The organism is Ruegeria sp. YTSA168 (assembly GCF_059610045.1).
This window is the reverse complement of record NZ_JBXWMW010000001.1, coordinates 566299-623969: the sequence shown is the minus strand read 5'-3', so window position 1 is coordinate 623969 and position 57671 is coordinate 566299. Positions and strand designations below refer to the sequence as shown.

Sequence of the window (57671 nt, the reverse complement as noted above, 5' to 3'; positions counted from 1 at the left end):
GAACCGGCCCTCGGACGTTTTCACACCCTTGGCTTTGACACCTTTTTGCGGGGCGGGTATGACCTTGTATTCGTAGCGCTGCATCAACTGTTCCTAAACCATATTCGCGCCAACTTAACATGCTGATCCCCGGGCGAAAGCACCGTTGCGGGATCGGCGAGATTTAGCTCCGCATGTTGCCGCCGACCTGTGCCGCTTTGGTCACCACTGACAGACAAAGCTGGGTTGCCAGTGCCATGTCCTGCACCGATATCCACTCCAACGGCCCGTGAATACACTGCATCCCGGTGAACAGGTTGGGGCAGGGCGTGCCGAATTCGGTCAGGCGCGAGCCGTCAGTGCCGCCCCGGATCGGAACAGAGAGGGGTTCGATCCCCAGCTCCCGGCAGGCCGCGCGGGCCAGATCAACGGGTGTCATGTCCTTTTCCAGCCAATAGCGCATGTTGCGATACTGATGGCTGATATCGCAGGTAATAGTCGCGCGGGGTTCGGTGGCCTGCACCGCGGCGCAGATCTGGCGCACGATCTCGCGCTGGGCCTCAAGACCCTCCATCTCGAAATCCCGCAGGATCAGCTTGATCTCCATCTCTGATGAGCCGCCATTCATATCGGTAATGTGGATGAAGCCTTCGCACCCATCCGTCACCTCTGGCGTCATGGTGGCCTGTGGTAGCATCTGTACAATCTTTGCCGCCAGATGGGTGGCATTCACCATCTTGCCCTTGGCCAAACCGGGGTGTATCGACACACCTGCGATTTTGATCACCGCGCGATCAGCCGAGAAGCTTTCATATTCGATCTCGCCCACCTCCTGCCCGTCAAGCGTATAGGCGAAATCGGCCTTCAGATCCTTGGGCAATCGCTTGGTCACACCGCGCCCGATTTCTTCGTCCGGTGTGAAAGCGATGCGGATCGGCCCGTGCGGAATGTCGGGGTTATTGATCAGATGCCGCGCCATGGTCATCAGGATCGATACGCCCGCCTTGTCATCTGCTCCTAAAAGCGTTGTGCCTGAGGCGGTGATCAAATCATGGCCGATCTTTTGGGCCAGGTAAGGGTGTTCTTTGGGGGACAAAACCAGATCGGTATCGTCGGGAAAACTGATTTCTCCACCGTTATACCCCTTGATGACGCGCGGTTTGACACCCGCGGCATTGAACTGCGGGGCGGTATCGACATGGGCCAGAAACCCGACGGTCGGCCCTTCGACGGTGCCCGGAACAGTCGCCACAACGACGCTGTCGTCGGTAAGTTCAACATCTTGCGCGCCGATTTCGGTCAGTTCCTGCCGCAGCAGGTGCAGCATATCGAACTGTATTTCGGTGCTTGGGGTCGAGGGTGAGGTCTCGTCACTTTGGCTGTCAATCGCCGTGTAGCGCATCAGCCGGGTTTCGAGTTCCTGGTCAAATTTGTTTGTCATAATGCCACCCTTTCCGGTGCCGAAGAAAGGGCGCAAATGAAAACGGAGTCAAGCGGGTGTCCTGACTCCGTTCAATCTTGTGATGCAGGGCTTACCCGCCCAGTTTTTTGCTGACCAATTCATTGACGGCTTTGGGGTTGGCTTTGCCCCCGGTGGCTTTCATCACCTGACCGACAAACCAGCCCGCCAATTTTGGGTTCACTTTGGCCTTTTCGACCTGCGCCGGGTTGGCGGCGATGATCTCGTCCAAAGCGGCCTCGATGGCGCCCGTGTCGGTGACCTGTTTCATGCCGCGCTCTTCCACGATCTGCGCCGGGTCACCGCCTTCGGTGTAGACGATCTCGAACAGATCCTTGGCGATCTTGCCCGAGATGGCATCCGAGGAAATCAGGTCGATGATCCCACCTAACTGCGCGGGGGAAACCGGCGAGTCGGTGATGTCGTGGTCTTCTTTTTTCAGGCGTCCAAACAGCTCGTTGATGACCCAGTTCGCGGCCAGTTTGCCGTTGCGGCCCCCAGTAACACCACCGACGACCTCTTCGAAATAGGCGGCGCTTTCGACCTCGGCGGTCAGGACGGAGGCGTCATAGTCAGTCAGGCCGAACGCTTCGATGAATCGCGCTTTTTTCTCGTCGGGCAGTTCAGGCAGCTTGGCGGCGATGTCATCGACCCATGCTTGCTCAATCTCTAGCGGCAGTAGGTCGGGGTCGGGGAAATAGCGGTAGTCATGCGCTTCTTCCTTGGACCTCATCGAGCGGGTCTCACCCTTGTCCGGATCGTACAGCCGGGTTTCCTGATCGACTTTGCCACCACCTTCGACGATGGCGATCTGGCGGCGGGCTTCGACCTCGATCGCCTGTTGGATGAAACGCATCGAGTTCATGTTCTTGATCTCGCAGCGCGTGCCCAGATACGAGAAGTCCTGCGTTTCCTGATACTTCTCATAAGCACCCGGCAAGCAGATCGAGACGTTCACGTCCGCCCGCAGGTTGCCGTTTTGCATGTTGCCATCACAGGTGCCCAGATAGCGCATGATCTGGCGCAGCTTAGCGATATAGGCGGCGGCCTCTTCGGGGCCACGGATGTCGGGGCGGGAAACGATCTCCATCAGGCAAACGCCGGTCCGGTTCAGGTCGACGAAGGACATATGCGGGTCCATGTCGTGGATCGATTTGCCCGCGTCCTGCTCCATGTGGATGCGTTCTATGCGGACCATGCGCGCGGTGCCGTCCCCCATCTCGACCAGTACTTCGCCTTCGCCCACGATGGGGTGGTACAGCTGAGAAATCTGATAACCCTGTGGCAGGTCAGGGTAGAAATAGTTCTTGCGGTCGAACGCCGATTTCAGATTGATGTCCGCCTTCAGGCCAAGACCGGTGCGCACCGCCTGTTCGACGCAGTATTCATTGATCACAGGCAGCATCCCCGGCATCGCCGCGTCCACAAAGGCCACGTTCGAGTTCGGCTCGGCCCCGAATTGGGTCGACGCGCCCGAAAATAGCTTGGCGTTGGACGAGACCTGCGCATGCACCTCCATTCCGATCACCAGTTCCCAGTCGTGCTTGGCCCCGGCAATGGTTTTGGGTGTGGGCATTTCGTATGTCAGGTCGAGCATGGCGCGCCTCATTTCCGCAGAAGTCTAAGCCTGCGTATTAGGCCTGGCGGGGCCTAGGGGCAAGGGGGAAAGGCGCGATTCAGTGTTGTGAAAACTGCAGGCCGGTGGGCGTGAAGGTCACATTCTTGCCACTGCCCAGCTCATCCCGTAACAGATCGCCGATGGCGCGCAACGCATCGCGCTGTCCACGCGCTGCAAATCGTTCGGGCGAATTGATGCGAACCGAATTGTTGAAGCCCGCAGTTGCATGGGCCCAGATCAGCGGATGCAACTCGGTCAGGTGGTCGCGGATCAGCCAATTGGCGGTCTCGCGCATCTGGTTGCGGATCTGATCGGCCTTGTCGTTCAAACCCAACCCGTTTTGTACAGTGATCGCACAATAAGCGGACAGCATATTGACCATCTGCTGACCGGGGTGCAGCCGCAGAATGTCGCGCAGACCTTCAAGGAAATAATCGATATCAACGCGCGCGCAAGCTTCGGCGTCCATCGCGATGGCATCGAACTGGACCCATGTGTAACCGCCCGCACCCCATGTATCATGTGTTCGGGCCGCGTTGCGCAGGGCCTGCAGTTCAAGCTCCTCATAGCTGCCGAACCAGCGGGGCAGCAGATGACTGCCCATCGCGCGCATGTGGCGCTGGTTTTTCGGATCAAGGTCAATCAGGCGCTCATACTTTTCAGCGACCCGAGCGGTTGCCTTGCGCTGACCGGCCAGCAGCGCACATCTGGCGGCTGCGATAAGCGGGCTATCGGGTGCGGCGGCCATGCAGTCCGGCAGGATTTGGCCGGCACGATCAAAATGCGCCGCGCAGCGCGAACTGTGTAGCGACGGCAATGTCGCATCCGCCGAATTGCCACGCCAGGCCCAGGCAATATCGATATGTGCCAGCGCCACGATTGTGGCGATCATCGGGTCGTCCGGGTGATCGCGCATCTCGGTTTCCAGTTCCGAAATCCCGCCCAGCAGATCGAAATCGGATACTGCCTTGCCATCTGACAGCGCATGTTCGGCCGCCAACACCACGTCAGATCGAGCGCCAAAACCCAATAGATCGGCAATTGGCATCCCATCGGGCGCCGTTGCGCGCGCCTGATCAGCAGCGCGCATTTCTGCGGACAATTCATCCCAGCGATCCTGGCGCGCCAAATGGCGTCCGCGCTCGATCATTTCGCGGCCCACAAGGTCCTTGGGGTCAAGCTTGGCAACAGGGATGTTCAATTGGCCCTGTTCGGGCAAAGCCGCTGCCAAGGCAGAATTAGCCAGACAGACATCAGGCGTGACTTGAGGTTTCTGAGGTGAAAATCGGGCAGAGAATGCCCGTGTAAAGCGGAACATAGTGGTACTCGAAAACTTAAAAACTGGTAACTGCAGGATAGGCTGGCCGGAAAATCCGGTGATTTCAAGTTAAATGCGCGTTACCTTCCATGAATCCTGTGTAATCGTGCTGGGCTGCGTGGATCGTTTCAGAAAACAGTAAAATGATGGCGTTCAACGCGGTAACCGGCCTGGGTGACAACCTCTTCAAACTCCCGGTGCGGCGGTAGCGACTCATCGGGCAGGCGGATGCGTTTTTCCGATTTCAGCACCAGCGAGACGCGGACCGAGAAATCCCAGCGCGTGTCGAATCGAAAGAAATCAATCTCTTTCAAAGCGATCTGGCCTTTCCGTTTTCCAGAGTACCAACGCAGCATATCCTGATCGAACTGAACACCTGCGCTGCTGTCGTGCAAAACATCCCAAACTGCGGGCAGGGTGGTCACGGCCAGCAGAGCCATCAGCCACCATGCGGCTTCAAACAGAACAATCAACGCAAGCAATGCTGCGTAGATGACGATCAGAAGAATGACCGTCCGAGGGTTCCGATTGCGCCGCGTGAACGTGTAGGTTGTCATGCGCCCAGGATGCGCGAAATCATTTCGGTCGTATCACGCGACAGGTTCGGTGTTTCGGAAATGCGGGTCAGTTGCGTGCGGATCAGGTCCTGTCGATCTGCATCATAACGCCTCCAGGTCTGGAAGGCCGAACACATGCGCGCTGTGGTCTGCGGGTTGACAGGGTCCAGTTTGATCAACCAATCCGCCAGCAGTGCATACCCTGTGCCATCAAGCTGATGAAAGCCTGCATGATTCATCGCCAAACCACCCATCACAGCGCGGAATCGATTGGGGTTTTTCCAATTGAAATCAGTGTGTTCAGTCAAGTTTTTCGTGACTTTTCGCGCCACTTCGGGCGCGGCCATTGCCACTTGCAAACCGAACCATTTGTCGATGACCAGCCGATCATGCTGCCATTGATCATAGAACCGGGCCAATTCTGCCTCGCCATTGCGGGCACGCAACAAGCAGGACAGGGCCGAGAGTTGCAAGGTCATGTTGTCCGACTTCGTGTAGGATTCAGCAGCCAGCGCGCCTCCATCCAGGCGGGTGGTCAGAGCCAGCGCCGCGCCGCCCAGTGCGCGCCTACCCGATTGTGCGGCATTCGGTGCGTAGGGCGCGTCCACCAGTGCTTCGCCGTGCAGGCGGGGCAGCAGGTCTTGCAGGTGCTGGGCTGTGGCTTGTCGCAGGGTCTCGGTCGCGATCCAGATCGCCATCGGGTCAGGCGTCTGGCCGCGTTCATGCAAAGCCGCCGCCAACTCTGATTGTGTGGGCAGGCCCAGCATTAGCGCGCGGTAGGCGGGGTCCAGATCCCCATCGCGTAACACGGCCAGCAAACCGTCGAGGTAGTTGGAGTCTGGTGTTGCGTCGTCCGAGATCATGCGCAGCAGCGTATCTTCGGCCAGCGAACGCCCGGCCTGCCAGCGATTGAACGGGTCTGTGTCATGGGCCAGCAAGAAGGCGCGATCTGCGTTGGTGTGAACGTGTTCAAGGATCACCGGGGCCGAGAAATCCCGCAGGATCGACGGCACCGGCTTGGCCGCGAGACCAGAGAAGGTAAAGCTCTGTTCGGCCTCGGTCAGCTCCAGCACCTCGGTGGCGCGCACCTCATCCCCGTTCGGACCTAGCAGGCCGACCGCGATGGGGATGACCTGAGGCAGCTTCTCATCCTGTCCGGGTGTTGGCTCGGTGTGCTGGCTCAACGTCAAGGTATAGGTCCCATCGCTCCAGTCCTCGGCGACCGAAACCCGAGGCGTGCCGGATTGGCTGTACCAGCGTTTGAACTGGCTGAGGTCACGGCCTGTCGTGTCTTCGAATACTCTCAACCAATCTTCGATCGTGCAGGCCTGCCCGTCATGGCGGTCAAAGTAGAGGTTTAGCGCCTTGGCATAGGCTGCATCCCCGACCAATCGTTTCAACATGCCAATAACCTCGGCGCCTTTTTCATAGACGGTTGAGGTATAGAAGTTGTTGATTTCCTGAAAACTCTCAGGTCTGACAGGGTGAGACAATGGCCCGTTATCTTCGGGGAATTGCCGTGCGCGCAGGTCGATGGCGTCATGGATGCGTTTCACCGGGGCCGAGCGCATGTCGGATGTAAATTGCGCATCGCGGAAGACCGTCAGCCCTTCTTTCAAACACAGTTGGAACCAGTCGCGGCAGGTGACGCGATTGCCGGTCCAGTTGTGGAAATATTCATGCGCGATGATGGCCTCAATTCGTTCGAAATTCAGATCGGTCGAGGTTTCGGGGCTGGCCAGAACAGCGGACGAGTTGAAGATGTTCAGCCCTTTGTTCTCCATCGCGCCCATGTTGAAATCATCTACGGCGACGATATTGAACACGTCCAGATCGTATTCACGGCCATAGACGTCTTCATCCCATGCCATCGATTTTTTCAGAGCCTCCATTCCGAACGCGCACTTGCCTTCATCTCCGGGGCGGACCCACAGGTTCAGCTCGACTTCGCGTCCCGACATCGTTTTGAACTGGCCGGGATGGGCAATCAGGTCCCCGGCGACCAGCGCGAACAGATAGGCAGGTTTGGGCCATGGATCGGTCCATTCGGCCCAGCCTTCACCTTTGCCAGATGGGTTGCCGTTCGATAGCAGGACAGGGAGGTCGCCGTTGATCCGTACGGTGAAAGTGGACATCACATCGGGGCGGTCGGGATAAAAGGTGATCTTGCGAAACCCCTCGGCCTCGCATTGGGTGCAGTACATGCCGTTCGACATGTAGAGCCCTTCAAGCGCGGTGTTGTTACCCGGGTCGATTTCAACCTCGGCTTCCCAGATAAACGGCGCATTGGGAACATCGGTAGTCAAACCTTGATCGGTCAACACGGGGTTTACGTCTGACCCATCAATGGACGCACGTATCAGCTTTAATTCTTCCCCATGCAAGAAGAAGCGGTGGTCTGAGGCATTGGGGTTAGGCCGAAACGCGATGCGCGAAGAAACACGCGTTGCATGCGGTGCAAGATCAAAGGTCAGATGAACGCTGTCCACCAGATACCCGAAGGGTGTGTAGTCTTTCAGATAGATTGTCTTGCCGGTTTCGTCGCGCATCCGAGGCCTCGCATCGGTTTTGGGTTTTCCGCGACGTTAAGAGCTTCGTTCCGGGGCTGCAACCGGCCTGCGGAATTGCCTTGCCGCTTTTGAAACAGCTTTAGGCAAAACGGGGCGATGGGAAACCCTAGACAAAAGTTGCCTATCGGAAACTTTCGGCCTAAGTCAGTTTGGCATACATCGGCACACAAACGCGGGAGATCAGACACATGAGCGGCAGACAGACCCTGAGCGGGTTGCAGGTAGATCCGATACTGGTTGAGTTTATCGAGACACAGGCGCTGCCGGGCACAGATGTGTCGTCCGAACAGTTTTGGGCCGGTCTGGCCCGCATGGTGCAAGATTTGGGCCCCAAAAACCGGACCCTTCTGGCCAAACGCGCGGATATTCAAAGTCGTATTGATGGATGGCATCTTGCAGAAAAATCGCAACCCATGGATGCCGCCGCCTATCAGGCGTTTTTGAAAGAGATCGGGTATCTGGTTGATGAGGGCGAGGCGTTTCAGATCGAAACGGCAAATGTGGACCCCGAGATTGCGCTGATCCCCGGCCCGCAACTGGTTGTGCCAATTACCAATGCTCGCTTTGCTTTGAACGCGGCCAACGCCCGCTGGGGCAGCCTGTATGACGCGCTTTATGGGACAGATGCGATGGGTGATCTGCCTGCGGGTGGGGGCTATGACGTGGAGCGCGGGGGGCGTGTAATTACTTGGGCCAAGGCGTTTCTGGATGAGGTTGCACCGCTTGCCGAAGGATCGTGGGCCGAAGCTGCGGAGCTGACCATCGATGCCGGCGCGTTGACCCCCGCGCTGGCCAATCCTGCACAGTTTGCCGGTTTCGGCGGGGACGCAAATAAGCCTGCGTTTGTATTGCTGAAAAACAATGGCTTGCACATCCAGATCATGATCGATCCGTCCAGCACCATCGGGGCAAGCGATCCTGCGGGCATTGCTGATATGCGCTTGGAATCAGCACTCTCGACCATCATGGATTGCGAAGATTCGGTTGCCTGCGTGGATGCTGAAGATAAGGTTGTCGCCTACGGCAACTGGCTGGGCCTGATGAAGGGCGACCTGACCGAAGAGGTCACGAAGGGCGGCAAAACCTTCACCCGTAAGCTTGCAGATGATGTGGAATACACTACGGCTGACGGCGGTCGGGCGTCGCTGAAGGGCCGGTCGCTGATGTTGATACGGAATGTGGGCCACCTGATGACCAACCCGGCGGTATTGGACGGTGAGGGCAATGAGATCGGAGAGGGGCTGATGGATGCGCTGTGCACCACGCTGATCGCCATGCATGACCTCAAGCGCGACGGCGGGAACTCGGTCGAAGGGTCTGTCTATGTGGTCAAACCCAAGATGCATGGCCCCGAAGAGGTGGCGTTCGCAGTTGAGATTTTCGACATGGTCGAAGACATTCTGGGGTTGCCGCGCAACACTGTGAAACTGGGCATCATGGACGAGGAACGCCGCACCTCGGCAAACCTGACCGAGTGCATCCGCGCCGCGAAATCGCGTGTGGCGTTTATCAATACCGGGTTCCTGGATCGTACCGGGGATGAGATTCATACCTCGATGGAGGCGGGTCCGATGTTGCCCAAGGGGGACATCAAAACCACACCGTGGATTGCCTCATATGAGGATCGCAATGTCGATATCGGTCTGGCATGCGGTCTGAAGGGCAAGGCGCAGATCGGCAAAGGTATGTGGGCGATGCCCGACCGGATGGGTGAGATGCTGGAGGCCAAGATCGGCCACCCGCAATCCGGCGCAACCTGCGCTTGGGTTCCATCTCCCACAGCGGCGACGCTGCATGCAACGCACTATCACAAGGTGGATGTGCTGGCCCGGCAGGATGAAATCGCAACAGGCGGCGCGCGCGGTACATTGGATGATCTACTGACCGTTCCGTTGCTGGGCGGCCGCAACCTGAGCGACGAAGAAATCACCCGCGAGGTCGAAAACAACGCGCAAGGCATCCTGGGCTATGTGGTCCGATGGGTCGATCAGGGCGTTGGCTGTTCGAAAGTGCCCGACATTCATGATGTCGGTCTGATGGAGGACCGCGCGACCTGCCGTATCTCATCCCAGGCGCTGGCCAACTGGCTGCATCATGATGTCGTAAGCGAGGCACAGGTGATGGCTGCGATGCAGAAAATGGCGGCTGTGGTGGATCGGCAGAATGCGAGCGACCCAAGCTATGCTCCAATGGCACCCGGATTTGACGGTGTTGCCTTCCAGGCTGCTTGCGATCTTGTCTTCAAGGGCCGGGTTCAGCCCTCGGGCTATACCGAGCCGGTTCTGCATGCGCGGCGATTGGAGTTCAAAGCCAGTCAGCACTGAGTGGCAATTGCGGGAACGAGGGGGCTGTCTGCCCCCTCGTGCTCCCCCGAGGATATTTTTGGCCAGATGAAAGGGATCAGGTATGGGTATTTCTTTGCGTAAGGCGCGCGCGATCATTCGTAAGGCTTTGGAAAAAGGGCGCGAAATGGAGCTGAAGCCGCTGTCGGTAGTCGTGCTGGATGCCGGTGGTCATGTCATCGCGTTTGAGCGTGAAGACGGTGCCGCCCCTGGCCGGTTCGCCATTGCGCAGGGCAAGGCTTATGGTGCCGTCATGCTGGGCATGGCGGGCACAGCACAGATGCAGCGGGCTGAAGCGCAGGCTTATTTCATGGCCGCAGTGAATGGTGTTTATGGCGGGCAGGTCGTGCCAGTGCCGGGTGGTATTCTGCTGCGAGACCGCAAAGATGCTGTGATCGGTGCGGTTGGTGTGACGGGCGACACATCCGATAATGATGCCGTTGCAGGCATGGCGGGTATCGAAGCAGCGGGGCTGACGGGCGAAATCTGACCCGACACGGCCCGGTTTTTTGGGCGTGTGCGCAATTGAACATTGCTTTGCGCTGTTATGCAGGCCGTGCGTGGTTGCACGGGCTGCTTTGTGTCGATAGCGTCAGTTCCAATCAATGCAAAAGCAAGGACATTGGAATGGTGCGACCCGTCGTTGGTATTATCGGCAACTCTTACCTGATGAATGATCAATATCCCACGCATGCGGGTGGGACGATGAATTCGGATGCCGTGGCCAATGTATCTGGCTGTCTGCCGCTGCTGATACCAGCAGATCCACGCTATGTCTCGGTCGATGAATTGCTTGAGGTCTGTGACGGGTTCCTGCTGACGGGTGGTCGCCCCAACGTACATCCCGAGGAATATGGCGAAGCGGCCACAGATGCGCATGGCGATTTCGACCGGGCGCGGGATGCAATCACGCTGCCTTTGGTGCGCGCCTGTGTCGAACGCGGCCAGCCCTTTCTAGGGATCTGCCGTGGGTTTCAAGAGGTGAACGTGGCAATGGGCGGCACGCTTTATCCCGAAATCCGGGACCTGCCAGGTCGGATGAACCACAGGATGCCGCCCGACGGAACGCTTGAGGAAAAATTCGCCCTGCGACACATCGTGACCCTGTCGGAAAACGGTGTGTTTCACGATGTTTTTGGTGCGACCGAAGTGATGACGAATACCTTGCACGGTCAGGGCATCAAGCGGATTGGCGAACGCGTTGTGATTGATGGCCATGCGACGGATGGCACACCCGAGGCGATCTATATCAAGGATGCGCCTGGTTTTACCCTTTCGGTTCAGTGGCACCCGGAATGGGATGCGATCAATGATCCGGTGTCTCGTCCGCTGTTTGAAGCGTTTGGGACCGCTGTGCGGAGCTGGGCTTCTGGAACCGCGCTGCAACAGATGCAGAGATTGGCGTGACATTGCTTGGCGGAGGCCCGGCAATAGTTGCCGGACCGCCTCTTTGTTATCAGATCAACAGATCGAACTGATTGATCAAGGGCAGGCTGCGCGCGCGCTCTCCTGTCAGGTCAAACAGGGCGTTGCCAAGCGCGGGCATGGATGGAGGTGTGCCGGGCTCACCCGCGCCGCCCATATGGCGGTTGGTTTCCAGCACGCGCACCTCAACCTGTGGCGCGGTGTGCATCCGGATCGCGTCATAGTCGGGGAAGTTGTACTGCTCCACCTCACCCTCGGCAAAGGTAATCTCGCCGTAGCAGGCCGCTGAGAGGCCATAGATCATGCCGCCGAACATCTGGGCTTTGACATTCTCGGGGTCCAGCGCCAGCCCCATGTCACAGGCGATCCACGCCTTGTTGATACGGATCGTGCCGTCTTCATCTGCCACTTCAATGACTTGCGCCACAGGGGTGCCGAAGCTGTAGGTGAAGGCCACACCGCGCCCGACACCGGGGGGTGTCTGGCCCGTCCAGCCCGACATGTCGCGGACCGCTTCAAGGCATCCTGCGGATGGGGCGTGCTCGCCTTGCATCAATTCCAGTCTGAATTTCAGCGGATCACGGCCTGCAGCATGGGCAAGTTCATCCATGAATGTCTCATGGAAGAACCCGTTATGGCTGTTGCCGACCGAGCGCCAGAACCCGACAGGGATATCCAGCTTGGCGATATGGCCGCTCATGCGATAGTTCGGAACGCCGTAGGGCTGGTTGAAGAATCCCTCGACCAATACCTTGTCCGGGCCTGCACCGGGCAGGCCAGTATAGCGCTGAACAGCCTGTTGTGTGCAGGATTGTGAGGCGACGGCCCCATCGATCAAAACCACTTTGCCATCTTGAACCGCACCTCGCATCCGGGCGATCGCGCCGGGGCGGTAGTAGTCATGGCGCATGTCTTCTTCACGGCTCCAAGTGGTCTGGACCGGCGTACCCGGCATCTCCATGGCGACCTTGGTGGCGATGTCACCGAAATCCAGCTCTCCACGTCGGCCAAAGCCGCCACCCAGATAGGTGGTGTGGATCTGCACGGCCTCGGTCTCCAACCCGGCCGTGTTGGCAACGCGGAACTGGATCAGGGTAGGGGCCTGATTGCCGCACCACAGTTCCAATGCGTTTCCGGTATAAAGCGCGGTGGCGTTCATCGGCTCCATCGTTGCATGGGCCAGATAGGGCAGATGATATTCAGCTTTGATCTCTGTTGCGCCTTCGGGCATGATGCTGACATCGCCATCATCGCGCATGGTCGAATTCGGCGCGTCGTCGAACGCCTTGGCGATCTCTGCAAAGACCTGATCCGTTTCGGGGGGGTAGGGGGCGTCGCCCCAATCCACATCAATGGCGTCAACCGCCTGTTGGGCAAGCCATGTGTTGTTGGCGATGACCGCAACACCAGTGCCCAGATCGACCACCTTTTCGACACCCGGCATCGAGGTTGCGGTACTGTCGTCATATCCGTTCATCGCGCCACCCAGCTTAGGGTTCATGCGCACAGCGGCGAATTTCATACCCGGCAAGCGGACATCGACGCCAAACTCTGCCGTACCCGTCGCTTTCTCCACCATATCCAGACGCGGCAGGGCCTGTCCCAGATAGCGCCATTCGGAGGGATCCCGCAGGGGAGCCTCGACCGGTTCAAGACCGGCGACATCAACGGCCAGATCGGTGTACGAGATTTTGTCGCCGTTCGGGGCGATCACATGGCCTGACGCGGTCTGCAACTCTGCCGGATCAACGCCCAGTCGGTTGGCTGCGGCGCGTTTCAGGGTTTCGCGCGCCGAGGCCCCGGCCTGACGCATGCGTTCATACCCGTCCTTCATCGAAGTAGAGCCACCGGTTACTTGTAGACTGAGGGTACGCCCCAACACACCCAAAGCCTCGCCCAGATTGTGTTGAAAATCCGAGATGTCATAGCCCTTGTTGGGCAGACCTTCGCCAATCAGGGCCGAGTTGTAATAGGCCGCAGCGGCAGGCCCGTGCAGAACGGTGATCTGATCCAGATCAACGTCCAGTTCTTCGGCAATCAGCGCGGCCCATGTGGTTTGTACACCCTGTCCCATCTCTGCGCGGGGGGCGAACAGCGTCACGCCGTTCTGGTCGATCAGAATGAACGGGTTCAGCGCGGCCTCGCCGTCGCTGGGTTTCAGCGGGTTGGCGGCCGGGCGGGTGACGTAATAGGCCCCAAAGGCCACGCCGCCGACAATAGCGGCAGAGCCGATCAGGAAGGTTCGGCGCAGGATTTTTCCAACTTTACCCATCTCTTACGCCTCCTTTAGTTTGCCAGCGGCGTCGTGAATCGCTGCGCGTATTCGGGGATAGGTACCGCAGCGGCACAGGTTCCCCTGCATCGCGTCGTCGATATCGGCATCTGAGGGCGCGGGGTTTTCGGCCAGCAAAGCTGCGGCCTGCATGATTTGCCCGGACTGGCAATAGCCGCATTGCGCCACCTGATGGTCGACCCAGGCTTGCTGGAGTGTCGACATGGCGGCAGGTGTTCCAATGCCTTCGATCGTGGTCACATCGCCCCAGACATCTGACAGGGCCACCTGACAGGACCGCACGGCCTCGCCATCGATATGCACGGTGCAGGTCCCGCAGGCAGCGACACCGCAACCGAATTTGGTGCCGGTCAGACCGACCTCATCGCGCAGCACCCAAAGCAGGGGGACATCATCAGGCAGATCGACCTGATGCGCTGTTCCGTTGATTTTAAGGGTGGTCGCCATGGCGCGCCTCTCGTTAGCTGTGGCAGTTTCTGACATAATTGTTGAAAAGTGTCAGTGTGTCAATTGACAAAATATACGAAAACTGTCAGAGCTTCTAAAATGAAGGATACGGGCGACGACACACGGCAAAAGGCCATTCTGGCTTCGGCTTTTCAGGCTTTTTCGAAATACGGATTCCGCAAGACGTCTATGGACGATATTGCGAAGGGTGCGGGTATGTCTCGGCCTGCTGTGTATCTGCACTATAAGAACAAAGAGGCAATCGTTCGCGAGCTGACCAGGCTGCACTATGCTGACAAGGCAAACGCCGTAGCCGCTGCTTTGAAGAATGCAGGATCAATCTCGCATGTACTGAACGCAGCGATTCAGGCGCAAATGGAGGGAATGACGGCGATACTGGCTTCACCCCATGGGGTCGAGATGCTGGATACGACCAAATCCATGTCGACCGATATTGTCGAACAGGGCGAGGCAGAACTGACCTTGCTGTTTGCGGAATGGCTGACCGATATGCAGGCCAAAGGGCGCGCCCGCGTGTTCGACACGCCCCACGACACCGCAAAGACGATTACGGCCAGCCTGAAAGGGATCAAGCTGACCGCCTCCAGCGCCGAAGAGTTCGAACAGCGCACCCGGCAGCTGGCTGCGATGATCGGCGCTGGGCTTGAGGTCAGGTGACCTGCTGGCGGATTTTGTATTCGGGCCGATCCCACTGTCGGTTGCCCATGATATCGGCCATAATATCAACTGCTTGTTCCACATCTGTTTCGTCGATGTAAAGCGGTGTGAAGCCAAAGCGCATGATGTCTGGTGCCCGGAAATCCCCGACCACGCCGCGCGCGATTAGGGCCTGCATCGCGGCATATCCTTCGGCAAAGTGGAATGAGACCTGACTGCCACGCTGCATCGGGTCGCGCGGGCTGGCAAGTGTCAGGTCAGGGCAGGTGGCCTCGACCCGTTGAATGAACAGCTCGGTCAATTCGATGGATTTTGCGCGCACATCGGCCATATCGGCCATATCCCAAACATCCATCGCCACCGAAAGTGAGGCCATCTGAATGACAGGAGGGGTTCCGACCCGCATGCGCTCGATCCCCGCGCCAGGGCGATAGTCGAGATCAAAGGCAAAGGGGGCCTCGTGTCCCAGCCAACCCGACAGCGCTGGGCGCACCCAGTCCATCAAGTGAGGGGCCACATAGATAAAGGCCGGAGCACCGGGCCCGCCATTAAGGTATTTGTAGGTGCATCCCACCGCAAAATCAGCACTGCAGCCCGACAGGTCAACTGGAATCGCCCCAGCCGAATGCGCCAGATCCCAAACGGTCACCACGCCCAAGGAGTGGGCCAATTCAGTCAGGGCTTTCATGTCATGCAGGCGCCCGGTCCGGTAATCCACCTCGGTCAGCATCAGAACGGCGACGTCATCCGTCAGAGCCTCCGCCACTTGTTCAGGGTCGACCACACGCAACTCATAGTCATCGCCGAGTGACCGCAAAAGCCCATCAACCATATAAAGATCGGTGGGGAAGTTGCCATTGTCTGACAGCACAACTTTGCGATCCGGGTTTAACTCCAAAGCGGATGCAACCGCCTGATAGACTTTGATCGACAACGTGTCGCCCACGACAACACTGCCGGGTTCTGCTCCGATCAGTTTGCCGATCCGGTCACCCAATGCCACGGGCATGCCCATCCAACCGGCCTTGTTCCAGCCGGTGATCAGCATTTGCCCCCATTCATCGGTCATCATCTTGCGCACGCGATCTGCCGCAACCTTTGGAACCGGGCCCAGAGAGTTACCGTCGAGGTAGATCATCCCCTCGGGCAAAGTGAACATGTCTTTGGTCGTCGCAAAATCAGTCATGGCGGCCCGTTTTTTTGTGTCTTTGGGTAGCATTGCCCCTAGGGCGTAAAACATCCCATCTCTGCTGTCCATCGATGCGACAACTGGGGTTTTGCTATTTCGGTCTCAAAGCGGTAGGACAGCGCCCAGAAACGACACGTGCCCTTACGTGACGTCAGCCCTGAGGATCGACGATGCGCTGGATCGACCTTCCCCCTGTCTGGCTATTGGGCTTTGCCCTTCTTGCCTGGTTGCAGTCGAGGTATTTGGGATTTGGCCTGTCCCTTGAGGGCGGGCTGACCGATCTGCTTAGCGGTTTGCTGATCGGGGGTGGCATTCTTCTGGCTGTATTGGCCGTTGCCGAATTCCGGCGCCACAAGACAACAGTCATTCCGCATGAAATACCCAGTGCAATCGTGCAATCCGGTATCTACAAACGCAGCCGGAACCCGATCTATCTGGGGGATGTTTTGATCCTGGCGGGTCTGGTGCTGCGCTTTGACGCTGTTCTGTCACTGGTTCTGGTGCCGATCTTCGTCTGGGTGCTTGAACGTCGTTTCATCCTGCCCGAGGAGGACCGCATGCGCCGCACCTTCCGCGCCGATTTCGCCCGCTATGAACAAAAGACAAGACGGTGGGTGTAGCCAGATCAACTGAATGACACAACGTAATGGATGCTGCGCTTGCGAAATAAAATTGCGCAAGATACATCTTTTCTTAACAATCCATACCCGAGGACCTGACCGGCCTTAGAACCAAGGGGGACTGCCAGTGAAAATAGGCACACCGAAAGAAATACTGGATGGCGAGAACCGAGTGGCAATGACGCCAGACTCGGCCGTACAGCTGCAGAAACTGGGCTATGAGTGCCTGATCGAAAAAGGAGCTGGGGCGGCCGCCGGGTTTTCGGATGCGGCATATGAGGCTGCGGGTGTTGAGATCGTAAAAACCGCGGCAGCGCTTTGGAAAGCGGCGGATATTATCGCCAAAGTGCGCATCCCGACCGAGACCGAGCTGAAGCGTTTGAGCAAGGGCAAGACGCTGATCTCTTTCTTCAATCCGGCGGGTAACGAAGAAGGGATGGAGCTGGCCAAGTCCAAAGGCGCGAACGTCATTGCGATGGAGATGGTGCCGCGTATTTCCCGCGCGCAGAAGATGGACGCGTTGTCCTCGATGGCCAATATCGCCGGTTACCGTGCGGTGATCGAGGCGGGTAACAACTTTGGCCGGTTCTTCACCGGTCAGGTAACGGCGGCCGGTAAGGTGCCGCCTGCCAAGGTTTTGATCGTGGGGGCTGGTGTTGCCGGTCTGGCGGCGATTGGTACGTCCACGTCGCTGGGTGCGATCACCTATGCGTTCGACGTACGCCCCGAAGTGGCCGAACAGGTCGAATCCATGGGCGCCGAGTTCGTCTATCTGGATTTCGAAGAAGAACAGCAGGATGGTGCGGCCACCGGTGGCTATGCTTCGGTCCAGTCGGAAGAGTTCCGCAACGCGCAGCTGGCCAAGTTCCGTGAACTGGCGCCCGAGGTGGACATCGTCATCACTACCGCGCTGATCCCGAACCGCGAAGCGCCCGAGCTTTGGACCAAGGATATGGTCGAAGCGATGAAGCCGGGCTCTGTCATCGTAGATTTGGCAGCGGAGAAGGGCGGCAACTGCAAGCTGACCGTGCCGGATGAGAAGATCGTGACCGACAATGGCGTGACCATCATCGGCTATACGGATTTCCCCAGCCGGATGGCGGCGCAATCCTCTTCGCTGTACGCGACAAACATCCGTCACATGATGACTGACCTGACGCCGGAAAAGGACGGTCAGATCAATCACGACATGGAAGATGACGTGATCCGCGGCGCAACCGTGACCCATGAGGGTGAGATCACCTTCCCGCCGCCACCGCCCAAGGTGCAGGCGATTGCGGCGCAGAAAAAGCCCGAGGTCAAAGAACTGACCCCGGAAGAGAAAAAGGCGCAGGAAATCGCAGCCTTCAAGGCGCAGACCAAGCAGCAGTTCACCCTGCTTGGTATTGGCGGCGCGCTGATGCTGCTGGTGGGGCTGATCGCTCCGGCCAGCTTCATGCAGCACTTCATCGTCTTTGTGCTGGCGATCTTTGTGGGCTTTCAGGTGATCTGGGGTGTTGCGCATTCGCTGCATACGCCGCTGATGGCGATCACCAATGCGATCTCGTCGATCATTATCGTTGGGGCCTTGATGCAGATTGGGTCCGGGTCGTTCCTGGTTATTCTGCTGGCCGCGCTGTCCGTCTTTATGGCCGGGATCAACATCTTCGGCGGCTTCCTCGTAACCCGGCGCATGCTCGCCATGTTCCAGAAATCCTAAGGAGGTCGGGCATATGATTGGCTTCACTTCTGCCGCTTACGTTGTTGCGGCTGTCCTTTTCATCCTTTCGCTCGGCGGTCTGTCGAACCAGGAAAGCGCCAAGCGCGCGGTCTGGTATGGCATCGTCGGTATGGCGCTGGCGGTCTTTGCCACGCTGGTTGGCCCCGGTTCGGGCCTGTGGCTGCTGTCGCTGCTGCTTATTGCGGGCGGTGGCCTGATCGGTCAGTACGTCGCACAACGCGTCCAGATGACCGAAATGCCGCAACTGGTGGCTGCGATGCACTCGCTGGTCGGTCTTGCGGCTGTGTTCGTGGGTTTCAACGCGCATTTTGAAATTCAGAATGTGGCGCAGGTCTTTGCGATCGTGGATTCCGCGAAAGATGCGGATTTGTCCGATCTGGGCGCGTTCGCCAAGCTGATCGCCAAGAAAACCCCTGCGGAACTGGGCATCCTGCATGTTGAACTTTTCCTGGGCATCTTCATCGGCGCGATCACCTTTACCGGTTCGGTCGTCGCTTATGGCAAGCTGGCGGGCAAAGTCACCTCTGCAGCGACAAAGCTGCCCGGTGGTCATGCGCTCAACGCGGTAGCGGCGGGGCTCTCACTGATCTGTCTGATCTGGTACACCTCGACCGGGGGGCTGTTCCCGCTGTTCCTGATGACACTGGCGGCGCTGTTCATCGGCTATCACCTAATCATGGGGATCGGTGGTGCAGACATGCCTGTGGTTGTGTCGATGCTGAACTCGTATTCGGGTTGGGCGGCAGCCGCGATTGGCTTCAGCCTCGGAAACGACCTGCTGATTGTGGTCGGCGCGCTGGTGGGCTCGTCCGGTGCGATCCTGTCCTACATCATGTGCAAGGCGATGAACCGGCATTTTGTCAGCGTCATCCTGGGCGGCTTCGGTGGTCCGCAGGGGGAGCAGATGGCTGTCGAAGGCGAACAGATCGCAATTGAGGCTGACGGTGTGGCCGCCGCGCTGAACGATGCGGACAGCATTGTCATTATCCCGGGCTATGGCATGGCTGTTGCGCAGGCACAGCAGTCAGTGTCCGAGCTGGTCCGCAAGCTGCGTGCCAAAGGCAAAGAGGTACGTTTTGCGATCCACCCGGTTGCCGGTCGTTTGCCGGGTCATATGAACGTGCTGCTGGCCGAAGCCAAAGTGCCGTATGATATCGTTCTGGAAATGGACGAGATCAACGATGACTTCCCCGAGACGGATGTGGCCATCGTGATCGGCTCGAACGACATCGTGAACCCGGCCGCGCAGGAAGATCCCAACAGCCCCATCGCCGGAATGCCGGTTTTGGAGTGCTGGAAGGCCAAGCAGGTGTTTGTGTCCAAGCGCGGTCAAGGCACTGGGTATTCGGGCATCGAGAACCCGCTGTTCTTCAAAGAGAACACGCGCATGTTCTATGGCGACGCCAAGCAGTCATTGGATAAGCTGCTGCCGATGATCGACTGATCATCTCATGTAAGAAAATTGCAAAGGGCGCCTTTGGGCGCCCTTTTCTTTGTTGCTGTGCAGGAGGCTTTGCCTCCTGACCTCCAAGATATTTGTGGCCAGGTGAAGCGGGTGGACCGTGCTATTCTGAACCAGAACTTGGTAGCAGGAGGTGGTCATGCAAAAAGTAAATGGAATAGGCGGGGTGTTCTTTCGGGCCCGTGACCCCGAGGCGTTGCGGGGCTGGTATGAAAGGCATCTTGGCGTAAATCACTATGACCCGGTGCCTTGGAAGCAGCGCGAGGGGTACACTGTCTTTGCTCCTTTCGCGCAGGATACAGACTATTTTGGCCGGGCCGAGCAGCAGTGGATGATCAATTTCCGCGTTGATGATCTGGCAGCGATGACCGCACAGCTTGAGGCCGCGGGGATCAAGGTTGAGACCCATCCTGACTGGGACAGCGAGGTTGGCAAGTTCGCTCGCATTCATGACCCGGAAGGCAATCCGATCGAGCTGTGGCAGCCAAATCAATGAGATAGCGGGTTTGTATACCGTTGCATTCCTGTAAGTATATGAAATAAAAAGAGAATTGATGTATTTCAGCTGTGTCGTATAGTGCCCCGGATAAGACGGAGCCACAAAATGACGCCGATTGATGATCATCCCTTGCGCTATGCGCTGGCCAATGAGCTGCACGCAAGGCCCTTTCCAAGCGCCGAAGTGCCTTGCACGGTTGCATTTCTGGCCATCAAGAAACCGGCGGCGGCGGTCGACGGGGACCGGCAGTCGGATATCGCGCATCTGACCGATCTTTTGACGCGCTATGGTGCGTCCCACCCTCAGCCAGATGCCACGCATTACGCGGGGCAGATAGGGCGCCATTGGTTGAAATGGGAACAGCATACCGAGTTTGTGACCTATACTGCGATTTCTCAGAATGTGAGTGCCCGGGCCTTTGACCCGGCTGACTTTGAGGTGTTCCCGGCGGATTGGGTCATGGCCAGCCCGGGCAAGAGGATCACATCGATCTTGATGCGTGTGGTGCGCCGACCAGATCAAGAGGCAGTTCGTGCCGTCTTGCCCGACTGGTTCGAACCTGAAAGCCTGGCGGTCTCTCGCGTTCTGGATGATGCCGCGATCTGTGCCAGCGATTTCCGTATCGATCCCGCAGGCCATATGCGATTTGCTGTGTTTGTCACCGAAGGCACCGGTCAGCGCCGGATCGGGCGTATTATTCAACGCTTGTGCGAGATCGAGACGTATAAGGCGATGTCCATGTTGGGTTTTGCTAGGGTCAAAAGCCTGACCCCACGCATTGGTGAACTAGACCAGAAACTGACCGCATTGATGGGAGAGATGACGGATGGCGAGAACCATCCTGACGACCTGTTACCTGATCTACTGCGCATCTCGACTGAGTTGGAAACCTTGTCTGCGCGCTGCGCCTTTCGCTTTGGAGCGACGGGGGCCTATGAGGCCATTGTCAATCAGCGCATCGCCGTCTTGCGGGAAGAACGGTTCATGGGCCGTCAGAGCTTTGCCGATTTCATGATGCGCCGTTACGACCCGGCCATGCGCACCGTGAAATCGACAGAAAAACGCCTGCAAACCCTGTCAGACAGGGCCATCCGCGCCGGTGATTTGCTGCGTACAAGGGTGGATGTGGAACGCAGCGCGCAGAACCAGGCTTTGTTGGAAAGCATGGACAAGCGCGCAGATTTGGCCTTGCGCCTGCAGCACACGGTCGAGGGGCTTTCGGTTGTGGCCATCAGCTACTATGCTGTGTCGCTGGTCAGCTACGTGCTGTATCCGCTCACGTCGACCGGGCTGAGCAAGGGTACATTGACCGCCTTGATCACGCTGCCGGTTATTTTATTGGTCTGGGCTGCCGTCCACAGAATTCGCAAGCGGTTGGAATGACGTGACTTGCACAGCGGGGCAAGCTTTGTACTAGTGACCGGCAACGATAGTCACACAATCGGAGCATCCCTGTGATCAGTGTCGTTTCAGCATGGCGGGCTGTGACCGCGATGTTCATACTCAACGGCGCATTGTTCGGTATCTGGGCTTCGCGTATTCCGGCGGTTCGGGATCATCTGCAGCTGAGCCATGAGGCGTTGGGCTATGGCCTGCTGTTCATGGCAGCAGGCGCGGTGTGCTCCTTTCCTATCACCGGGCGACTGACCGACCGGTTTGGCGCCGTTGCAATCACTCGGGTGATTGCGGTTCTCTATACCGGGTCGCTTGTGCTGTTGGGGCTGGCGGACAGTTTCACCCTGTTGGCTGTCTTTCTGTTTATCTTCGGGGCGTTTCACGGGTCGATGGATGTGGCCATGAATGCCTGGGCTGCCGAAGTTGAAAGCGCTTATGAGAAACCACTTATGTCCTCATTCCACGCGATGTGGAGCCTTGGGGCAGGCTTGGGGGCGATCAGCGGGTATGCGGCTGTACAACTTCAGATGAGCGTGTTGCAGCATTTCCTGTCGGCGGGCGGTTTGGTCGTTGTGTTGGCTCTGGCGTTGTCCTGGGTGCAATGGACGTCTCGCCGGTCGGTGCAGTCGCAGGGATCAGTTTTTGCGTTCCCGTCCGGTGTGCTGATCCTGGTAGGGTTCACGGCTCTGTGCGGTGCGCTGGGCGAAGGGGCCGTCGCGGATTGGAGTGCGATTTTCCTGCGTGACGTCACTGGCGCTGCGGAAAGCGTTGCGACCTTAGGCTACGCCGTGTTCTCGGTCGCGATGGTCGTATGTCGTCTTGCGGGGGGGCTGGTGATTGCGTTGGTCGGGCCGGTTGCTGCGGCACGGGGTGGCGGGATGTTTGCCGCTATGGGCGTGTTTTGTGTTGTCTCGGCGGGCACTGCTTCGCTCGCGTTGGTGGGGTTTATGCTGATGGGCGTAGGGTATGCTGTGATTATGCCATTGGCGTTCAGCCGGGCCGCGAATGATCCGCAGATACCGCCGGGGCAGGCCATCGCTAGCGTGGCAACGCTTGGGTATGGCGGTTTGCTGATCGGCCCGCCTTTGATTGGGTTTTTGGCAGAGTTGTTGACGTTGAGAATGGCCTTTGGTGTCTTGCTGCCGCTTGCCGTTCTGATCGTCGTGTGCGCCGGCGCGCTTAGGCGCGCCGACTGAGTTTGCTTAACGTCCGCGAATTCGCGGATCCAGCGCGTCGCGCAGACCATCACCCAGATAGTTTACGCTCAGAACGGTCAGCGAAATCGCCAGGCCGGGCCAGAACACGCGCTCGGGGTATTGCTGAAGATAGTCAACGCCATCAAACAGCAAGCGGCCCCAGGTCGGGAAGTCAGGCGGGAAGCCCAACCCCAGGAAGGACAGCGCGCTTTCGGTGATGATCGCTGTGGCAATCCCCAATGTCGCCGACACCATGATCGGAGACAGCACGTTCGGCAGGATGTGCCGCGTGATAATCTGGGTGTTGCTGGTGCCGATAGAGCGCGCGGCCAGAACAAACTCGCGCTCCTTGATCGCCAGCACGTCGCCCCGCACGATCCGGGCTGTCGGCATCCACGAGGTGATGCCGATGGCGCAGACGATCAGGATGAAGATCCCGCGTTCCAGCCCGAACGCAGCAGACAGAGGCTCGCGGAACAGCAGCATCATGACCAGCAGCAAAGGCAGCAGAGGCAGGGCCAGGAACAGATCGGTCAGGCGCATCAGCGGCCCGTCCAACCGTCTGAAGAACCCGGCGACCACGCCTATGAACGAACCCAGGAACAGTGCCAGCAGCATCGCGGTGATGCCCACCGAGACCGAGGTCTGCCCGCCGGACATCATCCGCGCCAGGATATCACGACCTAGTTGGTCGGTCCCGAAAGGATGCGCCCAGCTTGGGCCCTGATTGCGCGACCGGATGTCGATCTGGGTTGGATCGATGCTCCAAAGGAACGGCCCCAGATAGACGCCAGCGACGATGAAGATGAACAGGATCGCTCCGATCATCGCGCCTTTGTGGGTCTTGAACTGATCCCACACATCGCGCCACTGGCTGCGGGGCGGGGTGGTCAGATCGTCCATCACACCTGCGGTGGGCAGCGCTGTCGAGGCGGGGGCCAGTCCTTCGTCGGGGACCAGCGTGTCTGATTTGTCAGTATCAGTCATAGCGAATCCTCGGATCCAGAATGCCGTAGAGCACGTCTGCAATCAGGTTGAACAGCACGATCAGCACGGCAAAGATGAAGGTCAGGGTTTGAACCATCGGCAGGTCATTGGCCTGAATGGCTCCGATCAGCAACTGGCCGATGCCATTCACCTTGAAGACCTGCTCGGTGATGATGGCGCCGCCGAAAATGGCGGGGATACCCAGCGCGATCACGGTGACCACTGGGATCATCGAGTTACGCAGGACGTGGACCATCACGACCGTGTATTCGCTTAGGCCCTTGGCACGGGCGGTGCGGACGTAATCCTGATTGAGGTTGTCCAGCATCGAGGCGCGCATGAATCGGCTCAGCTGTGCTGTAATCTGAAGCGCCAGAACCATGACGGGCATGATCATCTGCTTTAGTTGCAGCATAAAGCTTTCCCAGCTGTTCACCACAAGCGTGGTGTCATAAATCGACGGGAACCAGCCCAGTTGGACCGAAAAGATCACGATTACCAGTACGCCTGAGAAGAACGGCGGAACCGAAAAGCCAACCATCGACACAAAAGTGCCCATCTGGTCGAACCAGGAATACTGGCGATAGGCCGAATAGATGCCAATGGGCAGGGCGATCAGGATGGCGACGACATATGCAGTGCCAACAACCCACAGGGTCTGCGGAATACGCTGAACGACGATGTCCATGACGGGCGAGCGGGTCTGCCACGAAATCACACGCAGGTCACCTTCGGAAAACGTGGTGCCAAACATCGCATCGATCAGAACCTGCGGCTCGATCCAGAAGAACTGCACGATCCATTTCCAGAACCGGATATGCATCGGTTGGCCAAGGCCAAGCGCTTCGCGCATCTTCTCTTTGACTTCGGGCGGAACGGTGAGCGGGACCTGCGCCATCGGGTCGCCAGGTGCGAGTTCGAGGAGCAGGAATATGACGAGGCTGATGAACAGCAGCGTAGGCACCGCCAATATCAGTCGTCTGATGGTAAAATTGAGCATTAAGAGGCGCCTTTATATGCGTCTTCTTGTTGGGGTGGTGTGCAAAGGACCGCGCCCCGAAGATCGGGGCGCGGCTTTGCAAGGCTAACGCTTAGGAACCGGTCTTGCGGTACCAGTCAGCGATATTCCAAAGTTCGCTGTCCCAAACGTTCAGGACAACGCCACCCAGGGTGTTTGCGTGTGCCGAAAGGCGACCACGGTGCACCAGCGGGATCATACCGCCGTTTTCAACCATGATGTCGTTCAGCTGTTTCGCGATCTCGGCACGCTGTTCCAGACCGGCGGTTTCGGCCAGCTGTGCGTGCAGCTTATCGAACTCTTCGTTGCAGAAGCGGCTGATGTTCTCACCCTGCCACTGCGTGTCGGGACGAGGTGCTTTGTCGCACAGACCGTTGCCCAGATAGGACTGAGGGTCAGTGCCGTTGAAGGTGTTGGCGTACATCTCAACGTCGGCATAGAACTTCTGGAATGTGTCGGGCGAGCCCGGATCACCACCGAAGAAGACCGACGCGTTGATGTTGCGCAGTTCGGTTTCGATACCGATCTGGCTCCACCATTCCTTGATCAGCGCCTGGAAATCCTGACGGACGGCGTTGGTAGACGTCTGATAAACGACTTTCAGCGGAACACCGTCTTTTTCACGGACGCCGTCGCCATTGGTGTCAACGATGCCTGCCTCGTCCAGCAGAGCGTTTGCACCAGCGATATCCTGCGTATCGCAGGTCATCGAGGTCGAGTTGAACGCTGCCGGGGCCGGAACCCAGTTACAGGTCACTTTACCTGCCTGACCATAACCGATCTCAACCAATAGCGGGCGGTCGATGGCCATGGACATGGCTTTGTAAACGGCCGGGTCCTGAAGGAACGGGTGCGGATGCGTTGCGGTCGACCGCTCGCCTTCCGGCAGGTCGGGCGATGGGTTGGTCTGGTTCAGCATGATACGCTCGACCAGCGGGCCGAAGCCCGCAACCGGGGTACCTTTGCCGCCTTCTTGCATTTGCGCGATCACTTCGGGCGCCAGTTGCAGGTTCCAGGCATAGTCGAATTCGCCGGTTTCCATTACTGCACGACCAGCCGCCGTTGCATCGCCGCCACCTTTGAAGGTGACTGTCGCAAAGGCAGGTTTCGCCGGATCACGATAGTTGTCGTTCGCCTTGAAGGTGATCACGTCATTCGGCTTGAATTCGGTGACAACAAACGGGCCGGTACCGATGGGGTTAAAGTTCTGTTCGGTGCATTCGGGGGCCTTCGCGCCCATGCAATCCGCGAACTGAGCAGCCTGAATGATCGGGCTTTCACCACCCACAAACGGGCCATAGGGGAAGGGGGTTGGTTTGTCGAAGGTCACTTTGACGGTCAGGTCATCCACGGCTTCGACATTGGTGACGCCTTCAAACTTGGTGACCTGCGCACAGCCGCCTTCGGGGTCCATGCAATAATTCGCGGTAAAGACCACATCTGCGGAGGTAAACGCCGAGCCGTCCGACCAGGTGATTCCCGGCGCGATCTTCCATGTGATCGACGTAAGGTCCTCGCTGACGCCACCGTTTTCAACAGTCGGAATCTCAGAGGCCAGATAAGGCACCATGTTGCCGTCCTGGTCGTAGCGCGCGAGCGGTTCGATCACCAGCGAGGCGGATTCAACGTCCTTGGTGCCACCCGACAGGAAGGGGTTCAAGATCGACGGAGCCTGCCAATAAATGATGCTGACATTGCCGTCCGATCCACGCTCGGCCAAGGCCATCGGGGCCATCGCCGTGCTTGCGATCGCACCGAGCAAAAGGGTTTTGATCTTCATAATAAACTCCCGAAAAGGACACTTCCGTGTCTCGATTATCTCCGCAAGGCCTGCGGATTTGGCGTTGCCGCTTTGGGTAAGGGTCTGAATTATTGCCGCAAAATCTGCTAAGACCCACGGAATCCATGATCTCCCCATCACGGTTACGCGAGGTATCGAAACAGAACTCTGGAAAAAAGCAAGGGTTGCCGTTGGGAAAAATGGCAACGGGTTTGACTTTTCCTGCCTTGCCGCCTTAGCGTCAGGCATCCGAACAAAAAAAGACTACCAACAGGAGCGCGTGCGTGCTGGATCAACCTATTGCACAGATCAAGAAACTACGGGTCGAGTTCCAGACCAAGGATGGCCCCGTGGTGGGCGTCGAGGATGTTTCTTTCGAAGTGAACCCCGGCGAAACCGTTTGTATCGTTGGCGAATCTGGCTCGGGGAAATCGGTTTCTTCGCTGTCTTTGATGCGGCTGGTTGAGTTCGGTGGTGGCGAAATCGCGGGTGGAGAACTGCTGTTTGACCGCCGCGACGGCGAAGAAATGGACCTGTCAAACGCCGATCAGGATCTGATGAAACAGATTCGCGGCAATGAGATCGGGATGATCTTTCAGGAGCCGATGACTGCGCTGAACCCGGTTTTCACCGTCGGTCGTCAGCTGACCGAAGGGCTGCGCATCCACAAGGACATGTCAAAGGCGCAGGCCGAAGAGCGCGCGCTAGAGTTGTTGCGTCAGGTCCGGATCCCTGAACCCGAGCGGCGTTTGAAACAATATCCGCATGAGCTGTCGGGTGGGATGCGTCAGCGTGTTGTGATTGCGATGGCCATGGCGTGTGAGCCGCGCCTGCTGATTGCGGACGAACCCACGACCGCGCTGGACGTGACCATTCAGGCCGAGATTCTGGCGTTGATGGACCGGCTGAAGCGTGAAACCGGCACGGCGGTGATGTTCATTACCCATGATATGGCGGTTGTGGCGCAGATGGCGGATCGGGTTGTGGTCATGTTCCGCGGCAACAAGGTTGAAGAGGGCACCGTTAAGGAAATCTTCGAGAATCCGCAGCATGACTATACCAAAGCGCTGCTGGCTGCGGTGCCGAAGCTGGGTGAGATGCGTGGCAAATCCGCGCCTGAACCCATGAAACTGCTGGGTGTCGAAGGCCAGAACATCGCGCCCATTCCGGGCACCGAAGAGGTTCTGCTGACCGTCAAAAACCTGACAACGCGGTTCCCGGTCAAGGGCGGGCTTTTGCGCCGTACCATTTCGAATGTGCACGCGGTCGAAGATGTGTCTTTCACCCTCAACAGGGGGCAAACGCTGAGCCTTGTGGGCGAATCGGGGTGTGGAAAATCCTCCGCCGGGCGCTCCATCCTGCGATTGGTTGAGCCCATGTCGGGGGAGATCGATCTGGATGGCGTCGACATCATGAAACTGGATCCGGGCGGCCTGCGCAAGGCGCGGTTGGACATGCAGATGATCTTTCAGGACCCGTTTGCCTCGCTCAATCCGCAGATGCAGCTGGTCGATCAGGTGGCCGAGCCGATGCGCAATTATGGCGTCGCCTCAGGATCGGAATTGCAGGACCGGGTCGCGCAACTGTTCGACAAGGTCCAACTGCCGCGCAGCTTCATGCGCCGCTTCCCGCATGAAATGTCAGGTGGTCAACGCCAACGGATCGCAATCGCCCGTGCACTGGCCTTGAATCCCAAGCTGATCATCGCGGATGAGGCGGTCTCGGCCCTTGATGTGTCGGTGCAGGCGCAGGTTCTGAACCTGATGATGGAGCTGCAATCCGAACTTGGCCTGTCCTACCTATTCATCAGCCACGACATGGCGGTGGTCGAGCGCGTCAGCCATTATGTGGGCGTTATGTATTTGGGTCGGATCGTTGAACTTGGGCCGCGCGCGCGTGTATTCGAGAATCCGCAGCACCCGTATACGCAGGCGCTGATGAAGGCGGTCCCGATTGCTGATCCAAATCAGCGAAAATCGGAAAAAGATTTGAATTTCAAACCGATCCCGTCGCCCATTCATCCGATTGACTACACGCCAGAACCGTCTGAGTACCGCGAAGTTGAACCGGGGCACTTTATCCTAACTACGGATAGCGGGTACTGACCCGCATGGTACAGCGTCTGACGCCGCTTGAGATCATGACCAAGCTGATCTCGTTTCCAACTGTAAGTCGCGAGAGTAACCTGCCGCTGGTCGATTGGGTCGAAAGCTATCTGGGCGAGCACGGGATCGAGGCGCATCGCTGGCCTGACCCGAACCAACCGCACAAGGCAGCGATCTTTGCGCATGTGGGTCCGTGGGAAGAAGGCGCAGTCGTCCTTTCCGGCCACACGGATGTGGTGCCGGTCGACGGGCAATCCTGGGATACCGACCCGTTTGTTGTGACCGAAAAAGACGGCAAGTATTTTGGTCGAGGCACCTGCGACATGAAAGGATTTGACGCGCTGGCCATCTGGGCCTTGGTCGAGGCGCAATACGCCGATCTAAAACGCCCGCTGCAATTGGCGCTGAGCTTTGATGAAGAGGTCGGTTGCACCGGAGCGCCGCCCATGATTGAGGCAATGCAGAAAGTTTTGCCCAAAGGGTCGGCTGTGATCGTCGGTGAGCCATCGGTGATGCAGGCCGTCACGGGTCACAAAGGCGGGTTCGGCTATGACACGCATATGATCGGGTTCGAGGTCCATAGCTCAATCATGCATACTGGTGTCAACGCGATCATGGAGGCGGCACCTCTGATTAACTGGGCCAACGAACAGAATGCCCGCAACCGGGCCGCGATGCCAAGTGACACGGCAGCGGTGTTTGACCCGCCCTGGACCACGGTTCATGTTGGCATGATCGAAGGCGGTACAGCGCATAACATCACCGCGAAAGACTGCCATTTCATGATGGATTTCCGAACCGTACCGGATGAAGCCAAGGCCGAGTGGCGAGAGGCGTACTTTCAGCAGGTGCGCGAGGTCGAGGCGCGGATGCAGGCCGTGCACCCTGAAGCCCGGATTGAAATTTCCGAGAACTTCTCGATCCCCGGTCTGGTGCCCGAGCAGGATGGTGAGGCCGAAGCTCTGGTACGTGCTTTGACCGGCGACAATGCCAGCCATGTGGTCAGTTACGGCACCGAAGCGGGTCAGTTTCAGGAAGCGGGTTATTCCGCGGTGATCTGCGGCCCTGGCGATATTGCGCAGGCGCATCAACCGAATGAGTTCATCTCGGTCGCGCAGTTCGAAGCGGGGCGCGTGTTCATGCAGCGGTTGGTCGATAAATTCTCAGGCTGACCAGTCCTTTGGAAGGAGACATCAGATGCCGGTGAAAAACAGACTTGCCGAGATGCAGGATGAGATCACCAAATGGCGCCGCCACCTGCATATGCATCCCGAACTGATGTATGACGTCCACGAGACGGCGGGTTTTGTGATCGACCGCCTCAAAGAGTTCGGGGTCGATGACATCACGCCGGGCATCGGTAAAACCGGCGTTGTTGCTGTGATCAAGGGCCGCACGGATACCAAAGGTCGCGTGATCGGGCTGCGCGCGGATATGGATGCTTTGCCGATCGAAGAGGCGACGGGATTGGATTATGCTTCGACAGTTCCCGGCAAGATGCACGCCTGTGGGCATGATGGCCATACCTCGATGCTGCTAGGGGCGGCGCAATATCTGGCAGAGACGCGGAACTTCGATGGTACTGTGGTGCTGATCTTTCAACCGGCCGAGGAGGGCGGGGCCGGGGGATTGGCCATGTGTCAGGACGGGTTGATGGACCGTTGGGGCATTCAGGAGGTCTATGGCATGCACAATATGCCCGGCCTACCGGTTGGCGAATTCGCGATCCGGCCCGGTGCGTTGCTTGCGTCGTCCGATGAGTTTGAGATCGTTGTGACAGGCAAAGGCGGCCACGCGGCAGCCCCGCATGAAGCCGTCGATACAACGCTCGTTGCTTCGCATATTGTTGTTTCTTTGCAGTCGGTTGTGGCGCGAACTGTCGACCCGATTAAACGCGTTGTTCTGACCGTCGGTACGTTCGATACAGACAGCGTCGCATCGAATGTCATTGCGCATACAGTCAGGCTGAAGGGTACTGTGCGGACGCTTGATCCCGAATATCGCACCATCGCCGAAGAACGTGTGCGCCGGATCGCCGAAGACACGGCCTCGGCCTTTGGCGCGACTGCGCAGGTAACATGGACGCCTGGGTATCCGGTGACCGTGAATTCCGAGGTGGAAACGGGTTATGCCGCCGAAGCCGCCGCTGCCGTTGCAGGCAAGGTGAATGACAGCACCGATCCGATTATGCCATCTGAAGACTTCGCCTACATGCTTGAAGAACGGCCCGGAGCCTACATCTTTCTAGGGAACGGGGACACCGCCATGTGCCACCACCAGGAATACAATTTCGATGACGACGCGATTCCTGCCGGCTGCAGCTGGTTTGCCGAGCTTGTGGAACGACGATTGCCCGTCGCTTAACTCAGGGAGAATGACATGCCGATCAGAAACCGCCTTGCAGAGCTGCATGAAGAAATCACCGGTTGGCGGCGCGACATTCACGAACACCCCGAGATCCTGTACGACACCCACCGCACCAGCGCCTTGGTGGCCAAAAAACTGAAAGAGTTCGGCTGCGACGAGGTGGTCACCGGCATCGGTCGTACCGGTGTGGTCGGCGTGATCAAAGGCAAAACCGATACTCAAGGTCGCGCCATCGGGTTGCGGGCCGACATGGACGCGCTGCCCATGCAGGAACAGACCGGGCTGGGCTACGCGTCAAAAACCGACGGCGCGATGCATGCTTGTGGCCATGATGGTCATACGGCAATGGTTTTGGGTGCTGCGAAATACTTGGCCGAGACGCGTAATTTCGATGGGACGGCGATTATGATCTTTCAGCCCGCCGAAGAAGGCGGGAATGGGGCCGAGGCCATGTGCCAGGACGGGCTGATGGACCGGTTTGGCATTCAGGAAGTCTATGCGATGCACAATGTGCCGGGCCTGCCCACGGGCCAATTCGCCATCCGTTCGGGGCCTCTGTTGGCGGCAGCGGATGAGTTCGACATTCATTTGGAAGGCCACGGCGGTCACGCGGCCAAACCGCATGACACTGTGGACACCACGGTGATGCTGTCTCAATTGATCGTCGCCTTGCAAACGGTTGTGTCGCGCAATGCAGACCCGATCGAGCAGGGCGTATTGTCTGTGACCTCGGTTGAGACGTCCTCTAAGGCGTTCAACGTGATCCCGCAATCGGCCCGCGTGCGGGGAACGGTGCGCACCCATTCCAACGAGATGCGCGTCATGATCGAAAAGCGGCTGACCGAAGTTGTCACCGGTATCGCCTCTACGATGGGGGGCACTTCGAGCGTGACTTACAACAAAGGCGTTCCGGTCACGATCAACGCCGAAGACCAAACGGGCTACGCCGAAGAGGCCGCGATTGCGGTTGGTGGAAGCTGTGGCGAGGCACCGATGGTGATGGGGGGCGAGGATTTCTCGTTCATGCTGGAAGAACGCCCAGGTGCCTTTATCATTCTGGGCAATGGCGACAGCGCCGGGCTGCACCACCCCGAATACAATTTCAACGACGAGATCATTCCAATCGGATGCTCGTGGTTTGCCGAAATGGTCGAGCGCCGGATGCCAGCGGCTTGAAGTAGGAGAGAGAAGATATGCCAGTTAAGAACCGCTTTGCCGAATTGCAGGCCGAAATCACCGAATGGCGACGGGATTTGCACGAGAACCCCGAAATTCTGTTCGAAACGCATCGTACCAGCGCAATAGTCGCGGAAAAACTGAAGGAATTCGGCTGTGATGAGGTCGTTACGGGAATTGGCCGTACCGGCGTGGTGGGGGTGATCAAGGGCAAGTCTGACAGCAAGGGCAAGGTCATTGGCCTGCGCGCGGATATGGATGCGTTACCAATCCACGAGGCGACAGGTCTGGACTATGCCTCAAAAACAGATGGAGCCATGCATGCCTGTGGGCATGACGGTCATACGGCGATGTTGTTGGGCGCGGCCAAGTACCTGTCGGAGACACGGAACTTTGACGGCACTGTGGTCGTAATTTTCCAGCCCGCCGAAGAGGGAGGCGGCGGTGGTCGCGAGATGTGCGAAGACGGTATGATGGACCGCTGGAACATTCAGGAGGTCTACGGAATGCACAACTGGCCAGGCAAACCGGTTGGCAGCTTCGCGATACGTCCGGGCTCGTTCTTTGCCGCAACTGATCAGTTCGACATCACCTTTGAAGGACGTGGCGGACATGCGGCGAAACCGCAGGAAACCGTCGATACAACCGTGATGACAGCGCAGGCGGTGCTGGCTCTGCAAACGATTGCGTCGCGCAATGCGGACCCGATTGATCAAGTGGTCGTGTCGGTGACTTCGTTCGAGACGTCGTCGAAGGCGTTCAACGTGATCCCTCAGACAGTTCAGATCAAGGGGACTGTGCGCACGATGAGCAGCGACATGCGTGATCTGGCCGAAAAGCGGATTAATGAGATCTGCAACGGGGTTGCAGCGACCTTTGGGGGTACGGTGGATGTGACCTATATTCGCGGCTATCCGGTTATGGTGAATAGTGAGGAACAGACCGCGTTTGCGGCAGATGTGGCCCGGTCTGTGTCCGGTGATTGTGAAGATGCACCGTTGGTGATGGGCGGTGAGGATTTCGCCTTTATGCTTGAGGAGCGTCCGGGAGCTTATATTCTGGTCGGTAATGGCGACACGGCCATGGTGCACCATCCCGAGTACAATTTTAACGATGAGGCTATTCCTGCAGGGTGCAGTTGGTGGGCCGAGATCGTTGAACAGCGGATGCCTGCGGCTTGACGGATACGGGTGGGGGCTCTGCCCCCATACCCCCGGGATATTTTTAGCCAGATGAAGAGGGATCTTGCGCCCTTGCGGTAAGGTTCAGGTGACTGCAGAGCGTTTTTGCGACTGAGGTCAGTGCGTTTTTTTGAGTGTTGACGCAGGTTTCGGCAGCGCTGCGCGCAGTGGTCAGGGCGCTGTCGTCTGAAAGCCAGGTTGCAACTGCATCGGAGAGATCGCTAGCGGATTGGACTTCGATTGCGCCTTTGGCCGCGACAAGGGGCGCGAAGGTTTCGGCGAAGTTGAAATAGCCCGGGCCGGTGATGACAGCGGCTCCGGCTTGGGCGGGTTCGAACGGGTTGTGGCCACCGATCTCCTTCAACGAGCCGCCCAAGAACACGATCGGGCAGAGCGCATACCACGTGCCGGTTTCGCCCAGCGTGTCGGCGACATAGGTTTGAGTTTGGTCCGTGATCGGCTCGCCTGCGGCGCGGAACGCGGCTGTGAGATCGGCCTGTTTCAGAAGCCCGGCGATGTCGGTGCGGCGTTCCGGGTGGCGCGGGATCAGAAGCAGCAGCAGATCGGGCCAGCGTTCAAGCAGGGTTTTATGCGCTGCGAGCACAGTTTCTTCTTCGCCTGCGTGAGTGGAACTGGCGATCCAGACCGGGCGGCCCGCTATTTGTGTTCGGATGTCGGAAAGCACCTGCTCATCAATGACCAACGGATCGGACATGGCTTTGAGGTTGGTGCCGGGTTTCACGCGCTCTGGCTCGGCGCCCATGTCGATGAGATTGGCTGCAGTTCGGTCATTTTGGGTCAAAAAAAGACAAAAGCTGTCCAATATGAAACGCGCAGTTTTAGGCCGCTTTTTCCAACCTTCGACTGATTTCTGTGAAAGGCGGGCGTTTAGCAGGGCCAGTGGCACGCCGCGCCGGGTGCTTTCGACGATCAGCTGAGGCCAGATTTCGCTTTCGACAAACACGCCTGCATGGGGTTTCCAATGTGAGAGAAAGCGCAGTACCGGGCCATGCGTATCCAGCGGCGGGTATTGATGCCGTGTTCGCGGGGGCAGGCGCTTTTCGATCAGCGCGGCAGATGTGGGCGTGCCGGATGTGATCAGAAACTCGGCATCGGGCAAAAGCTTGCCCATCCGCCTGATTAGGCTGAGGACCGACAGGCTTTCGCCAATGCTGGCGGCGTGAAACCAGATCAAACGTCCTGCGGGGCGTGGTAGGCTAGCATGACCCAGCCGTTCCTGCCGTCTTTCGTTTGGAACACCCGCGGTTTCAAGTTTGCGACGCACGGTGCGCCACAACAAGGGGGCTGCGAGGGCAATGATCCCGCAGTACAATTGATACAGCGCTGTCGAGTGGCCGGGGCGGCGATGCTCGGGCATCCTAGCCGCCCGTATGGCTCATATGACGGGTCATCTGGCCATCAACGGCCTGGCGGGAATAGTCGAAATCATGCCCTTTGGGTTTCAAGTTGATCGCTGCCCGGATCGCATCTTCTAACGGGGCTTCGCTGTCAGGGTGGTCACGCAGCGGCGCGCGCAGGTCGGCCATGTCTTCCTGACCTAGGCACATATAAAGCTCACCCGTGCAGGTCAGGCGCACCCGGTTGCAGCTTTCACAGAAATTATGGGACAGCGGCGTGATGAATCCAATCTTCTGTCCGGTTTCTTCCAATCGCACATAGCGTGCAGGGCCGCCGGTGCGTTCAGCCAGATCGGTTACGCTGTAGTGGTTTTCGTATTCCTTGCGCACGTCCTTCAGCGACCAGTACTGATCCAGACGATCCTCGTTGCCGATATCGCCCATGGGCATCACCTCGATCCAGGTCAGGTCCATATCGCGTTCGGCACACCATTCGGTGATGCGGGGCAGCTCTGGCTCGTTGAAACCTTTCAGAGCAACCGCGTTGATCTTCACCCGCAAGCCCGCATTCTGCGCTGCATCAATCCCGTTCAGCACCTGTTTCAGGCGGCCCCAACGGGTGACTTTAGCGAACTTATCTTCATCCAGCGTATCCAGAGAAACATTCACACGCCGCACACCCGCGGCATAGAGTTCGTCGGCAAACCGGTGAAGTTGCGAGCCATTGGTTGTGAGCGTCAGCTCCTTCAAGGCGCCGCTGTCCAGATGCCGCGTCATGGATTGGAAGAAGTTCATGATATTTCGGCGCACCAAGGGCTCTCCGCCCGTTATGCGTAGCTTTTGAACGCCCAGCTTCACAAAGGTCGAACACATCCTGTCCAGCTCTTCCAGGGTCAGAAGATCTTTTTTGGGCAGAAAGGTCATATTCTCGGACATGCAATAGACGCAGCGGAAATCGCAGCGATCCGTTACAGAGACGCGGAGATACGTGATGGCACGTGCGAATGGGTCTATCAGCGGAGTAGTCATGCGCTATAGGTAAATTGGGAACCAGCCCGCGGCAAGGGTTTACCGTGCTTTGGGCTGGAACAGTTACGTGTGGGGCTGTAAGTTTCAGGCATGAGATACGTTCTTGTTTTCCTGTGTGTTCTGCTTGCCGGCTGTGAAACAGTGCGGTCGACGACAGATCGTGTGTTTGGACGCAGCGAGGCCGCGGTCGAGACCGATGCCAATGTGGAGCCCGATGGGGTAGAAGCCGCACCCGAAGCTGAGCTGGTCACGACGCGACCAAACTGGGTCGGTGCCAAATCCACCACCGCTGTTCTGGGGGACCCCTCAACGCCCGGGCGCTGGATGCAAACGCCGCTTGTGGACACCGAAGTCACGGCGCGTGTGGTCGTGCCCCGAACCGGGGCTCAGGCTTATGTCACGCTTATCCCGTCGCGGGGGCCTGAAGGGGGCGGCAGCCAATTATCGCTGGATGCGATGCGCACACTTCTGGTGCCTTTGGACGCGCTGGTTGAGGTTGACGTCTACGCCAACTGATCTTTCAGGTATTTCCCAGCTTCCCGCCGTGCAAAGGGTTTCATCCCCGGACCATGCTGTTCCAGAAAGGCGACAACGCGGGGGGCATCGTGTTTTGACAACTCGCGCAGCCACCACGCGATGGCCTTCTGGATGAACCAGTCGCGATCTGGCACATAGCTGGCAGCCCAGCCCAGTATGCGATCCCGGCGGTCGAGATCATCAGGTTTGGGGTGGTTTTGCTTGGTCCAGGGCAGGGTGGCCACCAAGGCAGCGCGGCGTGTCCACATGTGATCTGATGTCGTCCATTCCTCTACCTGATCCAGCCGGATGGGATCGGCCGTCAGCCGTTTTTGCATCGCCATAGCCGCATGATCGGCCACGGCCCAGGCATCGAAATCCGGCAGCCAGCTTTGCAGCAGCTCCCAAACGGCGTCATCCGGTCTGATACGCGCTTGTGTGAGGAGTTTTGAGGCGGCGAGGCGGGTTTCGTGGGTGTTGAATTGCCACAGCTCATCTGCCAGCTGCACGCGCTGAGGTACATTCAGCTTTTGTCGCCAGGTTTTGGTCAGATCATTCAGAACGGGGTTTGCGACGCCCAGATAGGGGCGATCCGCCTTGTGATAGGCCGCCATTTGCGCACCGCGTTCGGGGTCGGCATGGGCTTTGATCTGGGCCAGATAGGGGTCAAGCAGCGGCATCTCAGACAGGGACTCCTGTGGGTTTGCCATCAATTGTCTGTTGGTTCTTGTCCACCCAATAGGCGCGGATGTCGTCATCCGACTTGCCATCAACCCATTTCTGCATCGTGTCACGTTCCGACGTGTATTCCATGAACGGGACCGCGTAGCCGCAGGAGGTCTGAACCATATCAATGCTCAGGTCATAAATCTGCCGCGCACTGCGGTGGGTGGGGAAATGCCGGGACAGTTCCTCCCAACCGGCATCGCCTGTGTGGAACGTTTTGGCTGTGCCGTAGGCGCGCAGGATCAAAGGGCGGGTGGTGAAGGAACACCACATCAGGGTCATGCGATTAACGTCCAGCAGATGCCCTGCCGTTTCATTGCCGCTGCCGGTCAGGTTCATCCAGATGATGCGGTTGGGGCCCAGAACGCGCAGGGAATCCATGCCTTTGGGCGAGATATTGACTCGTCCCTCAGACCCAGCGGTTCCGACAAAGAACATGTGCTGATCTTCGATAAAGGCCTTATGCGGTGGATCGAGTTGCGGAAATTGTTTGGCCATGGCGCGCTCCGGGAGAGGGGTTGCGGCAAACCTAAGCGCGTATGGATAGGCCGTCCAGCAGTCAGGAGATTGAGCGCCGTTCTGCGAGCAGCGCATCCAGATGTCTAGGATAGGTTTTGTACCCTGTGAATATGAATTCGTCCTCATCCGCCGGGGCGCGTAATTTGGCCTCGTGATCCCAGATTCGGGCCCAATCCCGCAAATGCTCTTGCAGGTCTTCCAGCGCCGACATCAGTTCAGGGGCGGCTTCGAATGGAGTGTCTTCGATGAAATCCAACACCTTTTGGTTGGTTGCCCGCAATGCCCGCGCAGGACCAAAGGTTTTACCCCGTGCCAGATAATGCTCGTACTCTGCGCGCGAAGCACTCATCAGGGACATCAATCGCGCGATGGAGTCCTGCTCATCCATGACCGACCCTTTCGCGGTTTATTCCACCGTTACCGACTTTGCCAGATTGCGCGGCTGATCCACATCCGTGCCCTTGGCCACCGCCGTGTGATAAGCCAGCAGCTGCGCAGGCACCGAATACAGGATCGGGGCAAGGCTTGGGTGGATATGCGGCATTCGGATCGTGCTCCAAACACCGTCCTCAGCCTCGGCAATGCCATCATCGTCCGAGACCAGAATGACCTTGCCTTTGCGGGCCATCACCTCTTGCATGTTGGACACGGTCTTGTCGAACACGGTATCTTTCGGTGCCATCACCACAACCGGCATATGCTTGTCGATCAGCGCGATGGGGCCGTGTTTCAGTTCCCCTGATGCATACCCTTCGGCGTGGATATAGCTGATTTCCTTCAATTTTAGCGCGCCTTCCATGGCCAGCGGATACATCAGGCCACGCCCCAAGAACAGGACATCGCGTGCCTCGGACAAGCGCTGGGCGGATTTGCGGATGGAGCGGTTTTGATCCAGCGCCGCGTTCAGAACCGATGGCAGCCCACGCAAGGCGGCGGCGTGATCGGCCAGTTCCTCATCGGTCAAGGTGCCCTTGTCAGCAGCGGCCTTGAGCGCGAGCATCAGTAAGACGCTGAGCTGGCAGGTGAAGGCCTTGGTCGAGGCCACGCCGATCTCGATACCCGCGTGGATGGGCAGAGCCACATCGCTTTCCCGCGCGATCGAGCTTTCGGGGACGTTGACGACAGAAACAATCTTGTCCGCCTTTCCTTCGCAATAACGCAACGCAGCCAGCGTATCGGCGGTTTCACCCGACTGGCTGACAAACAGGGCCATTGTGCGGTCGCTGATCGGAGGTTCGCGATAGCGGAATTCGCTGGCGATATCGACTTCAACCGGCATTTTGGCCAGTTGTTCGAACCAGTATTTCGCTGTCAGGCAGGCGTAGAAGGCGGTACCGCAGGCCACCATGGTCAGGCGATCCAGCTTTGTGAAATCCAGATCGATATCTGGCAAAACCACCCGGTCGCCACCTGTTGGCAGGTAAGACCGGATCGCCTCGGCCACAACAACCGGTTGTTCGGCGATTTCCTTGGCCATGAAATGCTTGTGCTCGCCCTTATCAGCCCGCGTATGATCAAGCTTGATCTTGCGCATTTCCCGATTGGCGAGCTCTCCGGCCTCGTTTCGGATTTCCAGCGAGGTGCGAGTCAGCACCGCGCGGTCGCCTTCCTCAAGATAGGTAATCTTGTTTGTCAGAGGGGCCAATGCGATGGCATCCGAGCCCACAAACATCTCGCCATCCCCATGACCGATGGCCAAGGGTGAGCCCTTGCGCGCCGCGACAATCAGGTCGTCCTGACCATCAAACAGAAAAGCCAGCGCAAATGCACCTTCCAACTGATCAATGGTCTTGAAGGCAGCCTCGACCGGAGACAGGCCCGAATTCAGCAAATGCTCGGCCATCAGGGCCACGGTCTCGGTGTCGGTTTCAGTCTCAAATCCGATCCCGTTTTTGGCCAATTCGGCGCGCAGTTCGCGGTAGTTTTCGACGATCCCGTTATGGACGACGGCAACCGGCCCGGCCTTGTGTGGGTGGGCATTGTTGACCGATGGCGCGCCGTGGGTGGCCCAGCGGGTGTGCCCGATCCCTGATTTGCCGGGCAGGGGATCATGGACAAGAAGGTCACTCAGGTTGACGAGCTTACCCACGGCCCGGCGGCGACCGAGGGTGCCGTCATTCACCGTAGCAATACCAGCGCTGTCATAGCCGCGATATTCCAGCCGTTTCAGCGCCTCAACCAAAATAGGGGCGACCTCATGCTGCCCCAGAACACCTACAATTCCACACATAAACTCAGGCCTCTTTATCGCGGCGAGCCTTTTTCGCCTTTAACATATCAAACAATTTGCGCGCATAGCCGGGTTTGTTTTCCTGCTTGGCCCGCGCAACGGCCAAGGCATCGGCTTCGACATCTTTGGTCACCACTGTGCCGGTCGCCGTCATCGCCCCGTCGCCCACCGTCACCGGAGCGACAAGCATGGTGTTCGAACCGATAAAGACATTTTGGCCAATCGTGGTTTTATGCTTCATTACGCCGTCATAGTTGCAAGTGATCGTGCCCGCGCCGATATTCGTTGCGGCCCCGACCAAAGCGTCACCGATATAGCTGAGGTGATTGACCTTCGCACCTTCGGCAATCTCGGCGTTTTTGATCTCGACAAAGTTGCCGATGCGCGCGTTTTCCGCCAGTTCTGCACCGGGGCGCAGGCGGGCATAGGGGCCGACCACAGAGCCCCGGCTGACATGGCAACCTTCCAGATGCGAGAAGGCCCGGATCGTTGCGCCGCTTTCGACGGTTACACCGGGGCCAAAGACCACGTTGGGTTCGATCACCGTATCTCGCCCGATGACCGTGTCGGCAGCGAGGTAAACCGCTTCCGGCGCCATCAGTGTGACGCCCAAATCCAGCAACTCGGCCCGGGCCTGGGCCTGAAATACAGCGTCCGCCGCTGCCAAATCCGCACGAGAATTAACACCCAGTGTTTGCGCTTCGTCACAGGCCACAGCAGTGACGCTTAGGTCACGTTCGCGGGCAATTTCAACCACATCTGTCAGGTAGTATTCGCCCGCGGCATTGTCATTGCTCACCGCATCAAGCAGTGACAGCAGAGTTTCTGAATTGCATGCCAAAAGCCCTGAATTACAGAATGTTATTGCCCGTTCTTCAACTGATGCTTCTTTGAATTCGACAATCCGCTCCAGCGTGTCACCATTCATCACCAAACGCCCATAGCGCGCGGGATCTGCGGCCTCAAAGCCCAGGATCACCAGATCATTTTTCGCCCGCGCTTCGATCATGCGTTCCAGCGTATCGGGCTTCAAGAACGGAGTGTCCCCATAAAGAACAACGACGTCACCTTCGAAACCCTCTAGCGCATCCCGTGCTTGCGCGACGGCATGGGCGGTGCCCAGTTGTTCCTCCTGCACAGCGATCTGCGCGGTCTCATCCTCGACCTGTGCGACCTTGGCGACGGCCTCGGACCCGTGGCCTGTGACGATCACGGTACGCTCGGGCGACAGCACCGAGCCAGCGCGCATGGCGTGGATCAGCATCGGAACCTGGGCGATGGGATGCAGAACCTTTGGAATATCCGAATTCATCCGGGTGCCTTTTCCGGCGGCAAGGATGACAAGGGCAGTGGTCATGAAATCGTTTTCTCTTTGTGTTTTCTTGCCGACCGTTTTATCCGCTGAGGTCAAAGGCGCAAGCCGTACGGCCATCAAACAAGATTGCCGATTGCAACATGGTATGGCGGAAAACTGCCGAGCAAGGAGGCGCGATGCGCACGGTCATCTTCGATCTGGATGGGACTTTGGCGGATACATCCGGGGATTTGCTGGCCGCCGCAAACCATTGTTTTCGCGCGATGGGCCATGGGGATGTGCTGGTTCACGGACAGGATGCAGGCGTTGCGGTGCGTGGTGGTCGGATGATGCTGACGCATGGCTTGAAACGGGTTGGCGCCTATGATGAGGCAACCGTAAACGCCTATTACCCGGTATTGCTTGAGGCCTATTCCAGCGATATCGACACCCACACCCGGTTCTATCCAGGTGCGCTGGAGGCAGTCGAAGCCCTAAAAAGCGCTGGATATGGTGTTGGGATTTGTACCAACAAGCCCGAGGGTTTGGCCCATCAGCTTTTGTCTCAGATGGGTGTTCGGGATCAGTTCGCCGCGCTGGTGGGGGCTGATACCCTGCCGGTGCGCAAGCCGGACCCTGAACCCCTGCGCGAGGCGGCGCGGCGGGCAGGGGGGCATCCCGATTTTTGTGTTTTGATCGGGGACTCTGACACAGACCGTAATACCGCCAAAGCTGCAGGCGTGCCGTCTGTGCTGGTTACGTTCGGGCCATCGGGGGATGATATGGCCGCGTTGGAGCCTGAGGCATTGCTGCATCATTTTGACGATCTGCCGAGTGTCGTGACCGATCTGATCGGTGCGGCGGCGTGATCTCTTGACCCGAAGCGGATAGCGCCCCAGAACTGAGCCATGACTGAGACATTCACCGGCAGTTTCACCCAGCAAGAACCGATCCCTGACGAGGCGATCGAGGCCGCGCTGACCGTCCTGCGCCACGGGCGCCTGCATCGCTATAACGTCACACCGGGTGAGTTGGGCGAAACAGCCTTGTTGGAACAGGAATTTGCCGCCCAGATGGGGGTCAAGTACTGTCTGGCTGTATCCTCGGGAGGGTATGCCCTTGCAACTGCCTTGCGCGCGGTGGGTGTTCAACCGGGTGACCCGGTTTTGACAAATGCTTTCACGCTTGCACCTGTGCCGGGCTCAATTGCGTCCGTCGGGGCCAAGCCTGTATTCGTGGGCGTGTCCGAGAACCTGACGATTGATCTGGACGATCTTGCGGCCAAGTTGGATCAGGCGCGGGTGTTGATGCTCAGCCATATGCGCGGGCATCTGTGTGACATGGATCGCCTGATGCAGATGTGCGACGCCGCTGGTGTGGTTGTGATCGAAGACTGCGCACACACGATGGGTGCAGCTTGGCGGGGGCAATTGTCTGGTCGTCAGGGCGCAATCGGATGCTATTCCTGTCAGACCTACAAACATGTCAATTCCGGCGAAGGCGGCCTGCTGATCACCGATGATGAGGAGCTTGCAGCCAAGGCCACGATGTTGTCGGGGTCCTACATGCTGTACGAACGTCATCTGGCCGCACCATCACCCGAGGTGTTCGAGCGCGTCAAATACACCACCCCTAATGTTTCGGGCCGGATGGATAATCTGCGCGCCGCGATCCTACGCCCGCAATTGCGCGATCTGGACCGGCAGGTTGGGCGTTGGAATGAAAGATACCGGGCCATCGAAGCCGGCTTGCGCGGAACACCGGGGCTGACAATTGTGGATCGGCCAGAGGGAGAAACCTATGTCGGTTCGTCGATTCAGTTCCTGCTTCTGGACTGGGTGCCCGATCGGATCACCGAGGTTATTGGCCGGTGCGCAAAACGGGGGGTCGAGTTGAAATGGTTTGGTGGGGCCGAACCGACAGGCTTCACCTCTCGCTATGACAGCTGGCGCTATGTTGAAAGCGAACGTTTGCCGGAATCGGACCGTATCCTTACGGGTATTTTGGATATGCGTGTCCCTCTTACGTTCTCTTTGCAGGACTGTGATCTGATCGCTCGAATAATTCGGGAAGAAGTTGCGCGGATTCACAATCTGGCGACGGCCTGAAAACAGCAAACTCCGTTGTCCGGACACGATTTCGCTTGCGTACGGACGTCATCATACTGGCAAATTGAGGTGTCTTTGCTTCTTTGAGCGAGCACACCATCAGATATCATTGCGTAACCATGACCAAAGAGAAAAAATCGGAATCTCTGGAAGTCAGGCTAAGCCTGTCGGAAAAAAACGCGTTCGCCGCACGGGTTGCTGCGCGCGGCGAAACCATGAGCGCGGCTTTGCGCCGATTGATCGCTGAAGATGGAGTGCCTCATTCAAACTCGAAGGAGGTTTCGACCATGAAGAATAGTGTAATCGCGGCATCCCCGGTGGTTCTGACCATCGCTATCTTAGTCGCTGTATCCCTGTCTGGGGCATCTGCAAAAACCGATTTCGCTGGCAATTTTCGTGCCAAGGATACCAACGGCGATGGATTCGTCGATCGGATTGAAATGCTGAGTTACATGACGCAACAGGCCGAGCAGGTGAACTTGCCTAGCGATTGTGATGGAACCGAACTGGCGAAAGTTTGGTCAATGTCGCCTGAAGAACTGGCAGATGATGCAATTGGCTTCTCAGATGCTGACAACGATGGCCGCATTACATTGTCTGAAGTCGTAGCGGCAAACGAACGCTACCGGGCTGACGATTTCACATCCGCCGATACCAACGAGGATGGATTTGTGACTTTGGCTGAGTTGGAGTTCGGCTTTCGTGAAGACGAAGCCAAAGTCAGCGCGGAATGCAGAGCAGCCATTGGTATGCACAGCGCCGCCCGCGCTTCTGAGATTTTGGAGCAAATAGATACTGATGGTGATGGGCGGATCAGTTTGGGTGAGTTCGTAAACCACTAGACTGCATTCCAACTGGACAGGCACTCTTCGCCTCGCTATAAATGAACATGTGTTCAATTACTGAAGTATAGCGCAGAGGCAGACCAAATGTTCCAGGCGGCAATGACATTCGATCTCGGCGAAGATGTAAACGCGCTGCGCGAAATGGTGCATCGCTGGGCGCAGGAACGGGTCAAGCCGATGGCCGCCGAGATCGACGCATCCAATGCTTTTCCCAATGAGCTATGGTCCGAGATGGGGGAGCTTGGCCTTCTGGGCGTAACGGTACCCGAGGAATATGGCGGGGCCGGAATGTCCTATCTGGCTCATACAATTGCGGTAGAGGAAGTGGCGCGTGCCTCGGCCTCGGTTTCGCTGTCATATGGTGCGCACTCGAACCTGTGTGTGAATCAGATCAAGCTGAACGGCAATGAGGAACAAAAGCAAAAATACCTGCCACGCCTGATCTCTGGGGCGCATGTGGGCGCATTGGCGATGTCCGAATCTTCGGCAGGTTCGGATGTGGTTTCGATGAAACTGCGCGCGGAAAAGCGCAACGATCACTATCGGCTGAATGGCAACAAATACTGGATCACAAACGGGCCGGACGCAGATACGCTGGTCGTCTACGCCAAGACCGACCCAGAGGCCGGCTCTAAAGGGATCACCGCATTTCTGATCGAAAAAGAGATGGCCGGTTTTTCGACCTCGCCCCATTTCGACAAGCTTGGAATGCGTGGGTCCAATACAGCAGAACTGATCTTTGAAGATGTCGAAGTACCGTTCGAAAATGTTCTAGGCGAAGAAGGCAAGGGCGTTGCCGTTCTGATGTCAGGTCTTGACTACGAACGGGTCGTGCTGGCCGGGATCGGAACCGGGATCATGGCAGCCTGTCTGGATGAGATCATGCCCTATCTGGCCGAGCGCAAACAATTCGGCAAACCCATCGGCAGCTTCCAGCTGATGCAGGGCAAGATCGCGGATATGTATACCGCGATGAATTCTGCCCGGGCTTATGTCTACGAGGTCGCTAAGGCCTGCGATCGTGGGGATGTGACCCGTCAGGATGCGGCGGCGTGCTGTCTCTATGCCTCGGAGGCGGCAATGACCCAGGCGCATCAGGCGGTTCAGGCGATGGGCGGGGCCGGGTTCCTGTCGGACGCGCCGGTCAGTCGGATTTTCCGGGATGCCAAGCTGATGGAGATCGGCGCGGGCACCAGCGAAATTCGCCGGATGCTGATTGGCCGCGAATTGATGAGCGAGATGCAGTGAAGAAAACGCCCCACTGACTTTGTGTCGGCGGGGCGCTTTGGATTGGATCAGAACCGATGGACGTAGGACACACCGACCAGCCAGGGATCGATTTCGGCGGTGCCGATATCGGCGCCATCCAAGGTCACGTCCGAGTCGATGTCGAACCAGCGCACATTCAGTCGGACCGCACCGTTTTGGGTAACCTGGTAGTCCAGCCCGGCCTGCAGCGCGACGCCGAACGAGTTATCGACCTTGAGATCCCCCAACGGAGAGCTTTCGTCAAAAAAGATCGTGTAGTTCAGACCGGCACCGACATAGGGCTTCCAGGCGCTATTGGTCGGGAAGTGATAGTTCAGCGACAGGGTCGGGGGCAGGTGCTTGACGCTGCCCGCGTCGGTGCTGCCTCCCAGAGTTATGTCATGGCTGAACGGCGTTGCGGCCAAAAGTTCGATCCCCAGATTGTCGCGGATAAAGTATTCTGCGGTAAAGATCGGGCGGGTGTCCGCGTCGATATCTGCGCTAAGCCCCGCAAGCGTTCCGTTGTCGGATTTCGGGTCCAGATATCCCACACCTACGCCAAGGGTCCAGTCACCCTGCGATTGGGCAAATGCGGGTGCGGCCAAAGCGGACAGCGCGGTCGAGAATGTCAATGCGGCGAGCGTTTTCATCATGGTCTTGCCTTTGGTTTTGTTGATGCCCCTTGTGTGGCGGCAAAGGCCCATCCGCGCTCTGATCTGCATCAAGTTTCGCTTGGTTCTGGTTGCCTGTGTACGGCGGAAAAATTCAATGAAAAAAGAGGTCTAGCAGATGCTTGACCCTACGCGCATACCTGGTTTGCGCCCAGAGGGCGGCTGGGACTTGCCTGACCGGTTGAACATGGCGCGCCAGTGTCTGGATCATCCCGATGATCGTGTGGCCGTGATCGATCTGACCGGCCCTTCCGAACAGCGTGTGACCTATGGACAGCTGCATCATATGACCGACGGGATCGCCCGTGCCTTACAGCAGCAGGTGCAGCCAGGTGACCGGGTCGGTGTCTTGCTCAGCCAATCGCCATGGTGTGCCGCCGCGCATCTGGCGATCTGGAAGATCGGTGCGATCTCAGTTCCGCTGTTCAAGCTGTTCAAACAGGAGGCTTTGCGGTCTCGTGTTAGTGATGCGGGCGCCAGCCTTGTGCTGACCGATGTCGAGGGTGCCGGGCTACTTGAAGGAATCGCAAAGCCTCTGGTCGCGTCTGATGTAGGGGTGCCGGGCGATCCGGTTTCCTTTGCTGAGACTGGTCCGGATGATCCGGCGGTGCTGATCTATACGTCGGGCACAACCGGCAGCCCCAAGGGTGCGCTGCACGGGCATCGGGTGCTAACGGGCCATCTGCCAGGCGTTTCAATCAGCCACAATCATCTGCGCGACGGGGACTGCCTCTGGACGCCTGCGGATTGGGCCTGGATCGGAGGGTTGTTCGATGTGCTGATGCCGGGGCTAGCGCTGGGCATACCGGTGGTTGCAGCACGTCTGGATAAGTTCTCGGCTGAGGCTTGCGCGGATGTGATCGCGCGCTGCGGGGTGCGCAACGTGTTCTTCCCGCCCACAGCATTACGCATGCTGAAAGCAGCGGATCAGAGCATCCCCGGCTTGCGCTCAGTCGCGTCCGGGGGGGAGCCGTTGGGGGCCGAGATGCTCGCCTGGGGTAAGCAGGCCTTTGGCCTGACGATCAATGAATTCTACGGTCAGACCGAATGTAATATGGTTGTCTCCTCGTGCGCGCAGGACTTTCCGGTGAACCCCGGCTGTATCGGCAAGCCCGTGCCGGGGCATGAGGTGGCGGTGATTAACCAGGATGGCAATCCGACGAGCGAGGAAGGCGACGTCGCTATCCGCCGTGGATCGGCCTCGATGCTGCTGGAATACTGGAACAATCCGCAAGCGACGGCTGAGAAGTTCCGAGGCGACTGGCTCATCACCGGAGATCGCGGCGTGTGGCAGGGCGACTATCTGCGCTTCGTGGGCCGCGATGACGACGTGATTACCTCAGCCGGATATCGCATCGGCCCGGCGGAGATCGAGGATTGCCTGCTGACCCACCCAGCCGTGGCAACCGTGGGCGTGGTCGGCAAGCCCGACCCGCTGCGGACCGAGATCGTGAAGGCCTATGTGGTGTTGAAACCTGGGGCCGAGGCCACAAGCGCGGAGTTGCAGGAGTGGGTCAAGGACCGGCTGTCGCAGTATTCCTACCCGCGAGAGGTGGCGTTTTTGGAGGAGTTGCCGATGACGGTGACGGGCAAGGTGATCCGGAAGGAATTGAAGGCGCGGGCAGTGGGGGAGATTCATAAATGAAGAATACTCTATTGTTAACGGCAGCTTTGATCGGTTCTCAGCTAGGAGCACCTCTCCCTGCGTTAGCCGACGAGAACGACCCGTTCGAATGGACACAGCGTTGCTTCTTAAGTTTACGAGATCAATTGGATCGGGCTGGGAAGAGGCAAGAGTGTATGGCGATCATTCTTGGGTATTGCCGTTATGCTGTCGACAGTCCTTCGTGTTTTGGAACTCTGGCGACGACTTACGAAAACCTATCAAAGGATATCATGGATAGCCTTCCGGATAGTCTAGATGCTCCATCTCCGCAGAAACAGTTCTTTGAGAACCGAATGGATATGCTGAACTCGACGAACGCAGATACTCAGTGCGAGAATTCAGACTCTGGAACAGAATGTGCCGCGTTTGTTTCGATGGGGCGCTATCTTGGCGCAATATCTTTGGCGGATTGGTTGGAAAAGAGGAAAGAAAGTCAGTGAAGTTAGTAAGCAAAGCAGTTCCGACCTCTGAGGTATTTAAAGCAAACCTCGCAGCCCATCTCGACGCGCTGGCACAGATATCCGAAGCTGCTGAAGCGGCCCGTATCGGAGGGGGTGAGAAATCCCGCGCGCGGCATGAATCTCGGGGCAAGATGCTCCCCCGACGCAGGGTTGCGAACCTTCTCGATCCGGGCTCTCCATTCCTTGAAATCGGCGCGACGGCGGCGCATGGGATGTATGGCGATGCCGCGCCCTGTGCCGGTGTGATCGCAGGCATTGGCCGGGTACAGGGGCGAGAGGTCATGGTGGTTTGCAACGACGCCACCGTGAAGGGCGGAACCTACTATCCGCTTACCGTCAAGAAGCACCTGCGCGCGCAGGAGATTGCCGAGGAAAACCATCTGCCCTGTATCTACCTGGTCGATAGCGGTGGCGCGAACCTGCCCAATCAGGACGAGGTCTTCCCCGACCGCGATCATTTCGGGCGCATCTTTTACAATCAGGCACGCATGAGCGCCAAGGGGATCGCTCAGATCGCTGTGGTGATGGGCTCGTGCACGGCCGGTGGTGCCTATGTACCTGCAATGTCGGATGTGACGATCATCGTGAAGGAACAAGGGACCATCTTTCTGGCTGGGCCGCCTCTGGTTAAGGCCGCAACAGGCGAGGTCGTCAGCGCCGAAGACCTCGGCGGTGGCGATGTACATACGCGCCTGTCTGGCGTTGCGGACTATCTGGCCGAGGATGATGCGCATGCTTTGGCCTTGGCTCGGCGAGCCGTGGGGTCTTTGGGCGGTGCCGGGCTGAAACCCGGCCTACAGTTTGAGGCTGTTGAGGAACCTGCGTATGACCCCGAGGAAATCCTTGGCGTCGTGCCCGCCGACCTGCGCACGCCGTATGATATCCGCGAGGTGATTGCGCGGCTGGTCGATGGCTCCAGGTTCGATGAGTTCAAACCACGGTTTGGTGAAACATTGGTGACCGGCTTTGCCCATGTCAAAGGCTGCCCGGTCGGGATCATCGCCAACAACGGCGTGCTATTCTCGGAGGCCGCGCAGAAAGGCGCGCATTTTGTCGAGCTATGCTCACAGCGCAAAACGCCATTGGTTTTCCTGCAAAACATCACCGGCTTTATGGTTGGTCGCAAATACGAAAACGAAGGCATCGCGCGGCACGGGGCCAAGATGGTGACGGCGGTGGCGACGACCTCGGTGCCCAAGATCACGATGCTTGTTGGCGGTTCTTTTGGCGCTGGGAATTACGGCATGGCGGGTCGCGCCTACCAGCCTCGGTTTTTGTGGACCTGGCCGAACTCGCGTATTTCGGTGATGGGGGGCGAACAGGCCGCAGGCGTTCTGGCTACCGTCAAACGCGACGGAATCGAACGGCAGGGCGGCACGTGGTCCGCCGAGGAAGAAGCCGATTTCAAACGTCCGACACTACAGATGTTCGAGGAACAGTCGCATCCGCTCTACGCCTCGGCCCGGCTCTGGGATGACGGTATCATTGATCCGCGCAAAAGCCGCGATGTGCTGGCCTTGTCGCTCAGCGCTGCGCTGAATGCCCCGATAGAGGAGACGCGCTTCGGCGTGTTCAGGATGTGAGCCATGGATCTGAAGAAACGATTGCTGGATTCGATCCCAGAGCTCAGAGTTCCCGATTTGTCGACGCGCGCCGAGATATCCGTATATTTAATTCACAACTCCCGCGATCCAGAAGATTACTTTTTCCTTTTTGACTTCGAGGAATTTGTTGATCGATCAAACGGTGGGTACTTCGTGCGACCGGTTATTCGGATTTTCGCCGGAAGAGATGACTTTGGCCGTACGCGGTTCGCCCGCGAGTTTCGCGAGGTTTTTGCGCGTGAATTCGACCGGATGCGGGCTGAACTGGCCGAAAAGAAGGGGAAGCGTGGATGGTTGAGTTGGAGTTTTGGCTTTAACTCTGCCGTTGATATTGTCGGTGGACTTGTTGGCAATCTGGTTCTGGCCGCAGCCATGTCTGTCGGGAAAAGAGTGATTGGCGACAATCTGCTACCTCGGATCCTTGCAGGCAAAAGCGATGAGGCAAAATTGGCTGACGAAATTGATCGCACAAAGAGCAAGGTAGAACGTGCTTTGGCTGAGATTGAAATCACGATCCATCCTGAGCTTTATTGTCACGCCTATCGTGATGGTCATTTGGGCAAGATCAGCGACATGGACCGGGATGCTTGGCCACTGCCAAATTATGTGCGCATGCATTTGCAGGACGAAAAAAACGGGTCTTGGTGGTAGGTTATGGTGGGAACTCTTAAAAAACTGATGGAACGCTACCCCGGCGCCCAGACCTTCAAGTTTGGGGACAACGCCATGTTGAGTACTGAGCTGCTGGCCCTTGTGCGTGCAGGAAAGAAAACGGCGACCTGCGATGCATTGCGGAACTACCCCGAAGGCTCTCCTGACATGCCCGTGGTTGGGCGGCGCGATATTGCTTTGAACTGGGATGATCACCCGGCCCTGGTGATCGAAACGATCGAAGTTACGATCTGTCGTTATTGCGATGTGACTGAGGAGTTTGCACTAGCCGAGGGCGAGAATGAAACGCTTGCGGGGTGGCGCGATGATCACCGACGCTATTTCGAGCGTAATGGCGGCTTCAATCCTGAGATGGAGTTGGTCTGCGAGCGATTTCGTCTTGTCGAAGATCTGGCGGCTGAGGGGTAAGCCATGTTCAACAAAATCCTGATTGCCAACCGGGGCGAGATCGCCTGTCGGGTCATGGAAACGGCTCAGAAAATGGGTGTGTCCTGTGTTGCTGTGTATTCCGATGCGGATGCCTCGGCCAAGCATGTGCAGATGGCGGATGAGGCCGTTCATATTGGCGGTGCAGCCCCGGCGGAGAGTTACCTGAAAGGCGATGAGATCATTCGGGCCGCGCTTAACACTGGCGCTCAGGCGATCCATCCGGGGTATGGGTTTTTGTCCGAAAATCCCGATTTCGTGGATGCGGTTGAGGCGGCCGGTTTGACCTTTATTGGTCCATCAGCGGATGCGATCCGCAAGATGGGCCTCAAGGACGCTGCCAAGGCGTTGATGGAACAGGCGGGCGTGCCCGTAGTTCCCGGCTATCATGGCGACAATCAGGATCCCGAGCATTTGGCCGGGGCGGCCGACACAATAGGCTATCCGGTGCTGATCAAGGCCGTGGCGGGTGGCGGCGGCAAAGGGATGCGGCTAGTTGAACGACCCGAGGATTTCGCATCTGCCTTGGACAGCGCGCGAGGTGAGGCCAGAACAGCCTTCGGCAATGATGTTGTATTGGTTGAGAAATTTGTCGCCAAGCCCCGCCATATCGAGGTGCAGGTGTTTGGCGACGGCACACATGCAGTTCATCTGTTCGAACGGGATTGCTCGCTTCAGCGGCGACATCAGAAAGTGATCGAAGAGGCTCCGGCCCCCGGCATGACCGCTGAAATGCGCGAGGCCATGGGGCAGGCAGGTGTCCGTGCGGCTGAGGCGATTGGCTACAAAGGTGCCGGGACGATTGAGTTCATCGTCGACGCGTCCGACGGGCTGCGCCCGGATCGGTTCTGGTTCATGGAAATGAACACGCGCCTACAGGTTGAGCATCCGGTGACCGAGGCGATCACGGGTGTCGATCTGGTCGAATGGCAGCTTCGCGTTGCAGCGGGTGAAAGCCTGCCGAAGCAGCAGAATGACCTGTCGATCAACGGGCATGCGTTCGAGGCGCGGCTCTATGCCGAAGATGTGCCCAAGGGGTTCTTGCCAGCAACAGGTACCCTGACCCATCTGTGCTTTCCGCAAGGGTGTCGGGCAGATAGTGGCGTGAGGGCGGGGGATACGATCAGCCCGTGGTATGATCCGATGATCGCAAAGGTGATCGTGCATGGTCCGACCCGCGCAGTTGCGCTTGAGCAGTTACATCGTGCGTTGCAGGGAACCGAGGTCGCCGGAACCGTGACAAACCTGTCATTCCTGGGGGCACTGACCCGACATACTGGCTTTGCGTCGGGCGATGTTGATACAGGGCTGATCGGGCGCGACCTTGACGAATTGGTACAGGCGGTACCGCCACGGCCTGAAACCCTTGTGGCGGCAGCCATGCAAGCTTCGAACCTGGTGGACACGCAGGCAGACGCTGGTTTCTCGCTTTGGGCGCCTCTGCATCGTGCGGTTCAGCTGATATCCGGCGAGGATCGTATCGAGCTTGATGTTCAAGTTATCAGCGCCGAGCAGCAGGACTGGAAGGTGGGTGAGACGGTCGTCACGACACAACGCCAGGACGGGCGCTGGCGGATCAACGGAAAACCGATGCCTAACGTCGCGGTCACTGGTCTCTGGATCACAGTTTTCGAGGATTATGGTCAGAGTTTTGACCTGGTTGATCCGTTGGATCGCGAGGCCAGCGCGGCTGGGGATACCAACCTGATCGAGGCGCCAATGCCGGGGCTTGTCAAAGCGGTCTTTGCGGTGGTCGGTCAAACCGTCAAGGAGGGCGACCGTTTGGCGGTGCTGGAGGCGATGAAGATGGAACATTCCCTACTCGCTGCTCGGGATGGTGTTGTCGCTGAGGTTCTGGCCAAGGACGGCGCGCAGGTTGAAGCCGGAGCCGCGTTGGTTCGGTTGGAGGACAGCTAGGCTGTTCGAAGGTCTGGGCATGTGTCACGATCAGTTTGGACATCAAAGGGAGATGAGGCATGGGCGAACGCGTAGAAATTTTTGAAGTCGGGCCGCGGGACGGGTTGCAGAACGAAACGCGCGACATTCCGGTGTCCGAGAAGATTGCGCTTGTTGATTGCCTGTCGAATGCCGGGTTCAGCCGAATCGAAGTGGCAAGCTTTGTCTCACCCAAATGGGTTCCCCAGATGGCAGCCAGCGCCGAGGTTCTGGCCGGAATAACGCGCGCAAAGGGTGTACGATATGCAGCCCTGACCCCCAATATGCGGGGGTATGAAGATGCTTTGGCGGCCAAAGCAGATGAGATCTCGGTTTTTGCTTCGGCTTCCGAGGGATTCTCGAAAGCCAATATCAACGCCACCATTGCCGAGTCGATTGAACGGTTCACACCGATCCTGGACGCCGCGCGGCACATCGACCTGCCAGTGCGCGGCTATGTCTCTTGCGTGACCGACTGCCCGTATGATGGGCCGACACCGCCCGAAAAAGTGGCCGAGGTCGCGGATCTTTTGTTCTCTCACGGCTGCTATGAGGTGTCTTTAGGCGATACAATCGGGCAGGGGACGCCAGACAAGATTGCGCGGATGCTGATGGCGGTGCGCGAACGTGTCCCCGTAACCCGGCTGGCTGGGCATTTTCATGACACGAATGGCCGGGCATTGGACAATATCGATGCCTCGCTTTCACTGGGTATCCGTGTGTTCGATGCCGCCGTTGGTGGCCTTGGAGGTTGCCCCTACGCCCCTGGTGCGGCGGGCAATGTCGCGACAGAAGCCGTTGCGGCGCATCTGGAACGGTTGGGATATGCCACCGGCCTGGATGCCACAGTGTTGGATAAAGCCGCGCAGATGGCGCGTGCCATGAGGGGCTAAGATGTACGAAACGATCTCTGTCGCCACAGATGCACGCGGCGTTGCGACCCTGTGCCTAAACCGTCCGGAAAAACACAACGCGATGTCGGCCATGATGATCGCCGAACTTACGCGCGCAGCGCAGGATCTAGAACATGACCCCTCTGTTCGGGTTGTCGTGCTGACCGCGACGGGCAAATCCTTTTGCGCTGGAGGGGATTTGGGTTGGATGCAGGATCAGATGGCAGCCGATCCGGCCACGCGTTTCGTCGAAGCACGAAAGCTTGCGGAAATGCTGCAAGCGCTCAACACGATGCCGAAACCCTTGATCGGTGCGTTGCAGGGCAATGCGTTCGGCGGAGGTGTGGGTCTGGTCGCTGTCTGTGATGTGGCAATTGGTGTTGAAACCCTGAAAATGGGCCTGACCGAGACAAAGCTGGGCCTGATCCCGGCGACGATTGGGCCTTATGTGATCGCACGTATGGGGGCAGCCAAGGCCCGCCGGGTTTTCATGTCAGCGCGTCTGTTTGATGCGGCCGAGGCCGTGACGCTAGGGCTTTTGGCCAAAACCGTCACGGCAGACGGGTTGGATCAGGCCATTGAGGACGAAGTTCTTCCCTATCTGAATTGCGCACCGGGGGCGGTTGCCTCGGCCAAGGCGCTGGTTCAGGACCTTGGGCCTCAGATTGACGATCAGGTGATTGACCACACGATTAATGCGCTGGTTTCTCGCTGGGAAACAGAAGAAGCGCATGAGGGCATCAAAGCTTTCTTTGAGAAACGTAAGCCCAAGTGGAACAACAAAGTTTAACTCTGATTCCGAGCGCGGTTGGGTGCTGAACACGCGAGCGCCTTTGGGTGTTTGTCAAGTTCAAGGTTGATGACCTGCGCGCTTGTGATCGGTTGACCCTCTGACCCTGCAGAGATAGAGAATGTCCAGTCAACTCGCCAATTGACCGCGCGCTCGATATGGATCGCGCAGGAAAGGAGCTACTCTTGGAAGAGCTGTTGCGGGAATATCTCCCGATCCTGGTGTTTCTGGCCGTGGCCGTAGGCCTTGGAATAGTACTGATTCTGGCGGCTGTCGTTTTGGCCGTCCGCAATCCCGACCCGGAAAAAGTCAGCGCATATGAATGTGGCTTCAACGCATTTGATGATGCGCGGATGAAATTCGATGTCCGATTCTATCTGGTCGCGATTCTCTTCATCATCTTCGATCTGGAAATCGCCTTCCTGTTCCCCTGGGCCGTTGGCTTCAAGGACATCAGCGATGTGGGTTTCTGGTCCATGATGGTATTCCTGGGCGTTCTGACCATCGGCTTTGCCTATGAATGGAAGAAAGGGGCCCTGGAATGGGAGTGATGACGGGTGCAAACACCGCTGGTGTCGACAAGGAAGTCGCCACTCAGGCCCTGAATGCCGAGCTTCAGGACAAAGGCTTTCTGCTGACCTCGACCGAGGACATCATCAACTGGGCGCGCACTGGCAGCTTGCATTGGATGACCTTTGGTCTGGCCTGCTGCGCGGTCGAAATGATGCATACCTCAATGCCGCGCTATGATGCGGAACGGTTCGGCATCGCACCGCGCGCCTCTCCGCGTCAGTCCGATGTGATGATCGTGGCCGGGACGCTGACCAACAAGATGGCTCCGGCGCTGCGCAAGGTTTACGATCAAATGCCCGAGCCGCGCTATGTGATCTCAATGGGGTCCTGCGCCAACGGCGGCGGGTATTATCACTATTCCTATTCCGTCGTGCGCGGCTGTGACCGGATCGTCCCGGTGGACATCTACGTGCCCGGCTGCCCTCCGACCGCCGAGGCGCTGCTCTATGGTCTGATGCAGCTGCAACGTAAAATCCGCCGCACCGGCACGATTGTACGCTGAGGTAGGGGCAGATGAGCGAAGTACTCAAAGAACTCGGCACGCAGCTTGAACTGAAACGCTCGGATTGTGTCCTGTCCTGGGATGTGACCCATGGCGAATTGAACGTCGATGTTGCCCTGTCGAACCTTGTCGAATTCATTGAATTCCTGAAAAGCGACCGGTCCTGTCAATTCTCGACCTTGGTGGATATCACCGGCGTTGATTACCCCGAACGGGCCAAACGGTTCGACGTGGTCTATCATTTCCTGTCGATGTACCAGAACCAGCGCATCCGCCTGCGGGTCTCGATCCGTGAAGAAGACATGGTGCCCTCGATTGTCGATGTACACCCCTCGGCCAATTGGTTCGAGCGTGAGGTGTTTGACATGTTTGGCATCCTGTTCTCAGGCCATCCGGACTTGCGGCGCATCCTGACGGATTATGGCTTTCGCGGCTATCCGTTGCGCAAGGATTTCCCGACCACGGGCTATACCGAAGTGCGCTATGACGAAGCGCAAAAGCGTGTGGTCTATGAGCCCGTGTCTCTGGTGCAGGAATACCGTCAATTCGATTTCATGTCCCCGTGGGAAGGTGCAAACTACATCCTGCCGGGTGATGAGAAACAGGAGACCGAATGATGGGGGGTATCTGGTGGCTGATCTTATCGGCACTGACCATCATCCCGATGGTGAAGATCTTGCCGTTTTTTGGGATCAACAAGGTCTGGTGCCTTTTGTGTCTGATCCCGTTTGGTACGATTGCCCTTCTGTGGTGGGTCGGGATCAAGCTACAGGAAATGGAGCGCCGCTGAGATGATGTTGGGGGAACTGATCGCACTAGGGGCGCTGGGCGTTCTTCTGGCCGGTGCTGCAGCCAAAGCCGTTGAGGCGAAAAAGGTCCGGGTTCGGGCTGAGGCAAAGAAACGACGGGGGCGTTGATGGACGGCTCAAGATATGATGACGGCAGCTCGGATGCGCTGAGCGGAGAACAGAAGATCCGCAATTTCAACATCAACTTCGGCCCGCAACACCCTGCGGCGCACGGGGTTTTGCGTTTGGTGCTCGAACTTGACGGTGAAATCGTCGAGCGTTGTGACCCGCATATCGGCCTGCTGCACCGTGGTACGGAAAAGCTGATGGAAAGCCGGACCTATCTGCAGAACCTGCCGTATTTCGATCGTCTGGATTACGTGGCGCCGATGAATCAGGAACATGCCTGGTGTCTGGCGATTGAAAAGCTGACTGGTGTGGAAGTGCCGCGCCGTGGCTCTCTGATCCGGGTTTTGTACTCCGAGATCGGGCGCATCCTGAACCACCTGCTGAACGTGACCACGCAGGCGATGGACGTTGGCGCGCTGACCCCGCCGCTGTGGGGCTTTGAAGAGCGCGAAAAGCTGATGGTGTTCTATGAGCGTGCCTGCGGTGCCCGCCTGCACGCCGCCTATTTCCGCCCCGGTGGCGTTCATCAGGACCTGCCGCCGGAACTGCTGGACGATATCGAGGCGTGGAGCCACGAATTCCCCGCCGTTCTTGATGACATTGACGGGTTGCTGACCGAAAACCGCATCTTCAAACAGCGCAACGCCGATATTGGCGTTGTGACCGAGGATGACATCCAGAAATACGGCTTTTCGGGTGTCATGGTCCGTGGGTCAGGTTTGGCATGGGACCTGCGGCGCGCGCAGCCCTATGAATGCTATGACGAGTTCGAGTTCCAGATCCCCGTCGGCAAGAATGGCGATTGCTACGACCGTTATCTCTGCCGCATGGAGGAAATGCGCCAGTCGCTGCTGATCATCCGTCAAGCCATCGCCAAAATCCGCGACTGTCCCGGCGACGTTCTGGCGCGCGGCAAGATCACCCCGCCAAAACGGTCCGACATGAAGACCTCGATGGAAAGCCTGATCCATCACTTCAAGCTCTACACCGAAGGGTTCCACGTCCCCGCAGGCGAGGTCTACGCCGCTGTCGAGGCCCCCAAGGGTGAGTTCGGTGTTTATCTGGTCGCCGACGGCACCAACAAACCTTACAGGGCCAAACTGCGCGCACCGGGGTTCTTGCATTTGCAGGCGATGGACCACGTTGCCGGAGGACACCAACTGGCGGATGTCGCCGCGATTATCGGCACGATGGACGTCGTGTTTGGGGAGATTGATCGTTAATGTTCAATTTATTGCTCTTCGCGGCTGCTATGTGCATAGTTATTTGCCCCATCGCTGGGTTCGTAACTCTTTCGCGAGGAAATC

The 57671-nt window shown here is 58.0% G+C and carries 54 protein-coding genes (1 of these 54 running past the window's edge); 34 read left to right on the top strand and 20 right to left on the bottom strand.

Annotation, left to right across the window (positions count from 1 at the left end):
• From AC2FFE_RS03135 to pepN, 6 genes are all read right to left on the bottom strand, one after another.
• Positions 1-84, bottom strand: the 5' end (the start) of a protein-coding gene (locus tag AC2FFE_RS03135; protein WP_496845810.1) for a DUF4177 domain-containing protein. 348 nt of this gene lie to the left of the window's left edge; 84 of the gene's 432 nt are visible here — the first part of the coding sequence; the start codon lies at positions 82-84; its stop codon lies beyond the left edge, outside the window.
• Between the two features lie 79 nt (positions 85-163).
• Entirely contained in the window at positions 164-1420 is a 1257-nt protein-coding gene (gene pepT, locus AC2FFE_RS03130; RefSeq protein ID WP_496845809.1) for a peptidase T, read from the bottom strand.
• A 91-nt stretch (positions 1421-1511) separates the two neighbouring features.
• Complete coding sequence (gene gatB / locus AC2FFE_RS03125; RefSeq protein ID WP_496845808.1) at positions 1512-3035, bottom strand: Asp-tRNA(Asn)/Glu-tRNA(Gln) amidotransferase subunit GatB; 1524 nt, start codon at positions 3033-3035, stop codon at positions 1512-1514.
• Between the two features lie 79 nt (positions 3036-3114).
• Positions 3115-4374: a hypothetical protein gene (locus AC2FFE_RS03120; protein ID WP_496845807.1), complete on the bottom strand. Its 1260-nt coding sequence runs from the start codon at positions 4372-4374 to the stop codon at positions 3115-3117.
• Between the two features lie 128 nt (positions 4375-4502).
• Entirely contained in the window at positions 4503-4931 is a 429-nt protein-coding gene (locus AC2FFE_RS03115; protein ID WP_496819342.1) for a hypothetical protein, read from the bottom strand.
• Positions 4928-7480, bottom strand: coding sequence for an aminopeptidase N (gene pepN, locus AC2FFE_RS03110; protein WP_496845806.1), 2553 nt, complete (start codon positions 7478-7480; stop codon positions 4928-4930). The genes AC2FFE_RS03115 and pepN overlap by 4 nt, the downstream gene beginning before the upstream one ends.
• Before the next feature lie 209 nt (positions 7481-7689).
• Between pepN and AC2FFE_RS03105 the strand changes: the two genes are divergently transcribed.
• The 3 genes from AC2FFE_RS03105 (at position 7690) to AC2FFE_RS03095 (ending at position 11250) form a co-directional block, all read left to right on the top strand.
• Entirely contained in the window at positions 7690-9825 is a 2136-nt protein-coding gene (locus tag AC2FFE_RS03105) for a malate synthase G (protein ID WP_496845805.1), read from the top strand.
• Between the two features lie 82 nt (positions 9826-9907).
• Positions 9908-10333, top strand: coding sequence for a GlcG/HbpS family heme-binding protein (locus AC2FFE_RS03100; protein WP_496819339.1), 426 nt, complete (start codon positions 9908-9910; stop codon positions 10331-10333).
• 137 nt (positions 10334-10470) lie between these two features.
• On the top strand, positions 10471-11250 hold the full coding sequence (locus AC2FFE_RS03095) for a gamma-glutamyl-gamma-aminobutyrate hydrolase family protein (RefSeq protein WP_496819338.1): 780 nt from the start codon (positions 10471-10473) through the stop codon (positions 11248-11250).
• 49 nt (positions 11251-11299) lie between these two features.
• Here the strand turns inward: AC2FFE_RS03095 and AC2FFE_RS03090 are convergent, their stop codons facing one another.
• Complete coding sequence (locus AC2FFE_RS03090; protein WP_496845804.1) at positions 11300-13540, bottom strand: xanthine dehydrogenase family protein molybdopterin-binding subunit; 2241 nt, start codon at positions 13538-13540, stop codon at positions 11300-11302.
• Positions 13541-13543: 3 nt separating this feature from the next.
• Positions 13544-14008, bottom strand: a complete 465-nt coding sequence (locus AC2FFE_RS03085) for a (2Fe-2S)-binding protein (RefSeq protein ID WP_496819336.1) — start codon at positions 14006-14008, stop codon at positions 13544-13546.
• A gap of 99 nt (positions 14009-14107) precedes the next feature.
• On the opposite strand from AC2FFE_RS03085, the gene AC2FFE_RS03080 reads away from it, so the two are divergent.
• On the top strand, positions 14108-14686 hold the full coding sequence (locus tag AC2FFE_RS03080) for a TetR/AcrR family transcriptional regulator (RefSeq protein ID WP_496819335.1): 579 nt from the start codon (positions 14108-14110) through the stop codon (positions 14684-14686).
• On the opposite strand, the gene kynU is transcribed toward AC2FFE_RS03080, so the two are convergent.
• Entirely contained in the window at positions 14679-15872 is a 1194-nt protein-coding gene (gene kynU, locus AC2FFE_RS03075) for a kynureninase (RefSeq protein WP_496845893.1), read from the bottom strand. The two genes, AC2FFE_RS03080 and kynU, sit on opposite strands and share 8 nt — an antisense overlap.
• Positions 15873-16045: 173 nt before the next feature.
• Here kynU and AC2FFE_RS03070 point away from each other — a divergent pair, with 173 nt between their 5' ends.
• From AC2FFE_RS03070 to AC2FFE_RS03045, 6 genes are all read left to right on the top strand, one after another.
• Entirely contained in the window at positions 16046-16495 is a 450-nt protein-coding gene (locus AC2FFE_RS03070; protein ID WP_496845803.1) for a methyltransferase family protein, read from the top strand.
• A gap of 127 nt (positions 16496-16622) precedes the next feature.
• The gene (locus tag AC2FFE_RS03065; RefSeq protein WP_496845802.1) at positions 16623-18194 is read left to right on the top strand and encodes a Re/Si-specific NAD(P)(+) transhydrogenase subunit alpha; all 1572 of its coding nucleotides are present in this window, start codon (positions 16623-16625) and stop codon (positions 18192-18194) included.
• A gap of 13 nt (positions 18195-18207) precedes the next feature.
• Positions 18208-19659: an NAD(P)(+) transhydrogenase (Re/Si-specific) subunit beta gene (locus tag AC2FFE_RS03060; protein ID WP_496845801.1), complete on the top strand. Its 1452-nt coding sequence runs from the start codon at positions 18208-18210 to the stop codon at positions 19657-19659.
• A 157-nt stretch (positions 19660-19816) separates the two neighbouring features.
• Positions 19817-20173 carry a VOC family protein gene (locus AC2FFE_RS03055; RefSeq protein WP_496819330.1) on the top strand — a complete coding sequence of 119 codons (357 nt, stop codon included), beginning with the start codon at positions 19817-19819 and terminating at the stop codon, positions 20171-20173.
• A gap of 108 nt (positions 20174-20281) precedes the next feature.
• Positions 20282-21559, top strand: a complete 1278-nt coding sequence (locus tag AC2FFE_RS03050; RefSeq protein WP_496819329.1) for a DUF3422 family protein — start codon at positions 20282-20284, stop codon at positions 21557-21559.
• Between the two features lie 71 nt (positions 21560-21630).
• Complete coding sequence (locus AC2FFE_RS03045; protein WP_496819328.1) at positions 21631-22767, top strand: MFS transporter; 1137 nt, start codon at positions 21631-21633, stop codon at positions 22765-22767.
• A gap of 6 nt (positions 22768-22773) precedes the next feature.
• Here the strand turns inward: AC2FFE_RS03045 and AC2FFE_RS03040 are convergent, their stop codons facing one another.
• The 3 genes from AC2FFE_RS03040 to AC2FFE_RS03030 all read right to left on the bottom strand — a co-directional run bounded on the left by AC2FFE_RS03040 (position 22774) and on the right by AC2FFE_RS03030 (position 26552).
• Positions 22774-23754 (bottom strand): ABC transporter permease, encoded by a 981-nt coding sequence (locus tag AC2FFE_RS03040; protein ID WP_496819327.1) that lies wholly within the window; start codon positions 23752-23754, stop codon positions 22774-22776.
• Entirely contained in the window at positions 23747-24754 is a 1008-nt protein-coding gene (locus AC2FFE_RS03035; protein ID WP_496819326.1) for an ABC transporter permease, read from the bottom strand. The genes AC2FFE_RS03040 and AC2FFE_RS03035 overlap by 8 nt, the downstream gene beginning before the upstream one ends.
• A gap of 91 nt (positions 24755-24845) precedes the next feature.
• Positions 24846-26552, bottom strand: a complete 1707-nt coding sequence (locus AC2FFE_RS03030) for a peptide ABC transporter substrate-binding protein (RefSeq protein ID WP_496819325.1) — start codon at positions 26550-26552, stop codon at positions 24846-24848.
• Between the two features lie 284 nt (positions 26553-26836).
• On the opposite strand from AC2FFE_RS03030, the gene AC2FFE_RS03025 reads away from it, so the two are divergent.
• From AC2FFE_RS03025 to AC2FFE_RS03005, 5 genes are read left to right on the top strand one after another with little or no spacing between them, the layout of a single operon-like run.
• On the top strand, positions 26837-28657 hold the full coding sequence (locus AC2FFE_RS03025; protein ID WP_496845800.1) for an ABC transporter ATP-binding protein: 1821 nt from the start codon (positions 26837-26839) through the stop codon (positions 28655-28657).
• A gap of 5 nt (positions 28658-28662) precedes the next feature.
• On the top strand, positions 28663-29829 hold the full coding sequence (argE, locus tag AC2FFE_RS03020) for an acetylornithine deacetylase (protein ID WP_496819323.1): 1167 nt from the start codon (positions 28663-28665) through the stop codon (positions 29827-29829).
• Positions 29830-29854: 25 nt separating this feature from the next.
• Positions 29855-31021 (top strand): M20 aminoacylase family protein, encoded by a 1167-nt coding sequence (locus AC2FFE_RS03015; RefSeq protein ID WP_496845799.1) that lies wholly within the window; start codon positions 29855-29857, stop codon positions 31019-31021.
• Between the two features lie 15 nt (positions 31022-31036).
• Positions 31037-32200 carry a M20 aminoacylase family protein gene (locus tag AC2FFE_RS03010; RefSeq protein WP_496819321.1) on the top strand — a complete coding sequence of 388 codons (1164 nt, stop codon included), beginning with the start codon at positions 31037-31039 and terminating at the stop codon, positions 32198-32200.
• Between the two features lie 17 nt (positions 32201-32217).
• Entirely contained in the window at positions 32218-33381 is a 1164-nt protein-coding gene (locus tag AC2FFE_RS03005; protein ID WP_496845798.1) for a M20 aminoacylase family protein, read from the top strand.
• A gap of 43 nt (positions 33382-33424) precedes the next feature.
• On the opposite strand, the gene AC2FFE_RS03000 is transcribed toward AC2FFE_RS03005, so the two are convergent.
• Together AC2FFE_RS03000 and moaA are read right to left on the bottom strand one after the other, a co-directional pair.
• Positions 33425-34759 (bottom strand): 3-deoxy-D-manno-octulosonic acid transferase, encoded by a 1335-nt coding sequence (locus AC2FFE_RS03000; protein ID WP_496819319.1) that lies wholly within the window; start codon positions 34757-34759, stop codon positions 33425-33427.
• A gap of 1 nt (position 34760) precedes the next feature.
• Positions 34761-35768, bottom strand: coding sequence for a GTP 3',8-cyclase MoaA (gene moaA, locus AC2FFE_RS02995; RefSeq protein WP_496845797.1), 1008 nt, complete (start codon positions 35766-35768; stop codon positions 34761-34763).
• Between the two features lie 90 nt (positions 35769-35858).
• On the opposite strand from moaA, the gene AC2FFE_RS02990 reads away from it, so the two are divergent.
• Complete coding sequence (locus tag AC2FFE_RS02990) at positions 35859-36284, top strand: hypothetical protein (RefSeq protein ID WP_496819317.1); 426 nt, start codon at positions 35859-35861, stop codon at positions 36282-36284.
• Here AC2FFE_RS02990 and AC2FFE_RS02985 read toward each other — a convergent pair.
• The 5 genes from AC2FFE_RS02985 to glmU all read right to left on the bottom strand — a co-directional run bounded on the left by AC2FFE_RS02985 (position 36272) and on the right by glmU (position 41116).
• On the bottom strand, positions 36272-36994 hold the full coding sequence (locus AC2FFE_RS02985; protein WP_496845796.1) for a DNA alkylation repair protein: 723 nt from the start codon (positions 36992-36994) through the stop codon (positions 36272-36274). The genes AC2FFE_RS02990 and AC2FFE_RS02985 overlap by 13 nt on opposite strands.
• Positions 36966-37508, bottom strand: a complete 543-nt coding sequence (locus tag AC2FFE_RS02980) for a pyridoxamine 5'-phosphate oxidase family protein (protein WP_496819315.1) — start codon at positions 37506-37508, stop codon at positions 36966-36968. Before AC2FFE_RS02980 ends, AC2FFE_RS02985 begins: the two co-directional genes overlap by 29 nt.
• A 61-nt stretch (positions 37509-37569) precedes the next feature.
• Positions 37570-37917 carry a hypothetical protein gene (locus AC2FFE_RS02975; RefSeq protein WP_496819314.1) on the bottom strand — a complete coding sequence of 116 codons (348 nt, stop codon included), beginning with the start codon at positions 37915-37917 and terminating at the stop codon, positions 37570-37572.
• Between the two features lie 18 nt (positions 37918-37935).
• Entirely contained in the window at positions 37936-39759 is a 1824-nt protein-coding gene (glmS, locus tag AC2FFE_RS02970) for a glutamine--fructose-6-phosphate transaminase (isomerizing) (RefSeq protein WP_496845795.1), read from the bottom strand.
• Between the two features lie 4 nt (positions 39760-39763).
• Positions 39764-41116 (bottom strand): bifunctional UDP-N-acetylglucosamine diphosphorylase/glucosamine-1-phosphate N-acetyltransferase GlmU, encoded by a 1353-nt coding sequence (gene glmU / locus AC2FFE_RS02965; RefSeq protein ID WP_496845794.1) that lies wholly within the window; start codon positions 41114-41116, stop codon positions 39764-39766.
• A 134-nt stretch (positions 41117-41250) separates the two neighbouring features.
• Between glmU and AC2FFE_RS02960 the strand changes: the two genes are divergently transcribed.
• The 4 genes from AC2FFE_RS02960 (at position 41251) to AC2FFE_RS02945 (ending at position 45254) form a co-directional block, all read left to right on the top strand.
• Entirely contained in the window at positions 41251-41922 is a 672-nt protein-coding gene (locus tag AC2FFE_RS02960; protein WP_496845793.1) for an HAD-IA family hydrolase, read from the top strand.
• 39 nt (positions 41923-41961) lie between these two features.
• Positions 41962-43161: a DegT/DnrJ/EryC1/StrS family aminotransferase gene (locus AC2FFE_RS02955; protein WP_496819310.1), complete on the top strand. Its 1200-nt coding sequence runs from the start codon at positions 41962-41964 to the stop codon at positions 43159-43161.
• A 119-nt stretch (positions 43162-43280) separates the two neighbouring features.
• Positions 43281-44003: an EF-hand domain-containing protein gene (locus tag AC2FFE_RS02950; protein WP_496819309.1), complete on the top strand. Its 723-nt coding sequence runs from the start codon at positions 43281-43283 to the stop codon at positions 44001-44003.
• Positions 44004-44090: 87 nt separating this feature from the next.
• Positions 44091-45254 (top strand): isovaleryl-CoA dehydrogenase, encoded by a 1164-nt coding sequence (locus tag AC2FFE_RS02945; protein WP_496819308.1) that lies wholly within the window; start codon positions 44091-44093, stop codon positions 45252-45254.
• A 47-nt stretch (positions 45255-45301) separates the two neighbouring features.
• Here AC2FFE_RS02945 and AC2FFE_RS02940 read toward each other — a convergent pair whose 3' ends face one another.
• Positions 45302-45907, bottom strand: a complete 606-nt coding sequence (locus AC2FFE_RS02940) for an OmpW/AlkL family protein (protein ID WP_496845891.1) — start codon at positions 45905-45907, stop codon at positions 45302-45304.
• 136 nt (positions 45908-46043) lie between these two features.
• On the opposite strand from AC2FFE_RS02940, the gene AC2FFE_RS02935 reads away from it, so the two are divergent.
• From AC2FFE_RS02935 to AC2FFE_RS02870, 14 genes are all read left to right on the top strand, one after another.
• Complete coding sequence (locus tag AC2FFE_RS02935) at positions 46044-47570, top strand: AMP-binding protein (protein WP_496845792.1); 1527 nt, start codon at positions 46044-46046, stop codon at positions 47568-47570.
• Positions 47567-48031: a hypothetical protein gene (locus AC2FFE_RS02930; RefSeq protein WP_496845791.1), complete on the top strand. Its 465-nt coding sequence runs from the start codon at positions 47567-47569 to the stop codon at positions 48029-48031. The genes AC2FFE_RS02935 and AC2FFE_RS02930 overlap by 4 nt, the downstream gene beginning before the upstream one ends.
• Positions 48028-49635 carry a carboxyl transferase domain-containing protein gene (locus AC2FFE_RS02925; protein WP_496845790.1) on the top strand — a complete coding sequence of 536 codons (1608 nt, stop codon included), beginning with the start codon at positions 48028-48030 and terminating at the stop codon, positions 49633-49635. The genes AC2FFE_RS02930 and AC2FFE_RS02925 overlap by 4 nt, the downstream gene beginning before the upstream one ends.
• 57 nt (positions 49636-49692) lie before the next feature.
• Positions 49693-50307, top strand: coding sequence for a hypothetical protein (locus AC2FFE_RS02920; protein ID WP_496845789.1), 615 nt, complete (start codon positions 49693-49695; stop codon positions 50305-50307).
• 3 nt (positions 50308-50310) lie between these two features.
• Entirely contained in the window at positions 50311-50736 is a 426-nt protein-coding gene (locus tag AC2FFE_RS02915) for an ASCH domain-containing protein (RefSeq protein ID WP_496845788.1), read from the top strand.
• A gap of 3 nt (positions 50737-50739) precedes the next feature.
• A complete protein-coding gene (locus tag AC2FFE_RS02910) occupies positions 50740-52671 on the top strand; it encodes an acetyl/propionyl/methylcrotonyl-CoA carboxylase subunit alpha (protein WP_496845787.1) in 1932 nt (643 codons plus the stop codon).
• A gap of 59 nt (positions 52672-52730) precedes the next feature.
• A complete protein-coding gene (locus tag AC2FFE_RS02905) occupies positions 52731-53582 on the top strand; it encodes a hydroxymethylglutaryl-CoA lyase (protein ID WP_496845786.1) in 852 nt (283 codons plus the stop codon).
• Position 53583: 1 nt separating this feature from the next.
• Positions 53584-54372 (top strand): crotonase/enoyl-CoA hydratase family protein, encoded by a 789-nt coding sequence (locus AC2FFE_RS02900; RefSeq protein WP_496819301.1) that lies wholly within the window; start codon positions 53584-53586, stop codon positions 54370-54372.
• Between the two features lie 185 nt (positions 54373-54557).
• Positions 54558-54923, top strand: a complete 366-nt coding sequence (locus tag AC2FFE_RS02895) for an NADH-quinone oxidoreductase subunit A (RefSeq protein WP_170532281.1) — start codon at positions 54558-54560, stop codon at positions 54921-54923.
• A complete protein-coding gene (locus tag AC2FFE_RS02890) occupies positions 54914-55447 on the top strand; it encodes a NuoB/complex I 20 kDa subunit family protein (protein WP_037307875.1) in 534 nt (177 codons plus the stop codon). The genes AC2FFE_RS02895 and AC2FFE_RS02890 overlap by 10 nt, the downstream gene beginning before the upstream one ends.
• 11 nt (positions 55448-55458) lie before the next feature.
• A complete protein-coding gene (locus tag AC2FFE_RS02885) occupies positions 55459-56064 on the top strand; it encodes an NADH-quinone oxidoreductase subunit C (protein ID WP_496845785.1) in 606 nt (201 codons plus the stop codon).
• Positions 56061-56237 (top strand): hypothetical protein, encoded by a 177-nt coding sequence (locus tag AC2FFE_RS02880; protein ID WP_496819299.1) that lies wholly within the window; start codon positions 56061-56063, stop codon positions 56235-56237. The genes AC2FFE_RS02885 and AC2FFE_RS02880 overlap by 4 nt, the downstream gene beginning before the upstream one ends.
• Position 56238: 1 nt before the next feature.
• On the top strand, positions 56239-56364 hold the full coding sequence (locus AC2FFE_RS02875) for a hypothetical protein (RefSeq protein WP_496819298.1): 126 nt from the start codon (positions 56239-56241) through the stop codon (positions 56362-56364).
• Positions 56364-57587 carry an NADH-quinone oxidoreductase subunit D gene (locus AC2FFE_RS02870; RefSeq protein WP_496845784.1) on the top strand — a complete coding sequence of 408 codons (1224 nt, stop codon included), beginning with the start codon at positions 56364-56366 and terminating at the stop codon, positions 57585-57587. The genes AC2FFE_RS02875 and AC2FFE_RS02870 overlap by 1 nt, the downstream gene beginning before the upstream one ends.
• The last annotated feature ends 84 nt before the right edge of the window (positions 57588-57671 follow it).

Excerpts from the sequence above, each read along its gene's own strand:
- pepT (WP_496845809.1), bottom strand. The coding sequence starts at position 1,420 with ATGACAAACAAATTTGACCAGGAACTCGAAACCCGGCTGATGCGCTAC.
- gatB (WP_496845808.1), bottom strand. The coding sequence starts at position 3,035 with ATGCTCGACCTGACATACGAAATGCCCACACCCAAAACCATTGCCGGG.
- AC2FFE_RS03120 (WP_496845807.1), bottom strand. The coding sequence starts at position 4,374 with ATGTTCCGCTTTACACGGGCATTCTCTGCCCGATTTTCACCTCAGAAA.
- AC2FFE_RS03115 (WP_496819342.1), bottom strand. The coding sequence starts at position 4,931 with ATGACAACCTACACGTTCACGCGGCGCAATCGGAACCCTCGGACGGTC.
- pepN (WP_496845806.1), bottom strand. The coding sequence starts at position 7,480 with ATGCGCGACGAAACCGGCAAGACAATCTATCTGAAAGACTACACACCC.
- AC2FFE_RS03105 (WP_496845805.1), top strand. The coding sequence starts at position 7,690 with ATGAGCGGCAGACAGACCCTGAGCGGGTTGCAGGTAGATCCGATACTG.
- AC2FFE_RS03100 (WP_496819339.1), top strand. The coding sequence starts at position 9,908 with ATGGGTATTTCTTTGCGTAAGGCGCGCGCGATCATTCGTAAGGCTTTG.
- AC2FFE_RS03095 (WP_496819338.1), top strand. The coding sequence starts at position 10,471 with ATGGTGCGACCCGTCGTTGGTATTATCGGCAACTCTTACCTGATGAAT.
- AC2FFE_RS03090 (WP_496845804.1), bottom strand. The coding sequence starts at position 13,540 with ATGGGTAAAGTTGGAAAAATCCTGCGCCGAACCTTCCTGATCGGCTCT.
- AC2FFE_RS03085 (WP_496819336.1), bottom strand. The coding sequence starts at position 14,008 with ATGGCGACCACCCTTAAAATCAACGGAACAGCGCATCAGGTCGATCTG.
- AC2FFE_RS03080 (WP_496819335.1), top strand. The coding sequence starts at position 14,108 with ATGAAGGATACGGGCGACGACACACGGCAAAAGGCCATTCTGGCTTCG.
- kynU (WP_496845893.1), bottom strand. The coding sequence starts at position 15,872 with ATGACTGATTTTGCGACGACCAAAGACATGTTCACTTTGCCCGAGGGG.
- AC2FFE_RS03070 (WP_496845803.1), top strand. The coding sequence starts at position 16,046 with ATGCGCTGGATCGACCTTCCCCCTGTCTGGCTATTGGGCTTTGCCCTT.
- AC2FFE_RS03060 (WP_496845801.1), top strand. The coding sequence starts at position 18,208 with ATGATTGGCTTCACTTCTGCCGCTTACGTTGTTGCGGCTGTCCTTTTC.
- AC2FFE_RS03055 (WP_496819330.1), top strand. The coding sequence starts at position 19,817 with ATGCAAAAAGTAAATGGAATAGGCGGGGTGTTCTTTCGGGCCCGTGAC.
- AC2FFE_RS03050 (WP_496819329.1), top strand. The coding sequence starts at position 20,282 with ATGACGCCGATTGATGATCATCCCTTGCGCTATGCGCTGGCCAATGAG.
- AC2FFE_RS03040 (WP_496819327.1), bottom strand. The coding sequence starts at position 23,754 with ATGACTGATACTGACAAATCAGACACGCTGGTCCCCGACGAAGGACTG.
- AC2FFE_RS03035 (WP_496819326.1), bottom strand. The coding sequence starts at position 24,754 with ATGCTCAATTTTACCATCAGACGACTGATATTGGCGGTGCCTACGCTG.
- AC2FFE_RS03030 (WP_496819325.1), bottom strand. The coding sequence starts at position 26,552 with ATGAAGATCAAAACCCTTTTGCTCGGTGCGATCGCAAGCACGGCGATG.
- argE (WP_496819323.1), top strand. The coding sequence starts at position 28,663 with ATGGTACAGCGTCTGACGCCGCTTGAGATCATGACCAAGCTGATCTCG.
- AC2FFE_RS03015 (WP_496845799.1), top strand. The coding sequence starts at position 29,855 with ATGCCGGTGAAAAACAGACTTGCCGAGATGCAGGATGAGATCACCAAA.
- AC2FFE_RS03010 (WP_496819321.1), top strand. The coding sequence starts at position 31,037 with ATGCCGATCAGAAACCGCCTTGCAGAGCTGCATGAAGAAATCACCGGT.
- AC2FFE_RS03005 (WP_496845798.1), top strand. The coding sequence starts at position 32,218 with ATGCCAGTTAAGAACCGCTTTGCCGAATTGCAGGCCGAAATCACCGAA.
- AC2FFE_RS03000 (WP_496819319.1), bottom strand. The coding sequence starts at position 34,759 with ATGCCCGAGCATCGCCGCCCCGGCCACTCGACAGCGCTGTATCAATTG.
- moaA (WP_496845797.1), bottom strand. The coding sequence starts at position 35,768 with ATGACTACTCCGCTGATAGACCCATTCGCACGTGCCATCACGTATCTC.
- AC2FFE_RS02990 (WP_496819317.1), top strand. The coding sequence starts at position 35,859 with ATGAGATACGTTCTTGTTTTCCTGTGTGTTCTGCTTGCCGGCTGTGAA.
- AC2FFE_RS02985 (WP_496845796.1), bottom strand. The coding sequence starts at position 36,994 with ATGGCAAACCCACAGGAGTCCCTGTCTGAGATGCCGCTGCTTGACCCC.
- AC2FFE_RS02980 (WP_496819315.1), bottom strand. The coding sequence starts at position 37,508 with ATGGCCAAACAATTTCCGCAACTCGATCCACCGCATAAGGCCTTTATC.
- AC2FFE_RS02975 (WP_496819314.1), bottom strand. The coding sequence starts at position 37,917 with ATGGATGAGCAGGACTCCATCGCGCGATTGATGTCCCTGATGAGTGCT.
- glmS (WP_496845795.1), bottom strand. The coding sequence starts at position 39,759 with ATGTGTGGAATTGTAGGTGTTCTGGGGCAGCATGAGGTCGCCCCTATT.
- glmU (WP_496845794.1), bottom strand. The coding sequence starts at position 41,116 with ATGACCACTGCCCTTGTCATCCTTGCCGCCGGAAAAGGCACCCGGATG.
- AC2FFE_RS02960 (WP_496845793.1), top strand. The coding sequence starts at position 41,251 with ATGCGCACGGTCATCTTCGATCTGGATGGGACTTTGGCGGATACATCC.
- AC2FFE_RS02955 (WP_496819310.1), top strand. The coding sequence starts at position 41,962 with ATGACTGAGACATTCACCGGCAGTTTCACCCAGCAAGAACCGATCCCT.
- AC2FFE_RS02950 (WP_496819309.1), top strand. The coding sequence starts at position 43,281 with ATGACCAAAGAGAAAAAATCGGAATCTCTGGAAGTCAGGCTAAGCCTG.
- AC2FFE_RS02945 (WP_496819308.1), top strand. The coding sequence starts at position 44,091 with ATGTTCCAGGCGGCAATGACATTCGATCTCGGCGAAGATGTAAACGCG.
- AC2FFE_RS02940 (WP_496845891.1), bottom strand. The coding sequence starts at position 45,907 with ATGATGAAAACGCTCGCCGCATTGACATTCTCGACCGCGCTGTCCGCT.
- AC2FFE_RS02935 (WP_496845792.1), top strand. The coding sequence starts at position 46,044 with ATGCTTGACCCTACGCGCATACCTGGTTTGCGCCCAGAGGGCGGCTGG.
- AC2FFE_RS02930 (WP_496845791.1), top strand. The coding sequence starts at position 47,567 with ATGAAGAATACTCTATTGTTAACGGCAGCTTTGATCGGTTCTCAGCTA.
- AC2FFE_RS02915 (WP_496845788.1), top strand. The coding sequence starts at position 50,311 with ATGGTGGGAACTCTTAAAAAACTGATGGAACGCTACCCCGGCGCCCAG.
- AC2FFE_RS02910 (WP_496845787.1), top strand. The coding sequence starts at position 50,740 with ATGTTCAACAAAATCCTGATTGCCAACCGGGGCGAGATCGCCTGTCGG.
- AC2FFE_RS02905 (WP_496845786.1), top strand. The coding sequence starts at position 52,731 with ATGGGCGAACGCGTAGAAATTTTTGAAGTCGGGCCGCGGGACGGGTTG.
- AC2FFE_RS02900 (WP_496819301.1), top strand. The coding sequence starts at position 53,584 with ATGTACGAAACGATCTCTGTCGCCACAGATGCACGCGGCGTTGCGACC.
- AC2FFE_RS02890 (WP_037307875.1), top strand. The coding sequence starts at position 54,914 with ATGGGAGTGATGACGGGTGCAAACACCGCTGGTGTCGACAAGGAAGTC.
- AC2FFE_RS02885 (WP_496845785.1), top strand. The coding sequence starts at position 55,459 with ATGAGCGAAGTACTCAAAGAACTCGGCACGCAGCTTGAACTGAAACGC.
- AC2FFE_RS02880 (WP_496819299.1), top strand. The coding sequence starts at position 56,061 with ATGATGGGGGGTATCTGGTGGCTGATCTTATCGGCACTGACCATCATC.
- AC2FFE_RS02875 (WP_496819298.1), top strand. The coding sequence starts at position 56,239 with ATGATGTTGGGGGAACTGATCGCACTAGGGGCGCTGGGCGTTCTTCTG.
- AC2FFE_RS02870 (WP_496845784.1), top strand. The coding sequence starts at position 56,364 with ATGGACGGCTCAAGATATGATGACGGCAGCTCGGATGCGCTGAGCGGA.